The organism is Streptomyces sp. NPDC012888 (assembly GCF_042900645.1).
Classification (GTDB): Bacteria; Actinomycetota; Actinomycetes; order Streptomycetales; family Streptomycetaceae; genus Streptomyces.
Genome location: NZ_JBIBBM010000007.1, coordinates 299,000 through 340,542 on the forward strand (window position 1 = coordinate 299,000; position 41,543 = coordinate 340,542).

Annotated in this window: 50 protein-coding genes and 2 pseudogenes; 21 read left to right on the forward strand and 31 right to left on the reverse strand. The window is 74.5% G+C overall.

From position 1 onward, the window contains the following. Positions 1-266: 266 nt before the first annotated feature. The 4 genes from ACFY61_RS15635 to ACFY61_RS15650 form a co-directional block, all read right to left on the reverse strand. Positions 267-440: a hypothetical protein gene (locus tag ACFY61_RS15635; RefSeq protein ID WP_389471954.1), complete on the reverse strand. Its 174-nt coding sequence runs from the start codon at positions 438-440 to the stop codon at positions 267-269. Positions 441-492: 52 nt separating this feature from the next. Beyond that, entirely contained in the window at positions 493-1,137 is a 645-nt protein-coding gene (locus tag ACFY61_RS15640) for a dihydrofolate reductase family protein (RefSeq protein ID WP_389471956.1), read from the reverse strand. A 78-nt stretch (positions 1,138-1,215) separates the two neighbouring features. Beyond that, positions 1,216-1,692 (reverse strand): SRPBCC family protein, encoded by a 477-nt coding sequence (locus tag ACFY61_RS15645; RefSeq protein ID WP_389471959.1) that lies wholly within the window; start codon positions 1,690-1,692, stop codon positions 1,216-1,218. A gap of 119 nt (positions 1,693-1,811) precedes the next feature. Beyond that, a complete protein-coding gene (locus tag ACFY61_RS15650; RefSeq protein ID WP_389471960.1) occupies positions 1,812-2,183 on the reverse strand; it encodes a hypothetical protein in 372 nt (123 codons plus the stop codon). 429 nt (positions 2,184-2,612) lie between these two features. Here ACFY61_RS15650 and ACFY61_RS15655 point away from each other — a divergent pair, with 429 nt between their 5' ends. The 3 genes from ACFY61_RS15655 (at position 2,613) to ACFY61_RS15665 (ending at position 5,195) form a co-directional block, all read left to right on the forward strand. Further along, entirely contained in the window at positions 2,613-3,479 is an 867-nt protein-coding gene (locus ACFY61_RS15655; protein WP_389471962.1) for a universal stress protein, read from the forward strand. Positions 3,480-3,620: 141 nt separating this feature from the next. Then, a complete protein-coding gene (locus ACFY61_RS15660; RefSeq protein WP_389472087.1) occupies positions 3,621-4,940 on the forward strand; it encodes a geranylgeranyl reductase family protein in 1,320 nt (439 codons plus the stop codon). Positions 4,941-5,024: 84 nt separating this feature from the next. Next, on the forward strand, positions 5,025-5,195 hold the full coding sequence (locus ACFY61_RS15665; RefSeq protein ID WP_389471965.1) for a hypothetical protein: 171 nt from the start codon (positions 5,025-5,027) through the stop codon (positions 5,193-5,195). 105 nt (positions 5,196-5,300) lie between these two features. Here ACFY61_RS15665 and ACFY61_RS15670 read toward each other — a convergent pair whose 3' ends face one another. The 8 genes from ACFY61_RS15670 to gvpO form a co-directional block, all read right to left on the reverse strand. Next, positions 5,301-5,720 carry a gas vesicle protein K gene (locus ACFY61_RS15670; RefSeq protein ID WP_389471967.1) on the reverse strand — a complete coding sequence of 140 codons (420 nt, stop codon included), beginning with the start codon at positions 5,718-5,720 and terminating at the stop codon, positions 5,301-5,303. Continuing rightward, a complete protein-coding gene (locus ACFY61_RS15675; protein WP_389471970.1) occupies positions 5,717-5,947 on the reverse strand; it encodes a gas vesicle protein in 231 nt (76 codons plus the stop codon). Before ACFY61_RS15675 ends, ACFY61_RS15670 begins: the two co-directional genes overlap by 4 nt. After that, on the reverse strand, positions 5,944-6,888 hold the full coding sequence (locus ACFY61_RS15680; RefSeq protein WP_389471973.1) for a GvpL/GvpF family gas vesicle protein: 945 nt from the start codon (positions 6,886-6,888) through the stop codon (positions 5,944-5,946). Before ACFY61_RS15680 ends, ACFY61_RS15675 begins: the two co-directional genes overlap by 4 nt. Then, positions 6,885-7,376 carry a gas vesicle protein gene (locus ACFY61_RS15685; protein ID WP_389471975.1) on the reverse strand — a complete coding sequence of 164 codons (492 nt, stop codon included), beginning with the start codon at positions 7,374-7,376 and terminating at the stop codon, positions 6,885-6,887. The genes ACFY61_RS15680 and ACFY61_RS15685 overlap by 4 nt, the downstream gene beginning before the upstream one ends. Further along, entirely contained in the window at positions 7,373-7,711 is a 339-nt protein-coding gene (locus ACFY61_RS15690) for a gas vesicle protein GvpG (RefSeq protein WP_389471977.1), read from the reverse strand. Before ACFY61_RS15690 ends, ACFY61_RS15685 begins: the two co-directional genes overlap by 4 nt. 71 nt (positions 7,712-7,782) lie before the next feature. Next, positions 7,783-8,499, reverse strand: a complete 717-nt coding sequence (locus ACFY61_RS15695) for a GvpL/GvpF family gas vesicle protein (RefSeq protein WP_389471978.1) — start codon at positions 8,497-8,499, stop codon at positions 7,783-7,785. Positions 8,500-8,503: 4 nt separating this feature from the next. Next, positions 8,504-8,977, reverse strand: coding sequence for a gas vesicle structural protein GvpA (locus ACFY61_RS15700; RefSeq protein ID WP_389471980.1), 474 nt, complete (start codon positions 8,975-8,977; stop codon positions 8,504-8,506). A 36-nt stretch (positions 8,978-9,013) separates the two neighbouring features. Continuing rightward, a complete protein-coding gene (gene gvpO / locus ACFY61_RS15705) occupies positions 9,014-9,385 on the reverse strand; it encodes a gas vesicle protein GvpO (RefSeq protein ID WP_389471982.1) in 372 nt (123 codons plus the stop codon). A 161-nt stretch (positions 9,386-9,546) separates the two neighbouring features. Here gvpO and ACFY61_RS15710 point away from each other — a divergent pair, with 161 nt between their 5' ends. Together ACFY61_RS15710 and ACFY61_RS15715 are read left to right on the forward strand one after the other, a co-directional pair. Then, positions 9,547-10,644, forward strand: coding sequence for a histone protein (locus tag ACFY61_RS15710; RefSeq protein ID WP_389471983.1), 1,098 nt, complete (start codon positions 9,547-9,549; stop codon positions 10,642-10,644). 4 nt (positions 10,645-10,648) lie between these two features. Then, positions 10,649-11,719, forward strand: coding sequence for an SRPBCC family protein (locus ACFY61_RS15715; protein WP_389471984.1), 1,071 nt, complete (start codon positions 10,649-10,651; stop codon positions 11,717-11,719). Positions 11,720-11,806: 87 nt separating this feature from the next. On the opposite strand, the gene ACFY61_RS15720 is transcribed toward ACFY61_RS15715, so the two are convergent. The 3 genes from ACFY61_RS15720 to ACFY61_RS15730 form a co-directional block, all read right to left on the reverse strand. Beyond that, entirely contained in the window at positions 11,807-11,980 is a 174-nt protein-coding gene (locus tag ACFY61_RS15720) for a CsbD family protein (RefSeq protein WP_389471986.1), read from the reverse strand. A 317-nt stretch (positions 11,981-12,297) separates the two neighbouring features. Beyond that, positions 12,298-12,561, reverse strand: a complete 264-nt coding sequence (locus ACFY61_RS15725; RefSeq protein ID WP_389471989.1) for a GlsB/YeaQ/YmgE family stress response membrane protein — start codon at positions 12,559-12,561, stop codon at positions 12,298-12,300. A gap of 136 nt (positions 12,562-12,697) precedes the next feature. Beyond that, positions 12,698-13,300, reverse strand: coding sequence for a Dps family protein (locus ACFY61_RS15730; protein WP_389471990.1), 603 nt, complete (start codon positions 13,298-13,300; stop codon positions 12,698-12,700). 129 nt (positions 13,301-13,429) lie between these two features. On the opposite strand from ACFY61_RS15730, the gene ACFY61_RS15735 reads away from it, so the two are divergent. The 3 genes from ACFY61_RS15735 to ACFY61_RS15745 all read left to right on the forward strand — a co-directional run bounded on the left by ACFY61_RS15735 (position 13,430) and on the right by ACFY61_RS15745 (position 15,534). After that, on the forward strand, positions 13,430-13,633 hold the full coding sequence (locus ACFY61_RS15735) for a DUF6479 family protein (RefSeq protein WP_389471992.1): 204 nt from the start codon (positions 13,430-13,432) through the stop codon (positions 13,631-13,633). Positions 13,634-13,764: 131 nt separating this feature from the next. Then, entirely contained in the window at positions 13,765-14,640 is an 876-nt protein-coding gene (locus ACFY61_RS15740; RefSeq protein WP_389471993.1) for a DUF4232 domain-containing protein, read from the forward strand. A 75-nt stretch (positions 14,641-14,715) separates the two neighbouring features. Further along, on the forward strand, positions 14,716-15,534 hold the full coding sequence (locus tag ACFY61_RS15745; protein ID WP_389471996.1) for an alpha/beta fold hydrolase: 819 nt from the start codon (positions 14,716-14,718) through the stop codon (positions 15,532-15,534). Positions 15,535-15,576: 42 nt separating this feature from the next. On the opposite strand, the gene ACFY61_RS15750 is transcribed toward ACFY61_RS15745, so the two are convergent. After that, positions 15,577-16,761, reverse strand: a complete 1,185-nt coding sequence (locus ACFY61_RS15750) for a metallophosphoesterase (protein ID WP_389471998.1) — start codon at positions 16,759-16,761, stop codon at positions 15,577-15,579. Positions 16,762-16,963: 202 nt separating this feature from the next. Here ACFY61_RS15750 and ACFY61_RS15755 point away from each other — a divergent pair, with 202 nt between their 5' ends. Further along, entirely contained in the window at positions 16,964-18,679 is a 1,716-nt protein-coding gene (locus tag ACFY61_RS15755; RefSeq protein ID WP_389472000.1) for an FG-GAP repeat domain-containing protein, read from the forward strand. Positions 18,680-18,881: 202 nt separating this feature from the next. Then, positions 18,882-19,052 carry a hypothetical protein gene (locus ACFY61_RS15760; protein WP_389472003.1) on the forward strand — a complete coding sequence of 57 codons (171 nt, stop codon included), beginning with the start codon at positions 18,882-18,884 and terminating at the stop codon, positions 19,050-19,052. A 64-nt stretch (positions 19,053-19,116) separates the two neighbouring features. On the opposite strand, the pseudogene ACFY61_RS15765 reads toward ACFY61_RS15760, so the two are convergent. Next, positions 19,117-19,332: pseudogene (locus ACFY61_RS15765) on the reverse strand (oxidoreductase); the annotation flags it as partial. On the opposite strand from ACFY61_RS15765, the pseudogene ACFY61_RS15770 reads away from it, so the two are divergent. The 4 genes and pseudogenes from ACFY61_RS15770 to ACFY61_RS15785 all read left to right on the forward strand — a co-directional run. Next, positions 19,271-19,402: pseudogene (locus ACFY61_RS15770) on the forward strand (hypothetical protein); the annotation flags it as partial. The pseudogenes ACFY61_RS15765 and ACFY61_RS15770 sit on opposite strands and share 62 nt — an antisense overlap. Positions 19,403-19,478: 76 nt before the next feature. Continuing rightward, positions 19,479-19,799: a hypothetical protein gene (locus ACFY61_RS15775; protein ID WP_389472006.1), complete on the forward strand. Its 321-nt coding sequence runs from the start codon at positions 19,479-19,481 to the stop codon at positions 19,797-19,799. Beyond that, a complete protein-coding gene (locus ACFY61_RS15780; RefSeq protein ID WP_389472090.1) occupies positions 19,796-20,092 on the forward strand; it encodes a DUF6247 family protein in 297 nt (98 codons plus the stop codon). The genes ACFY61_RS15775 and ACFY61_RS15780 overlap by 4 nt, the downstream gene beginning before the upstream one ends. After that, complete coding sequence (locus tag ACFY61_RS15785; RefSeq protein ID WP_389472008.1) at positions 20,089-20,364, forward strand: hypothetical protein; 276 nt, start codon at positions 20,089-20,091, stop codon at positions 20,362-20,364. The genes ACFY61_RS15780 and ACFY61_RS15785 overlap by 4 nt, the downstream gene beginning before the upstream one ends. A 110-nt stretch (positions 20,365-20,474) precedes the next feature. Here the strand turns inward: ACFY61_RS15785 and ACFY61_RS15790 are convergent, their stop codons facing one another. Continuing rightward, a complete protein-coding gene (locus ACFY61_RS15790) occupies positions 20,475-20,696 on the reverse strand; it encodes a hypothetical protein (RefSeq protein WP_389472011.1) in 222 nt (73 codons plus the stop codon). Between the two features lie 172 nt (positions 20,697-20,868). Between ACFY61_RS15790 and ACFY61_RS15795 the strand changes: the two genes are divergently transcribed. Both ACFY61_RS15795 and ACFY61_RS15800 read left to right on the forward strand, forming a co-directional pair. Then, on the forward strand, positions 20,869-22,089 hold the full coding sequence (locus ACFY61_RS15795) for a hypothetical protein (protein WP_389472013.1): 1,221 nt from the start codon (positions 20,869-20,871) through the stop codon (positions 22,087-22,089). Then, complete coding sequence (locus ACFY61_RS15800; protein ID WP_389472015.1) at positions 22,079-23,962, forward strand: dynamin family protein; 1,884 nt, start codon at positions 22,079-22,081, stop codon at positions 23,960-23,962. The genes ACFY61_RS15795 and ACFY61_RS15800 overlap by 11 nt, the downstream gene beginning before the upstream one ends. Positions 23,963-24,041: 79 nt before the next feature. On the opposite strand, the gene ACFY61_RS15805 is transcribed toward ACFY61_RS15800, so the two are convergent. From ACFY61_RS15805 to ACFY61_RS15815, 3 genes are all read right to left on the reverse strand, one after another. Beyond that, on the reverse strand, positions 24,042-24,449 hold the full coding sequence (locus ACFY61_RS15805; protein WP_389472018.1) for a hypothetical protein: 408 nt from the start codon (positions 24,447-24,449) through the stop codon (positions 24,042-24,044). A gap of 95 nt (positions 24,450-24,544) precedes the next feature. Beyond that, positions 24,545-24,949: an ATP-binding protein gene (locus tag ACFY61_RS15810; RefSeq protein ID WP_389472020.1), complete on the reverse strand. Its 405-nt coding sequence runs from the start codon at positions 24,947-24,949 to the stop codon at positions 24,545-24,547. A 90-nt stretch (positions 24,950-25,039) separates the two neighbouring features. After that, positions 25,040-25,417: an STAS domain-containing protein gene (locus ACFY61_RS15815; protein WP_389472023.1), complete on the reverse strand. Its 378-nt coding sequence runs from the start codon at positions 25,415-25,417 to the stop codon at positions 25,040-25,042. A 301-nt stretch (positions 25,418-25,718) separates the two neighbouring features. Here ACFY61_RS15815 and ACFY61_RS15820 point away from each other — a divergent pair, with 301 nt between their 5' ends. From ACFY61_RS15820 to ACFY61_RS15830, 3 genes are all read left to right on the forward strand, one after another. Further along, positions 25,719-26,240, forward strand: coding sequence for an isochorismatase family protein (locus ACFY61_RS15820; RefSeq protein WP_389472026.1), 522 nt, complete (start codon positions 25,719-25,721; stop codon positions 26,238-26,240). A gap of 78 nt (positions 26,241-26,318) precedes the next feature. Continuing rightward, the gene (locus ACFY61_RS15825; protein ID WP_389472028.1) at positions 26,319-28,646 is read left to right on the forward strand and encodes a bifunctional serine/threonine-protein kinase/ABC transporter substrate-binding protein; all 2,328 of its coding nucleotides are present in this window, start codon (positions 26,319-26,321) and stop codon (positions 28,644-28,646) included. Positions 28,647-28,733: 87 nt separating this feature from the next. Continuing rightward, on the forward strand, positions 28,734-28,931 hold the full coding sequence (locus tag ACFY61_RS15830; protein ID WP_389472031.1) for a hypothetical protein: 198 nt from the start codon (positions 28,734-28,736) through the stop codon (positions 28,929-28,931). 5 nt (positions 28,932-28,936) lie between these two features. Here the strand turns inward: ACFY61_RS15830 and ACFY61_RS15835 are convergent, their stop codons facing one another. The 7 genes from ACFY61_RS15835 to ACFY61_RS15865 form a co-directional block, all read right to left on the reverse strand. Beyond that, positions 28,937-30,139, reverse strand: a complete 1,203-nt coding sequence (locus ACFY61_RS15835) for a serine hydrolase domain-containing protein (RefSeq protein ID WP_389472034.1) — start codon at positions 30,137-30,139, stop codon at positions 28,937-28,939. Between the two features lie 163 nt (positions 30,140-30,302). Beyond that, positions 30,303-30,467 carry a hypothetical protein gene (locus ACFY61_RS15840; RefSeq protein WP_389472036.1) on the reverse strand — a complete coding sequence of 55 codons (165 nt, stop codon included), beginning with the start codon at positions 30,465-30,467 and terminating at the stop codon, positions 30,303-30,305. Further along, entirely contained in the window at positions 30,464-31,561 is a 1,098-nt protein-coding gene (locus ACFY61_RS15845) for a serine hydrolase domain-containing protein (RefSeq protein ID WP_389472038.1), read from the reverse strand. The genes ACFY61_RS15840 and ACFY61_RS15845 overlap by 4 nt, the downstream gene beginning before the upstream one ends. A gap of 18 nt (positions 31,562-31,579) precedes the next feature. Next, positions 31,580-33,157 (reverse strand): alpha/beta fold hydrolase, encoded by a 1,578-nt coding sequence (locus ACFY61_RS15850; protein ID WP_389472041.1) that lies wholly within the window; start codon positions 33,155-33,157, stop codon positions 31,580-31,582. 12 nt (positions 33,158-33,169) lie between these two features. After that, positions 33,170-34,738 (reverse strand): alpha/beta fold hydrolase, encoded by a 1,569-nt coding sequence (locus ACFY61_RS15855; protein ID WP_389472044.1) that lies wholly within the window; start codon positions 34,736-34,738, stop codon positions 33,170-33,172. A 125-nt stretch (positions 34,739-34,863) separates the two neighbouring features. Beyond that, positions 34,864-35,499: a class I SAM-dependent methyltransferase gene (locus ACFY61_RS15860; protein ID WP_389472046.1), complete on the reverse strand. Its 636-nt coding sequence runs from the start codon at positions 35,497-35,499 to the stop codon at positions 34,864-34,866. Between the two features lie 65 nt (positions 35,500-35,564). Next, entirely contained in the window at positions 35,565-36,602 is a 1,038-nt protein-coding gene (locus ACFY61_RS15865; protein WP_389472047.1) for a PP2C family protein-serine/threonine phosphatase, read from the reverse strand. A 226-nt stretch (positions 36,603-36,828) separates the two neighbouring features. On the opposite strand from ACFY61_RS15865, the gene ACFY61_RS15870 reads away from it, so the two are divergent. Further along, entirely contained in the window at positions 36,829-37,074 is a 246-nt protein-coding gene (locus ACFY61_RS15870; RefSeq protein WP_389472049.1) for a hypothetical protein, read from the forward strand. Between the two features lies 1 nt (position 37,075). Next, positions 37,076-38,269 (forward strand): winged helix DNA-binding domain-containing protein, encoded by a 1,194-nt coding sequence (locus ACFY61_RS15875; RefSeq protein WP_389472052.1) that lies wholly within the window; start codon positions 37,076-37,078, stop codon positions 38,267-38,269. Between the two features lie 30 nt (positions 38,270-38,299). On the opposite strand, the gene ACFY61_RS15880 is transcribed toward ACFY61_RS15875, so the two are convergent. The 3 genes from ACFY61_RS15880 to ACFY61_RS15890 are packed head-to-tail and all read right to left on the reverse strand — an operon-like array spanning position 38,300 to position 41,088. Continuing rightward, a complete protein-coding gene (locus tag ACFY61_RS15880; protein ID WP_389472053.1) occupies positions 38,300-39,457 on the reverse strand; it encodes an agmatine deiminase family protein in 1,158 nt (385 codons plus the stop codon). A gap of 54 nt (positions 39,458-39,511) precedes the next feature. Next, a complete protein-coding gene (locus tag ACFY61_RS15885) occupies positions 39,512-40,672 on the reverse strand; it encodes an RNA polymerase sigma factor (protein WP_389472092.1) in 1,161 nt (386 codons plus the stop codon). Positions 40,673-40,680: 8 nt separating this feature from the next. Then, positions 40,681-41,088 (reverse strand): YciI family protein, encoded by a 408-nt coding sequence (locus ACFY61_RS15890; RefSeq protein WP_389472056.1) that lies wholly within the window; start codon positions 41,086-41,088, stop codon positions 40,681-40,683. Positions 41,089-41,543: the final 455 nt, after the last annotated feature.

Consider the following 41,543-nt stretch of genomic DNA (forward strand, 5'->3'; position numbering starts at 1 on the left):
GGCGCCCACCGGTTTGTGCCCCCCGCGCGCGCCCCCCCGGGGGGGCGGCCCCCGCCCCCCCCCCCCCCCCGCGGGGGGGGGGGCCCCCCCCGGCCCCCCCCCCCCCCGGCCCGACCTGCCCGCCGGGCCCACCCCCGTTCCGGCCCGGCGGACCAGCTCTACCAACGAACTGATCATTTCCGGCCACACTAGCCCCGCCGCGCCGCCGGAAACCACGCCCTTCCAGCCCATTACTGACCACTGTGCGACGCAACCATCAGGCCCCCTCAGGAGTCACGCCACGCGCCGACCACGTGGTCGAGGACGACGGCGACGCGGACCCCGTCGCGGGCGAGGCGGACTCGCCGCCCGGACGCCACGGCTGCCGGCAGCTTCCAGAGCCGCTCCGCCCCGGAGCGGCCGGTCAGGCCGAACCGGCCGGCGATCTCCGGATCGGGCACCCGTCCGGCAGGACGGCCCCACCCGGAGACGCCGGCCGCAGGCCGGCCGCGCTCACTTCCGCCAGAACAGGTGGTGCGAGACGCCGCTCGGGCTCGGCACCACCTCCAGGTGGAACCGGTCGAGCAGTTCGTCGGGCGAATCCCACAGCCGCAGCCCGGTCCCGAGCTCCACCGGCGAGACCGCCACGTGCATGGTGTCGACGAGGCCGGCGTCCAGGAACTCCCGGATGGTGGTGACCCCGCCCCCGAGCCGGACGTCCTTGCCGCCCGCCGCCTCCCGGGCCTGCTCCAGCACCGTGGCGGGGTCTCCGCCGACGAAGTGGAAGGTGGTGTCGCCCAGCGTGAACGACGGCCGGTGATGGTGGGTCATGACGAACACCGGTGTGTGGAACGGCGGTTCGTCGCCCCACCAGCCGCGCCACTCGTGGTCCCGCCACGGCCCGCGCTGCGGACCGAACTTGTTGCGGCCCATGATCTCCGCACCGATGCCGTGGGCGAAGTCCCGGGTGAAGTAGTCGTCCAGACCCCGGCTGCCCCCGGGATCGGTCCGCATGGGCCAGCTCGCCGTGGCGCCGGCCCACGCGAACAGCCTCCCCGGATCGACATGGCCGAAGGGCCGCTCGAAGGTCTGGTCCTCGCCCGCGCCGATCCCGTCACGCGAGACGTTGAAGTTCTGCACCCGCAACAACTGGGCCATGCGTTCCTCCACTGCTGTCGGACATCGGTGGTGAGACTCCCCGGGCCACGAGAACTCATCGCCCACCCGCCGGGCGGGTCAGGGCGCCGGGTGGTGATCGGGCACGGCGTCCAGCGCGATGCCGTGCTCCAGCAGCGCCTTGAGCGCGCACAGGACGGTGGTGAACCCGCCGACGGTGTCGTTGACCCAGCGGACCGTGTCGTCGCCCGAGCCGTCGAAGCCGGTCTCGGTGACCTCGACGAACGTGGAACCCGGCTCGTGCGGCGTGAAGCGCAGCTCCACGGTCGTGGGCTGCTCGTGGTTGCCCCAGTCGAAGCGGATGAGCGCGTTCTCCTGGACCTCCCGCACCCGGACGTCGGCGGAAGCCCCGTACGTCTCCCACTCCCACCGCAGCTCGGCGCCCTCGGTCATCGGCCCGCTGCTCCTGCTGTACCAGAACCGTGAGGTGACGGCCGGGTCGGCGAAGGCCCGGAAGGGCTCCTCGGGCGGCCTGCGGACGACCATGCACGCGTAGGCGGCGGGCGGTTCCGTGATCTCGCGGTGCGCGTTCTCCATGCCCCGATCATCCGCCGCCCCACCCCCGCCCCCCGGTCACGACGCACCCGCGAGCACACGCCGCCGCCCCCGCTCATCAAGGCGGGCAGCCGGCCGCAGCGCCCGGGCTGCTGACCGGATCACCCTGTGGTGGGCTCCTCGTCCCGCTCGCCCTCCGCCGCGAGGACCGTCCGCGCCAGCCGCCGGGCCAGGTCCCACCCCGGGTCGGTGGTCAGTGCGTCCTTGCTCCACCGGTCCGCTCCGGAGTCGTCGCCCATCTGGCCGAACACCTCCGTGATCCTCTCCAGGTAGGGCAGCGCGGCGTGACCGAGCTGCTCCTCCTCCGCCAGGTACGCGGCGAGACGGAAGGCGTCGTCGAAGTTCAGGGCGATCTCGTCCGTCGGCAGGTCGTACTTCTCCAGCCATGCCACCTGGTCCGCACCATCCGCCGCGACCAGCGTGAGGGCTCGGATCAGGGTGCGGCGGCGCGCCGGAGCAGGAGGCATGTCCATCCGTGCATGGTGCCAGGGCTCCCCGGAGCACCGAGCGCCGCATCCCCCGGCCCGACCTCGACCGTACGGGCGCCGGCACCCGGCCGGGGGGTGGGCGGGCACGCCTCCGCGCGCCGTCTTCGACGACGTGCCCGGCACGGCCGGACGGGTCGCCGGGATCACCGCCCCCGACGGGCTGGGCGGGCCCGAAGACGTCGCCGACGTGGTCGCCCTCCTCGCTTCCGAAGCCGCCCGCTGGATCACCGGCCAGGGCATCGACACCAGCGGCGGCCTCCTTTCGGCCCCCGTGGCTGATCGGCGGGGGTCGCGGCGCCGGGGCGTGCATCCGGCGCGCGTTCGCGGGCAGGGGCCGGGTGGCCGGTGCGGTGCAGAGGCCGCCGGCGGCGGCCCGCCCGCGCCGGCACGCGCCCGGCCGGGAGGAGGGACGACATGGCGCCCCAGGTCGTCGTGGGTGTCGACGGCACTCCCGAGAGTGCCGCGGCAGTGGCGTGGGCCGCCGATGAGGCGGCACTGCGCCGCGTGCCGCTCTGCGTGATGCACGTCGAGGAGTGGACGGCCACCCGCAAGGTCCCCCGCGAGTGCGCCCGGTCCCTCGCGGGCCGCTCCACGGCACTCCTCCATGACGCCGTGCGGCTCGCCCGCCAGGACCACCCGGACCTGCCCGTCACCACCCGCTGCGCGGTCGGCCGGCCCGGCCCGGCGCTGCGCGGTGCCGCGGACGAGGCGGAGCTCGCGGTCCTGGGATCGCGCGGCCTGGGCCCCGTCGCCGCGCTCCTGCTCGGCTCGGTGTCCCGGGACGTGGCCGGACGGGCCGGGCAGCCGGTGGCGCTGGTGCGGGCCCGCGGCGTACGCGTACGGCCCTCCGGCGGCACCGGCGTCGTCCTGGGACTCGACCCGGCCGCACCCGCCGACCGGCTCCTCCGCTTCGGGTTCGCCGAAGCCGCCCGCAGGGGCGGTGCGCTGCGCGTCCTGTACGTGATCGGCGCCCCCGCGGCGTACGGCACGCCGTACGGCGGGACCTCCCGCCCCGGCGACGGACGGCGGCACCGGGCCGCGGCGGAGCACCTGGCCGAACGGCTGGCCCCCTGGCGGCGGACGTACCCCGGCGTCGACGTCATCGGCGAGGTCCTCTCCGGCGCCCCCGCCGCCCGCCTGGTCCGCGCCGCGGCAGGCGCCGAGCTGCTCGCCGTCGGCCGCCGGAGCCGGAGACTGCCGCTCGGCCCGCACCTCGGCGAGGTCGCCCGCGCGGTCGTCCGCCACAGCACCGTGCCGGTCACCGTCGTACCCCTGGGCTGACCGCCGCGACCGCCGCGACCGCCGCCCGGATCTGCTCGCGGATCTCCGGCCCCGCCTCACGCTCCGGCACGTGGGGTACGCGGCATAGTCGGAAGAGTGAGCATCGAGCCTGATGACGTGAGCGACGACCCGGGCGGCGACGTGAGCGGCGGCCGCGCCCCCGGCAGGACACCCCCGCCGCCCACGGAGCCCGGTGGTGACGAGGAGGCGGACGTCATCGTGGTGGGCGCGGGCCCGGCCGGATCCGCCGCCGCCGTCCACCTGGCGCGCGCGGGACTCGACGTGCTGCTGCTGGAGAAGAGCGGATTCCCCCGCGAGAAGGTGTGCGGTGACGGGCTGACGCCGCGCGCCGTCGCCCAGCTCGTACGCCTCGGCGTGGACATCGACGCGCCCGGCTGGACGCGCAACCGGGGCATGCGCTGGATCTGCGAGGGCCGGCAGGTCGAGCTCGACTGGCCGCGCCTGGGCAGCCTCCCGGACTTCGGCCTCACCCGCAGCCGGCACGACTTCGACGACCTGCTGGCCCTGCACGCACGGGCGGCCGGCGCGCGCCTGCACACCCGGGTGAAGGTGACGGCCCCGCTCACCGACCGGGCCGGGCGCGTCACCGGAGTGACGGCCGCGCACGGGCCCGACGGCCGGCCGGTCCGCTACCGGGCACCGCTGGTCGTCGCCGCCGACGGCGCCTCCGCCCGTACCGCGGTGGCCCTGGGACTGGACCGCGACGCGCGCCGGCCCGTCGCCGCGGCCGCCCGCCGCTACTACCGCAGCGAGGCCCGCACCCACGACGAGTACCTGGAGCTGTGGGCCGACCTGCGCTGCCCGCCCGGCGGCGAGGACCTGCCCGGCTACGGCTGGGTGTTCCCCCTCGGCGACGGCCGGGTCAACGTCGGCCTCGGCGCGCTGCCGCAGCGCCGCAGCAAGCCGGTCGACCTGCGCGCGGCCTTCGACCACTGGCTGACCCGGCTGCCCGAGGAGTGGGGGATCCGCGAGGAGAACGCCGAGGCGCCCCTGCGCAGCGCGCCCCTGCCCATGGCGCTGAACCGCCGGCCCCAGTACCGCCGGGGACTGCTGCTGGTCGGCGACAGCGCGGGCATGGTGAGCCCGTGGAGCGGCGAGGGCATCGCCCAGGCCATGGAAGCCGCCGAGGTGGCCGCCGAGACCATCGCCCTGGCCCGCGCCCGCCCCGCCGGGCCCAGGCGGGAGCACGCGCTGCACCAGTACCCGGCCGAGATCCACCGCCGCTGGGGACGCTACTACCGGCTCGGCAGCCTCGCCGGGGAGCTGGTCCTGGCCCGGTACGGCTACCGCCCGGTGCTCCACCCGCGCGTGATGGCCTCCCCGCCGCTGCTGCGCGCCCTGGCCCGGCTGCTCACCCACGTCACCGACGAACCGGCACACGACCGCATCGACGCGCTGCTCCACGCAGTGCTGCGCCTCGTACCCCCGTCACGGCGCTGATCCCCGGGCCCCGGCGCCCGGCGCCGTTTGGCGGGCGGCCACGGGGACATACGCCAAGCGGTTCCAGCTTGGAAGGGGACGGACATGATCACCCGCGAGAGGGCGAAGGCAGAGGTCGAACGGGTGGCCGGCAAGGCCGTGCGCAAGGCCGCCCACGCCGTGGGCCGGGAGGACCTGGCGGTCAAGGGGGCCGCCCTGGAGGCCCGCGGGCGTGCGCGCCGGGTCAAGGAGAAGACCAAGGACCGGTTCCGCTGACCTGTGGCGCCGGCCGCTGACCGCCGGCCGCTGACCGCCGGCCGCTGACCGCCGGCCGTTGACCGCCGGCCGCCGCTGGCCGCCGTGCCGGGTCGTGGCGGGCCCTCACCGTTCGGGAGGCGGCAGCAGGGGGCCGAGCGGCCCGAGGTCCAGGTTGAGGTCTTCGAGGGTGAGGCCGTGCTGCGTGCACAGCTCCGTCATCCGGTCGTGCAGCGCGAGGAGGGTGGCGCCGAGTTCCTCCTCCTGCGCCTCGGTGAGGTCCCCGGCGTCCACGCGGCGCAGGGCCTGCCGCTCGATGAGCTGCCGGAGGAGCTCCACCACGGTCAGGACGAGCTTCACCAGGTCCTCGCCGACGGTGTCCGGCCCGGTACGGACCCGCCGTCCGCCGCCGGAGCCGGGCTCCGCCCTGTCGGCCGGGGAGGCGGGCAGCAGCCGGACGGCGTCCGCCATGGCCCCGCCGACCTGCCGCAGGTCCGGGCGGGCCGGCTCGGGTGGCTCCGGTACGGCGGGCGTCTCACTGCTCATGACGGGGCCCACCCCCGGGGTTCGGCCCCCGGCGGCCCGGGACCGTCGGCGGTGGTGACCGAGCTGACGAGGGCGCGCAGCGAGATCCGGACGAGGTCGATGTCCGCGATCGACAGGACGATGTCGCCGGTGATGACGACGCCCCCGGCCAGCAGCCGGTCGAGGAGGTCGACCAGCGCGACCTGCCGGCCCGGCATGACGGCACCGTGCCGCTCGTCGGGATTCATGGCACCGGCGGGACGGCGGGCGGCGGACCGGGGGCGGGGTCCCCAGCCCGTTCCCCGACCGGGTCGGTGACCGGGTCGGTGGCCGGGTCGGGCTCGGGGGCCGGCGCCGCCGCGAAGGAGTACGGCGCCCACGGGCCGGTCACCTCGACGTGGATCCCCGGCAGGTCCTCCACCGCGCCGAGCACGCCCGCCCGGAACGCGTCGGCCTGGGAGTCGGACACGAGGAAGGCGTCGTTGAGGACGTTCTCGCCCCCCTCCGCCCCGGCCGCCGACTGCGCGGCCAGCGGCCCGCTCTGCGGGGGATGGTGCACCTGCCGGGCCGCGCAGCGGCGGCCGAGCTCGGCGATGCGGTCCGCGGCCAGCCGCGCCTGCCGGTAGTGGTCCTCGCGGGCGTCCTGCTGGGCGCGGCGGGCCCGCAGGTAGGACCGGCCCGGGCCGGCCGGGGCGGGCGCGGCGCCGGCGGAGTCGGTGCCGCCGGCGGGAGCCGCGCCGCCGGGGCGCACGTACACCTTCACGCCGTACTCGGTGTGGGCGCTGAGTTCGGCCAGCTGCGTGGCGAACTCCTGGCCCTGACGCTGGAGGGCCCGGAGGGCCCGGACGCGGTCCTGGTAGAGGGTGGCCATCCGCAGGGGCAGGACGGTGGTGTGCGCGGCGAGGGTCTCGATGACGTGGTGGTGCGCACGGGCGGTGTCCTCCAGCCACCGCAGGTCCTCGAACCGGCGTTTGAGCACGTCCTCCGCCCAGTCCGCCCCGGGGACGTCGCTGACCACGAAGGCGACCGGCGCTCCCACCGCCCCGTCCGGCGGGGTGAGCAGGGTGACGGGACTGCCGGCCACGCCGGCGAGGCCGGGCAGCAGCCCGTCCAGTACGGGTGCCGGGGGAGTGACGGCGTACACGTAGGTGAGCGTCGCCGCGGTGGGGCCGGTGGCGGGGGCGTTCACGGCCCGCTCCTCCGCTTCGGGCCGCCGCCGGCGCGTCGCTGCTCCCGCCGCCCGTCCGCGTCCGCGTCCGCATCGGCATCCGCATCCGCGTCCGCCCGCGCCTGCGCGCGCGTGTGCGCCTCCGCGTCCAGGACGTCGGGCGGCACTTCGTACGTCGTGAGCCGTTCCCGGCGCAGCTGCGCGAGCTCCTCGCGCAGCCGCTCGTTCTCGGCGGCCAGCGACCGGCCCGCGTGCCGGGAGGACAGCGACGGGTCGTGCTCCCACCAGTCGATGCCCATCTCCTTGGCCTTGTCGACCGACGCGATCAGGATCCGCAGCTTGATGGTCAGTAGCTCGATGTCGAGCAGGTTGATCCGGATGTCACCGGCGATGACGATGCCCTTGTCCAGCACCCGCTCCAGGATGTCGGCCAGGCTGGCCGAGGAGCTCGGCGGGTAGCCCGCCATCGGCGGACCGGAGCCGAACCTGCGGTCCAGGGGGTTCGTCACCTCTGTTCGCCTCCGTCCGGCGGGTCGTCAGAGGGCAGGCCAGGGTCAGCGGCCGGCTCGGGGGCGAGGTCCGGGGCGGGGCCGGGGGCGAGTTCGCCGCGGCGGTACCTCTCGATCTCCTCCAGCCGTTCGAGCAGCCGGTCCTCCTCGCGGTCGAAGGTCTCCTCGTCGATCTCCCCCTCGGCCAGCCGCCGCTCCAGGCCGGCGAGCTCGGCGAAGACGGGCGCCGGGTCGTAGTACTCGGCCTCGGCCCGCTCCGCGACCCGCTGCGCCACCCACACGACACCGCGGACCGGCATCAGCGGCGCGGTGATCAACTTGCCCAGCAGTCCCATCGCCGGTTGCTCCTCTCTCCGCGACGGCTCCCGCGCCGCGCACGTCCGCACGTCCGCACTTCTGCACGTCCCTAGGCCGCGAAGCTGTACGGCGGCAGCGGGCCGGTCAGCCGGACCGCGACGCCACCGTCGGCCGCCCGGTCGAGTCCGGCGCCCGCCTCGCGCAGCCGCGCTTCGTCCTCCCTGGGCACCAGCAGGGACAGGTTGAGGAAGTCCTCACCGGTGGGGGAGTGGACGGTGTACTCCCGGCCCAGCGGCGCCAGTGCGTCCACCAGCTCGGCGGCCGCCGCCGACTGCCGGAGCTCCACCTCGTCGGCGATCATCCGCCCCAGCTCGAGGGGCAGCCGCGGGTCCTCGGACCCGGCCAGGATCTCCTCGTTGAGCCCGCGTGCCGGGGGTGAGGAGGCGAGGATCTCGCGGAGCAGGGCGTCCTGGTCCCGTGAGGCCTTCACGTTGTACTCGGCGCATCCCCGTACGCGTTCCAGCACCGCACGGTAGGTGGCCGCCTCTTCTCCGAGCACCTGGCGGACGGCCTCGTCGCCGGGCGCGGTGTACCCGAACTGCAGCGGCAGCGGTGTCCCGGATTCCATGAGCCGGTCCTGGACCGCCTGGTGCGCGACCAGGTCCCGCCGCTTGGGCCGGACCTCCTCGTCGACGTCACTGACCACCGCGCGCAGCTCGGGCGTCGACACCACCCGCACCGGCGCGGTACCACCGCCGACGCCGGTCAGCCCGTCGACGCGACAGGGGTGGTCGGGCAGGGTGACGGCGTACACGTAGACGGCCACGGTGTCACTCCCTCTCCCGCCGCACCGGCCGCCGGGCGGGCCGCCGGCGCCGCACGGGCTCCCTCTCCTCTTCCTCTTCCTCCTCGTCGCGCTGGTCCTCCTCGTCCTCGCCCCGGCCGGTCAGAGACTGCGTGACGGCTTCCATCGCGCCGCCGAGCGCGCCCTTGGCCTTGCCGCGGCTGCCGCTCTCGACGGCCTTGTCGAGGAGCTCCGGCAGCTGGGCGGGCGCCCTGCGGCCCGCCTCCAGGTCGAGCCGGTTGCAGGCCTCGGCGAACCGGAGGTAGGTGTCGACACTGGCGACCACGATCCGGGCGTCGATCTTGAGCAGTTCGATCCCGACCAGTGACACGCGGACGAAGACGTCGATGACGAGCCCGCGGTCGAGTATGAGTTCCAGGACGTCGTAGAGGCTGCTGGTTCCTCCGCCGCCGCCGCGCTGGCTGGGGCTTCCGCTCGCCCCCTGCGGCATCATCGTCATCGCGTTTCCCTTCCCACCGTGGCACTCCCGACCGCCTCACGGCCGGTCGACCATGCCCCGGCTGTACCTCCGCGTCCGTTGGTAGGCGATCAGCTCGCCCTCCTCGTCCAGCTCGACCCGGTAGCTGCCCATGACGCTGGTGGTCTCCGGGATCCGCTCCAGCTCGACCACTTCCACCACCGCCTCCCAGCCGTCCTCCGTGGGCCTCAGGGAGGACACCGACTCGGGACGCCGGCCCAGCAGCTGCGACAGCTGCTCGGCAGCCGCCCGCATCGCCGCCGCGGCGCCCGGCACACCGCGCCGGCGGGACGCGGCCGTCTTGCGTCGGGGCTGGTCGGCGGCGGCCTGGTCCTCATCGGCGCCCTCTGGTGGGCGGCGACGGCGGCGGGCCGGTTCCGGCGAAGCCATTTGCTCCCCTAACGAGCAGGAACTCCATCGACTAGGACGCCTCCCCCGCCGCGCCCACCCCATACATCACATTTAGAACTTTCTTCGCATAGCCGGAATATCCGGCGCCAGGACGAGCAGCCGCCCAGCAACGACCGACCAGCGTGGAAGGGGACGAGCTGATGGAGGACACGAGCAAGGTCGCCCTGGCAGCCGCCGTGATCGGAGGCTATGTACTGGGGCGGGCCAAGAAAGGCCGCATGGCCCTGTCACTGGCGACCTACATCGCGGGCCGCAGGTTCGGCCTGGAGCCGGGCCAGCTCATGACACAGGGAGTGCGCAGACTCGGCGAGATGCCGCAGGTGGCCGAACTCGGCGAACAGCTCCGCGGCGAAGCGCTCCAGGCGGGCCGCGCGGCCCTCACCGCCGCCGCCAACCGCCAGCTCGCCGGACTGGCTGACTCCCTCCACCAGCGCACGCTCGATCTGACCCGCGAGCGCCAGGAGCCCGACGAGTACGAGGAAGAGGACGAAGCGCAGGACCAGGACCAGGACCAGGGCTACGAGGACGAGGCCTACGGCGAGGAGCCCTACGAGGACGAGGAGCAGGCCCCGGACGAGGAGCCCTACGAGGACGAGGAGGAGGAACCGCCCGACGAGGAGGAGGGCGAAGAGGAGGAGGCCGAACCGTACGAGGAGCCGGCCGAAGAGGAAGAGGCGGAGGAAGAGGAGGAACCGGAGCCCGAGGAGGAACCGGAGCCCGAGGAGGAACCGGAGCCCGAGGAGGAACCGGAGCCCGAGGAGGAACCGGAGGAGGAACCGGAGGAGGAGCGCCCGCGCCGGCGGGCCCGCGCAGCCCCGGCAGCCAAGCGGACCCCGGCCCCGCGGTCGAGGCGGGCACCGGCGAAGAAGACCTCCCCGCCGGCCGCGAAGCGGACGGCCAAGAAGACCGCCGCCCCCGCGAAGAAGACGGCGGCACCGGCCAAGAAGGCTTCCGCGGCCCCCGCGGCCAAGAAGGCGTCCCCGGCCAGGAAGGCCACGGCCCAGCCGCGGAAGACCGCCTCCGCCGGACGCGGCGCCCCGGCCAAGAAGGCCACCGGCTCCGGCCGCGCCGCGCCGAAGAAGACCTCCGCCAGGCCCGCGGCGAAGAAGGCCGCCGCGAAGCGGACGCCGGCGAAGAAGACCACGGCGCGCCAGCCCGCACGGAGCGGCGGCACCGGGAAGAAGACCGCCGCGCCGGCGAAGAAGACGACGGCGCGCAAGTCGACGGCACGGAGGTAGCGCCATGGCCACCACACAACGTCCCGACTCCGGGAAGCGCTCCCCGTCCCCGATGGACAAGCTCTTCGAAGAACTCGGCGGCTACCTCTCGGCCCAGGCCGGCCAACTGGCCGACAAGACGGCCGGAAAGGTCGACGGCCTCACCGACAAGCTCTACGACGTCGCCGACAACGGGGGCTCCCTCGCCGGCATCGGTGGCCGGATCCTCCAGGGGGATTCACCCCTCAAGGCCGCCGTCGGCAACACCTTCGACTCGCTCGTGGGCAAGGTCAAGGACATCGGCAGCGGCCTGACCGGCGGCGGCAAGGGACGGAAGGGCGGGTCGAAGCCCACCCACATCTTCGAGACCTGCGACGTCGGAGTGCCCCTGCGTACCGCGTACGACCACTGGACGCAGTACGAGAACTTCAGCACCTTCGCCAAGGGCGTTCGCAGCGTCTCCCAGGGCGACGAGACGAGCACCGACTGGAAGGTCAAGGTCGGTCCCTCGACCCGCAGCTGGAAGGCGACCATCCAGGAGCAGGTTCCCGACGAACGGATCGTCTGGACGTCCGAGGGCGCGAAGGGCACCACGCGCGGATGCGTCAGCTTCCACGAGCTGGCCCCCTCGCTCACCCGCGTGCTCGCCGTCGTCGAGTACTACCCCTCCGGACTGTTCGAGAAGACGGGCAACCTCTGGCGCGCCCAGGGCCGGCGCCTCCGGCTGGACCTCAAGCACTTCGCGCGCCACGTGACCCTCTCCGACGAGGAACCCGAGGGCTGGCGCGGCGAGATCCGCGACGGCGAGGTCGTGCGGAGCCACGAGGAGGCCGTCGAGGAAGAGGAAGCCGACCAGGAGGAGCCGGAGGACTACGAGGACGAAGCTGAAGGCGAGGAGGACGCGGACGAGGACGCGGACGAGGACGCGGACGAGGACGAAGCGGGCGACGACGGCGAGTACGCCGACGAGGAGGACGACGAGGAGTACGAGGAGGAGGACGCGGACGAGGAAGGCGACGAGGAAGGCGACGAGGAAGGCGACGAGGCGGCGGACCGGCCGCCGGCCCGCACCCGGCGCCGCAGTAGGGCCCGCTGACCGCCGGCGCACACCGGCACACGCGGAGGAGGCCGCCGCCCTCGAAGGGCGGCGGCCTCCTCGTGACCTGAGGTGGGGCGCCGGGCGTCAGTGCTTGAGCGTGTCCTTGGCCTTCTGCCCGGCCTGCTTGGCGTCGGCCGCCGTCTGTTCGGCCCTGCCCTTCATCTCCAGGCTCTCGTTGCCGACCGCCTTTCCGGTGGTTTCCTTGACCTTGCCCTTGACGTTCTTGCCGGCGTTCTTGACCTTCTTGCTCGTGGCCATTCCTGGTCACCTCCGAATTTCTCCATGGCCGCTACCCCTCCGGGGGCGGACCATTCCTCGTCCACGGATTTCTCTCAGGTTCGAGCTCGAGCCGCTCCGTCACACTGAGTGCGCGGCCGGTACGAGTCGTGGGGACAGTTCGGCCAGGAATGCCGACCGGAGCAGTCTCCGCAGGGCCGTCCGCATGCCCCACATCGTCATGCGCACGCTCCAGACCGTCAGCCTCACCCCGACCCTGCGGAGTACGGCACGCGGCACGCTGCGGGCGGTGAGCCGCCTTCTGCCCCACCGGTGCCTGCGCCGCCCCCGGCGGAATCTCACGTCTTCCTGCCGGCCACGACTCGGTACAGGCCGAGGAGGATCAGTGCGCCGACTATCGCGGCGATCCAGGTCGAGAGCTCGAAGAAGCCGTCTATCGAGTCGACTCCGAATATGACCTTTCCGAGCCATCCGCCCAGCAGACCGCCGGCGATGCCGATGAGAGCCGTCACGATGATGCCACCCGGGTCACGGCCCGGCATCAGGAACTTCGCGATGATTCCGGCGAGCAGGCCCAGAAGAATCCAACCGATGATGCTCATGGAGCGCCTCTTTCACAACCGAAACTCTGTGTAATTCCGTATGCACCGCTTATCGGATTTCAAACCTGGTTGGGCCACTCCCCGGTGCGGCGCGGGGGACGCACGAAGCGCCGCGCCGGGGGAGAGGTGCCATGCCTCACCCGTTCGAACCGCCAGAACCATCCGAGCCGCCGGCAGCGCGCTCGGCGCGCTCGGCCGCCTCCTCCAGGGTCCGCGCGCCGCTGGTGCTCAGGCGCCCGCCGCCGCTCTCCAGGTGGGCGCGGACGAACCACTGGAACTGCTCGAGTCGGGCCAGCTGGCCGATCAGCATGTCCTGGGTGACGAGGTCGAGGTCGTCGGTCGCCTTCATGGCGGCCCGGTGGTCCTCGATCACCCCCGCGTAGACCAGGTCGAGCGCGCCCAGGTGGGCGACCGCGTCGGCGCGGCCCACACCGTAGTCGTCCCAGGTCCGCCCCGCGACGATCGCCCCCGGCGTGCCGACCGGGACGCCGCCCAGGGTCGCGATGCGCTCGGCGGTGGTGTCGGTCATCTCCCGCACCGCGTCCACCTGCGGGTCCAGCATCTCGTGGACGGCGATGAAGTGCGGCCCGACCACGTTCCAGTGGACGTGCTTCAGGGTCAGGGCGAGGTCGTTCAGGGAGTGCAGCCGCTCCTGGAGGATCTCCGCCACCCGCGCGGCGTCCTGCCGGTGCATGCCGGGGACGGTGTGCGGGGCGGCTGCCTGCTCGGTCGCGGTCATGGATCGACTCCTGTTCGTCGACGTGGATGCGTACGACGACCCGTCTGCCCCGGCGAACGGAACCGACACCCCCTCTCTCCGGCGCCCCCCGGCACGCATGGCGGCCCGGCAGTCGGGCAGGCGCGCCGCATGATCCTCGCAAGCACGCTCTCAGCCCAGGCCATGCCCTCGCTCCTGCTGATCCTGGTGGGGGTCGCGGTCGCCGCGATGCTGCTCGGCGCCTTCTGGTGGGGCAGCCGCCGGGTCGCCCGCCGCCGTTCGTCGTCCGCCACGCCGCCCGGAGCGGGCGGCAGCCGGCGCGGGTCCTGGCGGACCCCGGACGACACTCCCTGACTGGCCGTTCGGCCGATGCCGGCACTCCGGACGGCCCCTAGCGTGGAAGAGGACGGAGCGGCCACCGCACCAACCGCGGACCGGCCGGCGTCCCTCCCCGACCACCCCGGCACAGAAGGAGCGTCATGTCCATGCGTGAGACCCGACTCCAGGCCCGAACCGGCCCCCGACTGCCGCGCCGCCGCACCCTCTGCGGGGCCGCCGTCGCCCTCACCGCGCTCGTCGCGGCGGCCTCCCCGGCGGCGACGGCCGGGCCCGCGGCCGCCGCACCGCCTCCCGCGTGCCCGGGGCAGAACCTCCGGACGACGTGGGACGGTTCCGGGACCGCGCGCCAGGGCCGGCCGTCCGGCGAGCAGGAGACAGCGGTGGTCCGGGTCACGAACGACGGGGACCGGCCGTGCGTCCTGGACGGGCACCCGGACGTCACCCTGAGGGCCGGTGGCCAGGACACCGAGAGCCTCCGCCCCGACGGGCGGACCGGACGTCCCGTCACCCTCGCGCCCGGCGGCGCCGCGTACTTCGAGGTGGTCTTCCTCAGCGAGACCGCCGACCCGGCGCAGGCGATCACCCCGGCGGACATGCGCGTCCGACTGCCCGGCAGGGGCACCGGCCCGGAAACCACCCTTCCCTGGCCCTGGGGACCCGTCACCCGCCAGGAAGCCGCGACGCACCCGGGCAACTACACGGGCCCCGTCACGGCCGAAGGACCCGGCCCCAGGCCCGCCGCTGCGGACCGCGGAGCCCCGCCCCGCCCCGTCGACTGCGGGCAGGGACCGTACGGCCTCGAAACCCTGGCGGTCACCCGGCACGGCACGCACGCCTGCCCCACGGCCACCGAGGTGGCCCGCGCCCTGGGCAAGGCCCTCGACGCGGACCGCGAACCGCCCCTCACGCTGCGCGCGGCCGACCGGGAATGGCGGTGTACGGAACGCCAGGGCACGCCCGACCCCCACCTGGAGTGCGTGAACACGCGCGACCGGGCCGAGAAGGTCCTGCTGGTTTCCTGACCCGCGAGACCGGCGGGCAGCACTACGGACCCAGGCACGGGCACAGGAACAGGAACACGAGCACGGGCGGGGCGCATGGCCATGGAACACCTCCACCCCGTAGTGGTGGGCCGTTTCCGTCACCGCGGAGCGGAACTCGCGTACGAGGTCGTCGGCCACGGCCCGCCCGTCGTGTACGCCCACGGCGGCCTGGTCAGCCGGGCCCACGAGGACCGGATGTCCCTGTTCCGCTGGTCGCCCCTCCTGGCAGCGGGACGGAGTCTGGTCCGCTACGACGCCCGGGCGCACGGCCGCTCCACCGGCCGGCCCGTGGAGGCCGACTACACCTACCCCGCGCTCGCCCACGACCTCATCGCCCTGCTCGACCACCTGGGGGTCGCAGGCCCCGTCGACGGCATCGGCGCGTCGATGGGCTGCGGCACCGTACTGCACGCCGCCGTAAGCGCTCCGGGGCGCTTCTCCCGGCTCGTCCTCCTCCTCCCACCCACGGCCCGGGAGACCCGCCCTGCGTACGCGCTCGCCAACCGCGACGCGGCCGCCACCATCGAGCGCGAGGGCGTGGACGCCTGGCTCGCCGGCCGGGGGAACCGTCCCCGGCCCCCGGCCGCCGCGGACGTCGCCGAACTCCCGCCCACACCCCCGGCCGCCCTCCTCCCGTCCGTGCTGCGCGGCCTCGCCCGGTCCGACCTGCCGGCCACGGCCGGGCTCGCCGCACTCCACCACCCGGCCCTGATCCTCGCCTGGGCGGACGACCCGGGCCACCCCGTCACCACCGCGGAGATGCTGGCCGAGCGCCTCCCGCACGCCGAACTCCATGTCGCCCGGACCCGACCCGAGGTGGACACCTGGGGCGAGTGCATCGCCCGCTTCCTGACCCGCCACCCGCCCCCGTGACCACACGGGACACGCCGTCGGGCCGCGCGAACGCGCGAGTCGTCAGCGCGCCGTCGCGGCGGCCCGTGGCCAGGTGGCGGTGTGCGCGAGGTGGGCGGTGCGGGTGCGGGTGTCGACCGTGTACACGTCGACGGAGCACGCCGCGGCCGACACCCCGAGGACCATGAAGCCGCGCGCCGCGAAGTCCTGCCACCGCGCGGGGTGGCTGCCGTACCGCCGCCCGTCGCCGCTCTTCCCGGCCGCGCCGCACACGATCTGCCGGGTGCCACGGCTGCGCGGGGTCGGTTCCAGGACCTGCATCGTGTGGTCGTGGCCCGAGAGGATCAGGTCTGCCCGGCCGCAGACGACCTCCTCGTAGAGTTCCCGCAGGTGCACGCCGCTGGTGTAGTGGCCCACCGTGAAGCCGTCGTACGAACCGGCGCTGCCGTGCTTGCCGTTGTTGACGTACGGGTGGTGACCGAGGACGACCTTCCACGTCGCCCGCGACGCGCCCAGCGCCCGGTCGAGCCAGTCGCGCTGGCCGCGCATGTAGGGGCCGTTCCAGTGGTAGTGGGGGTCGGTCTGCGCGACGGTCGAGGCGACCGGGTTGGTGTCCAGGGCGAAGAACTCCACCAGCGGCGCCCCGTCCGCCCGGGCGGACGGCAGCGCGACCGAGTAGTGGCGTGCGGGCATGTACCAGCGGGGCGAGCGCGCCGAGTAGGCCACCTCGTGGTCGCCGCGGGCCGGGCGGCCCCCGCTGCCGGGGATGAGTCCCGAGCAGTCGTGGTTGCCGAGGACCATCAGCCAGGGGACGTCGATGCCGGCGTTCGGCCCCTCGAACTTCTCCGTGAACTCCGGGTCTCCGGCGTCCTCGGGCCCGTTCTCGTAGAGGTTGTCGCCGAGCCCCACGGCCAGACCCACGCCCTCGGCCGCGCAGACGTCCCGGGCCGCCGCGGCCACCGCGTACTGCTCCGCGGTGCCGGTGCCCGCGTCGCCGGTGACCAGCACCCGGTACTGGCCGGTGCGGTCGGGACCGGCCGGAAGGGGGAAGGCGGCGGTACCGGGCCGGGCGGTCGCCGCCCGCGCCGGGTGGGTCCCGGGGAGCGCCGCGAGCGCCATCCCGGCCGCGGCCCCGGTGAGCAGCGCGCGCCGGCTGAGCGGTACGGGGCGCGCGACGGCGGGGTCGAGGGCGCTCCACTGATCCTCGGTCAGGTCGGGCGCGGGCGGCTCGAGTTCGTCATCGCACATGCTCCGCTTTGTAGGGCGTCCGGGCGCCGGAGTGGTGGCGGTGCCGTGAACACCGCGTGCCCATGACAACGCAATCGGAGGCCCCGCCCCGAAGTGACCGGCGAGTAACCGAATGGGTAGATTGCTCCTCGCGCCACAGGGGACACAGGTGGCGTTGTACGCGGCAGCACCTTGCCGCGGGAGCACCCGGGGGAATCGACCCATGCGCACGCGCGCCCTCATCGCAATCGGCGGTACGGCGGCCCTGTTGGCCACCGCGACCCTCACCGGAACCGTCTCGGCGGCCTCCGGCACCACCTTCTCGCAGCCCGCCCCCGCCCGCATCAAGCCCGGGGACTGGCACCGCATCAACCCCAGCGGCACGGTCGGCACCGGCGCGGACGGCGTCTTCGTCTACGCCCTCAGCGCCCGGCCGCTCACCGACCCCACCTGGAGGTCCGGCGGGACACCGGCCGGGCTGACCACCCACCTCACCGACACCTGCCAGGCGATGCCCGGCGTCGCCGGCGTGATCCTCTGCCCCGCCAAGGGGATGAGCTACATACCCGCCCCGTACGTCGTCTCCGAGCCGGGCAACCGCAACGGAACCCGCGTCCACTACGGAGTGGTGTACGCCCCGAGCCCGGCCCCCGCAGACGTCGAACATGCCGTCCGGGAAGCGCAGGTGGCGGCCACCCGGCCCGCGGACGGCCTGCACGGCTGGGGCAGCGTGACGGTCCGCACGCCCGACGACGTGGCCCGCAACAAGCTCACCGTCGCCGCCCCGCCGCTCAGGGCCGGCGCGTCCGTCACCCAGTCGGTCACGGTGGACGCCGTGGACACCGCCCAGCTCTCCGTCCGCATCAAGCCCACCCCGACGGCGGCCCAGCGCGACTGGAACCTCGACGAGGAGACGGCCTTCCGCGTCACCTCCATCACCTCCGGACCGTCCGCCACCTGCCGCGAGTACGGCGCCGGCATCGAATGCGACGTCAGGAAGCCCGGCGAGGTGAAGATCGCGTTCACGGTGGCGGCCGACCCCCGCGCCCTGGCCTGGAAGCTCGACACCACCGCCGAATACGGCGTCTACAGCTACGCCCAGGAGGACAACCCGCGGGCCTGCGCCTCCTTCCGGGTCGTCAGCCCGCGACCGGTACGCGACCGGCACGTCCTGTTCGCGCGCGCCCAGGACGGCCGGCTGTGGCGGCACACCGGCGACGGCAAGCCCGAGAACCTCTTCGACCCCTGGGACAGCTACCAGGTCGGCCCGGGCTGGCACACCTACGACCAGCTCACCAAGCTCGCCCCGTTCACCGGCCGCGCCTCGGGCGGCGGCATCGTCGGCCGTGACCGCACCGGCATCCTGTGGCACTACGCCCCCCACCCCTCCTTCGCCCTCGCCACCCGCACCAAGGTCGGCCCCGGCTGGCAGGTCTTCGACGAGCTGGCCGGCGTCTCCGACGTGACCGGCGACCGCAAGCCGGACCTGGTGGCCCGGGACCGCGCGGGCGTCCTGTGGCTGTACCGCGGCACCGGCGACCCGGCCGCACCCTTCACCGCCCGCACCAGGATCGGCGGCGGCTGGCAGGTCTACGGCGACCTCGTCGGCACCGGCGACCTCACCCGCGACGGCAAGGCCGACCTGATCGCCCGCGACCGCTCCGGCGGGCTGTGGCTGTACCAGGGCACCGGAAACGCCGCGGCCCCGTTCGGCCCGCGCGCCAGGGTGGCCACCGGATTCGGCGCGGACGTCCGCTCCCTCGCCGTCCCCGGCGACCTCACCGACGACGGCATCCCCGACCTCGTCGTCCAGACGACCGACGGCCGCGTCCGCCTCCACGCCGGCACCGGCCGGGCCGCCGACCCCTTCGACCACGCCCAGCTCGGTCTCAGCCCCTACGGCGAAGAGCGGATCGCCACCTACGACACCCTCCTCTGACCCGCCCACCCGCCCCGTCACCGCCCGGTGAGCCACGACCCGGCCCACCGGGCGGCGCCCGCCCGCAGGGGCCCGCAGGGCGATTGCACGCCGGGTCCCTTGGACCGAACGTGTGAGTAACGAGGCGTGGAGCGTCCAGGTTTGATAGGTGTGGACCGGTTGTTTCTTCAGCGGATCCGCAAGATTTGGAAAGGGGGCTGTGATGGGGCTGCTCCCCACGACGGTGCACCGGTGCCGGGAGTGCCGGGCGGACGAGGACAGCGGCGAGGCGCGTACGGTGACGGTGGCGGAAGGCAGGCTGTCGGTCACCTGGCACCTGGCGAGCTGCCCCCACTACCGCGCCGACCGCGTCCTCGCCGGCCGCGACACCTGAAGCGCGACACGACCGGAAACCAGCGCCGGACCGCCGGCCTCCGCGGCGACGGTACGGCGGCCGGTCAGCGGGCACTCGCCGCGGGACGGACCACGACCTCGTTCACGTCGACCGGCGCCGGCCGGGAAACGGCGTACGCGATCGCCTCGGCGACGGCCGGGGCCGGCAGCGCCACGCCGCGGTAGGCCTTCATGGCCTCCCTGGCCACGGGGTCGCCGATGCCGTCCGCGAGTTCGGACTCCGTCACGCCCGGAGCGACGAGCGTGACCCGGACGCTGCCGTCCGGGGGCCACACCGCCGAAGCCGTCGCCGGCCACCTCCGCCAGGTGGCCGGACTCGAACCCGACAACCCGCGCCTGCGCGACCTCGCCCGCGAACTCACCGGTCACAGAGCTGACTTCACCCGCCTGTGGAAACGCCCACACCGTGCGCGGCAAGACGCAGGACGCCGAGCACTTCCACCATCCGGACGTCGGCCCCCTGACCCTTGCCCACCAGGCCTTCGGCGTACGCGCGGCACCCGGCCCGCAACTGGTCGTCCACCAGGCCGGACCCGCCACCCCCAGCGCCCGGGCCCTCACCCTCCTCGGCACCCTGCACGCCACCGCACGACGCTCCGCCCCCGCCACCGCCACGACCCACGGGCCGCCGTCCGCCCGCCCCCGAACCGGCGGGCCGGGCCGAACCGCCCTCCCGGCGCCCCGGCGGCGGCTAACGTGTCGGTACGACCCCTGGAGGAGCCCGTGAGCGCGCAGCCCGAGGAAGCCCCCGCCCCGCCGGCCCCCGCCGCCGCCGCCCGGCTGCTCGCCCGGCTGCGCGAAGACCGCCGCGCCGACACCTGGGTACCGGCCTTCGAGCGGGACTGGGCCAAGGCCCTCGAGGACTCCCGCCACAGCTACACACTCACCCCCCTCCACGACGTGGTCCGCACCTGGCAACTGCGCGTCGCCACCGCCCCCGCCGTCGACGCCTACATGGACTCCGGCCGCGACGAGACCGGCTTCGTCGACCTGGACGACGTCCTCGGCAGGCCCCGGTGAGCGGACGGCCGTGGGCGGTCCGCCTGTCCCCGCGGGCCGCCGCCACGCTCACCGACCTCGACGGACCCGCCACCGAGACGGTCCGAGACGTCCTTGACATCGCCGTCCGCTCCCCCTGGGGCTGGCCCCAGTGGAACACCGGCGACCCGGAAGGCGAGGACGTACGCTCCGCCGGCGTGGGCCGGCTCTCCGTCGTGTACGTGATCAACCGCCTCACCCGGCGCCTGTCCGTCCTGGACATCGTCTGGATCGGCCAGGACCCGTCCGGGTGACGGCCGCCCCGGCCTGACGGCACCGCACCGAGAACTCCCGGGCTCGACTCCCCGGCTCGGCACGCCGGTTCGTACCCCGCTCCCGCGCGGCCGGAGGGGGCCGGCCCGGGTCAGGGCGGCGACTCGGCCCAGGTCTCGGGCCCGCCCCCGTGCCACTCCACGAGATCGCCGGTCAGCAGGTCGGACTCGCCGGCGTCACCCAGACCGGCCTGCCGCAGGAACTCCACGACGTCGGACGGCCGGGCGGCGACCCCGAGGAGCCGGCCGTCCCCGCCCACACGGCGCCGGCCGTCCTCGTCGGGCGGGTAGACGACGAAACGCGCAACAGCCATGCCCCCACCTTCGGCGGCCGCGGCGTCGGCGACATCCCGCCCGACCCGAACGGGTGAGGCCCGCCCGACCCGACGCCGCCCGTCCCCCCCCCACCCCCCCGCGGCGGTTTGGCCGGCGGCCAGGGGGAGAGAACTGGACACGCACCACTCGACACGCGAACCCAGGGGGAGCATGTCAGACGGCATCATCACCTTCGGCATAGGTGCCGCGGCCCAGGCGGCCGCCTCGCTCGTCAACACCCAGCAGCACCTGGCGGCCGGCGAACGGGCCCGCGCCGCACAGCACGAGTTCGAACGGAAACAGGCCACCACCCGGTTCGACCGCGAACTCCAGCTCGAAACCGTCCGCCACCAACGCCAGTTCGAGCTCCGCCGCCTCGAATCCGACCTGCGCAGACAGGAATCCCTCACCGCCCTCGGCACCCAGACCCTCTACTCCACCTATCCCCTCCCGGAAGGCCCCGGCCACCTCCGCGCCGGCCTCCGGATCCTGGCCGACGACCTGTCGGACCTCCCGCCCCTGCTCCTGCTCCCGCCACTCGGCGGGGCAGTCGAAGCCCAGTGGGCAGGCCTGCGCACCGCCGTCCTGACCGGCCTGCGCCGCACCCTCGGCAGCGGCGGGCTGGTCGAGACGTACGACCACCTCAACCACTTCCCGTGGCCCCACGCGGGCCTCTACTGGAACGACCTGTACGGCATCCCCACCTTCGTCACGCAGATCACCCTGTTCCGCGACACCCTCGAACTCTGCATCGGCGGCTGTCACCTCGGCCCCACCGCGACCCGGGCCGAGCCGCTGCGCAGCGTCCTGCTGCACCGCAGGCAGCCGGCCGACGCCTGGACCGAGGCGGCCGTGGCCCAGCTCAACGACCGGGCCCCGGCCGGCCGGACTCTCGCGGTCCCGAACGGCCCGGGCGGCCTCGACCGCCTCGAAGTGGAGGTCGCCGCCCGCGCCGTCACGGCTGTGATCACCGCCGCCGTCGACGCGTACTGGCTGGCCGTGACGGTGCGCTACCGGCAGCGCTTCGACGACGCGGCCGCCCTCCTCGGCCCCGGAGCACTCACCGACTGGCCCGCCGACCTCGGCGTCCCCCTCGCCCGGGTCGCCGACCCGGCCTACCACCTGCTGACCGTCGCCCGCCGGGAAGCCGCCCGCGGCCGCGCCGCCGCCGCGCTGGCCGCCCTCGAACGCTCCCTCGCCGTCCTCGCCCACCCCGATTACACGGTCGCCGGGCCGCCCTTCCCGCCCCCGGCGGAGACCGCCGAACACGTCCGCGCCGCCGACCAGGGGTACACCGAGGCCCTCCGCACCACCCTCGACGCCGTCACCGGCGTCCTCGGACCGCTGCCCGCCGCGCCGGCCGCCGCCCAGGAGGTCCTCGATGAACAGTGAACGACGCGCCGCCCCCGCCGCCGGGCCCGACCTCGACGGACTGACCTGCGCCCTGGAACGCCACCACGCCCTGCTGCCGTCACCGGAGCCGGCCCTCACCGACGCCCTGACCGCCCTCCGCCGCTCCGCCGACCAGGCCCACCTCGCCGTCCTCGGCCCCGAAGCCGTCGGCAAGTCCACCCTGGTCAACCGGCTCGTCGGGACGGACGTCACCCCGGAATCCCCGGCCCTGCCCGGCACCGTGGCCCCCGTGTACGTCCGCCACGCCGACGTGGACGCCCCCCGCTACCGGATCCGGCTCGCCCGGGGCGACGGGACCGACCAGCCGGTGACCGAGGACGTCGAGGACCGCGACGCCTTCGACCACTGGATGCTCCAGCAGCACAACCGGGACAACAACCGCGGCGTGCTCAGCGGTCACGTCGAGCTGTCCGCGCCGATGCTCTCCGGCGGACTCAGCCTGGTCGACCTCCCCGGCCTGTCCGGGGTGTCCGCGGCCGTGTCCGAGCAGACCGAGCGGGACCTGGCGGGCCGCGCCTACTCGGTGGTGCTGGTCTCCATGGGGCGGGGCAGCCTCAGGTCCCTCCTCGACACCGTCCGCGAACTGGTGGAGGGACCGCGCCCCACCCGGGTGGCCGCCCTCGTCTTCAACGAGGCGGACCCGCGCCTCCTCACCCCGGACCGCCTCCCCGCCACCCTGGCCATGCGCCGGCAGAGCGTCACCGAGATCCTGGCCCCGCTGGACCGCGACGGCCGCCTCGGTGTGTCCTCCGCAGGCCTGTACTGCCTCAACCTGCTCCAGCCCGACGCGCACCTCCTCGAAGGCCTGCGGGAACGGCTGACCGCCTCGGTACGCGCCGAGGTACGGCGGGCCGCGGCCGAGACCACCCGCTACGCCCTGCCGGTACTCGACGCGGCCCTCAACCGGAGGTCCGACAGGGTCGCGGCCGTCCTGTCCGGGTCACTGCACCGCCTGGAGATCGACCGCAGCGCCGACGAGGCACTCGCAGGCCTGGGATCCCGGCACGCCCCGGCCGCGCCGTCGAGCGGCACACGCCCCGGCGGCGGAGGTGGTGACGAACTCCGCGCCCTCGAGGAGGCCGACAGGGACCGGGAGTGGACGGAGGTCGCGCCCGTCTACCTGGAGGAGGCGGCGCGGATCGCCCGCACCCTGGACGAGGTCGACGTGCCGCTGCGGAACGGACTGACCATCACCAAGGGCCACGCCAAGGAGGTCAGCGACGAGGTCGAGAGCGCCCTGGCCGCCTCCCGCAAGCGGATCGCCGAGGCGACCACCCCGGGGTTCCGCCGCCTCGCCGAAGCCCTCGACGCCGTCGCCCGGGAGCGCGAGGCGTACTTCGACGCGCGGGTCCCCACCGGACTGCACCGCACCACGGCCCAGGACGGGAAGGACGCCGAGGTCGACATCGGTAACTACCGCTACCGCAGCGCCGGGGAGATGTTCCAGGGCGTGCTGGCGCTGGAGAACAGCCGCTCCTTCCAGGCCGCGGCCGCCCTGATCCTGCCCTCCGTCCACTACCTGGGCGGCGGCCACCGCGGTCACCTCCGCCGGGACCTGCGGCAGCTCAGGGCGCACACCTCGTCCCAGCTGCTGGGGCCGGGCGGCGCGCCGGCCCCGTCCTGGCTGAACAGCCGCAGGGAGCTGGTCGAACGGGTCCGTACGGAGGTGACCAAACGGATCGAACACCTGGCCGGGACGGCCTCGAAGCGCACCCCGCTGATGCTCGGCGCGCTCGCCCTGCACCAGACGCGGATCAAGGAGGCCCGCGCCGACATCGCCGCGTGGGACCGCCGGCTCAGCACCCTCCGCGGCGACCCGGCGGGCCCGGCCCGCCCGGCCGGCACCGGATGACCACCACCCGCCGGGGTCCCGCACGGCCGCGCACGCCGGGCCAGGCCGCGCGGGCCCCGGTAAGCCGCTGCCGCCGTCGTCAGTCGTCGAACCTGAGCCCGCCCCCGTACTCGGTGGTGTCGGTGATCGTGCCGTCCTCGACGGTGCGGGACTGCTCCACGAACGCCTGGGCGCCGGCCTCGACCCCACCGTCCCCGCCCCAGTCCTCCGGATATCCGACCTCGACGGACGCGTCGTAGACCGTCCGGTCCGCGACCGTGCCGTCCCGCACGGTCCGCGCCGTCGTGTGCGAGAACCCGCCGCCGAGGGAGAAGTCCCCCGCGACCTCGAACGACCCGTCTCCGCCGGCTTCCGTCCCGTACGCCGGCTCGGTCCCGGTCAGGGACTCCGTGCCGGTCACGGACTCGATCCCCACCGGCGCTCCGGCGCCGTTGCCGCCGTACGCCTCCTGCCCGGCGCCGCCGTACTCGTCCTCCGTAGCCGACATGGCACTCCCTTCCCCGACGGCCGGCACCCCCGCCGGGTGCCGCCCCCGGGACGGACCTTCCCCCGTTCCCCGCCGCCGCACACCGGCCGGGCCGGCTAGGCGCGGGGCAAGGGCATGTGCACGTGCACGGTCTTCCCGCCCTCTGCGGCGGGACGGACCGACACCTCGCCGGCGAGGGTGTTCACGATGTTCCAGCCGAAGCCACCGCCCTCCCCGCTGGTGTCGGCCGGGCGCGGGCGCGGTGGGACCGGGCTGCTGTCGGTGACGTCGATGTCGACGCCGGTGTCGGTGAGGGCGAGGTCAAGGCTGCACGGCCCGTGCGTGTGCCGGACTGCGTTGGAGACCAGCTCGCTGATCAGCAGGAGGGCGGCATCGGCGGTCGTGTCGGCGAGGGGCCGGCCGGCGTGGAGCGCGGTGTCGAAGAAGTCGCGGGCCCGCCGGCGCGCGCAAGCGGTCGCCGACGTGTCCGGCAGGTCGGTGTGCTGGGTCAGTGGCGGCATCCTTCGCACCCTGTCGTTGCTCGTGCAATGGCCGGGGGACCCCATACGTCTACCCGCCCCGCGCCGACCATGCACGGTACGCGCGCCGACCTAATCGGCGCGGGCCGCCGCCAGGCTGTCGCGGATGGTGAACAGGGGGGCCGTGCCGGTGTGCGCGAGGAGCGCCGACAGCTGGAGGGGCAGGGGTCCCGCGAGGACCAGGTGGTGGGCCTGCCGGGCACCGAGCAGCACGTGCAGGAGGGCCGAGTCGGCGAAGGCGACGCCCGTGCAGTCGACGATCGTCCGGCGCAGGGCGGATCCCTCCGCGGCCGCCAGGATCTGCCGCACCTCACCGGCGCTGTCCATGTCGAACTCGCCGACAGGGGTGATCACGCACAACCCCCCGTGCTCGGTCGTGGAGTCCACGGTGGCCCGCCCGAGGGCGCGGTAGCCGTCCGAGGGCGGGGGGTGCTTGGGTACTTGCTTCATGGCGGGTCCAGGACGCGGTCGTGAGCTCAGCCGGGCCGGAGGGGCCGGGCCGGGATCGGTGGGCCGACGGTGGGGCCTTCACCAGACGCGTTTCCTGGACGCGCGAAGCGCCGACGATGTCCTTCCAGCATGGCACCGACGGCACACCGGGCGCCAGCACGACCGAAGCACAGCCCCACGTGACGGCGCACACGCGGCGCGTGACCGGCGCGCACCGGTGGTGCGGCGCCGAGCGGGGCCCGTCGCGGCGGACATCGCGGAAACCACCGCTGTGGTGATCACATCCGGGTACCTTCGTGCCATGCCTCCATTCGACGCCAGCCGCATGGCCCTCGTCCTCGTCGACCTGATGGAACGTATCGCCGCCCTGCCGCTCGGCCCGCGGACCGGGTCCGAGGTCGTGGCGACGGCCGCGCGTCTGGCGGGTGCGTTCCGCGCGGCGGGCGCACCGGTGGTCCTGGTGCGGGCCGAGCGCCCAGGAGTCGACGTGCAGCCGCCCGGCAGCGGGCTCGTGGCCGGCCTGGTGGCCGCGGACGACCACGTCCTCGTCAAACGCTCCATCGGCGCCTTCCAGGACACCGGGTTGCACGAACTGCTCGCCGGACGGGGGATCGACACCCTGGTGTTCGGTGGCATCGCGACCAACCTCGGGGTCGAATCCACCGCACGGGCGGCCGGGGACCTGGGCTACGGACTCGTCTTCGCGGAGGACGCCATGGCCGCCCTGACCGCCGCGGAGCACCGCGCCTCCGTGGAGCTGGACTTCCCCCGCCTCGGAACGGTCCTGGCCGCGGACGCCGTGGCCTTCGCGCCGCGGCCCTGACGGCCCCTCGTACCAAGGGGTGGGATTCGAGCCACCGCCGCGTCACCCGGTCGGCCCACCAGGTCCTAGAGTGTGCGCGTGACCCAGCAGCAACCCGAACTCATCGCCGGCCGTTACCAGCTGGTCGAACGCATCGGCCAGGGCGGCATGGGCCGGGTCTGGCGGGGCGTCGACCAGCAGCTCTTCGGGCGCGAGGTCGCCATCAAGGAGATCCTCTTCCCGCCGGGGATGGAGGACGGCGACCGTGCCTCCCTGCTCGGGCGCTTCACCGGCGAGGCCCGCGCGGCGGTCACTCTCAGCCACCCCGGGATCATCACCATCCACGACGTCGTGGAGCACCGCGGCGCCCCGGTCATCGTCATGGAGTTCATCCGGGGCGAGTCCCTCGCCGCGGCCATCCGCCGGCAGGGCCGGCTGCCCGTCCGGCGGGTGGCGGAGATCGGCTCCGCCGTCCTCGACGCGCTCAGCGAGGCCCACCGGGCGCGGATCGTCCACCGCGACGTCAAACCGGACAACGTGCTCCTGACCAAGGACCGTGTCGTCCTCACCGACTTCGGCATCGCCCACCTCGCCGACGCCACCACCAAGCTCAGCAACAGCGGGATGGTCATCGGCACCCCGCAGTACATGCCGCCGGAGCAGCTGGAGGGCAAGCGCCCGACCCCGGCCAACGACCTGTGGGCGCTGGGCGCCACCCTGTACCACGCCGTCGAGGGGCGCCCCCCGTTCGACGCCGACGGGCTGCACGCCCTGGCCGTGGCCGTCTTCACCCGCCCCCACCGCCCGCCCGTCCACGCCGGCCCGCTGGCACCGCTGCTGGAGGCGCTCCTCACCAAGGACCCGGAACGCCGGGCCGGCGCCGAGGAAGCCGCGGAACTCCTCGCGTCGGCGCTGCGGTCCGCCGGCGCACGCGACGGCGGCACCGCCCGGCACGAACCGGAACCGGAACCGCAGCCGGATCCCCGACCGGACCCACAGCCGCAGCCGGGGGCGGAGGCCCCCGCCGGGCCGGAGATGCCGACGGAGCAGGCCCCCACCCCGACCGAGCGGGTGACGGAACCCCCGCACCGGCAGGTACCGCCGACCGAACAGCTCCTCTCCCTCGAACGGACCGGTGACGAAGGACGCGGCGACGCCGGCACCGCCCCGCGGCGCGCCCTCACCCGGAGGTCCGCCGTGCTCGCCACGGCCCTGGCCACGCTCACCGCCGGCTCCCTGCTGGCCTGGACCCTCAACGGTGACGACCGGCCCGGCGCCGACGCGTCCGGCGGCGGCTCGGCGGCCTCCGCCGTCACCGTGGTCATCGGGGTGGAAGCTCCGCTGAGCGGCGACCTGGCCTCCATGGGCACCGGCATCAGGAACTCCGCCGACCTGGCGGTCAGGACCGCCAACCGGACCCGGCACGTGCCGGGGGTCAAGTTCGAGATCAAGGCCCTCGACGACGGGGCCGACCCCGCCAAGGGCGGCCCCAACGCCGCCGTCTTCGCGGCCGACAGCCGGGTCCTGGCCGTCGTCGGCCCGCTGAACTCAGGCGTCGCCCGGACCATGGCGGAACCGCTCGCCCGGGCCGACCTGGTCAACGTCTCACCCGCCAACACCGACCCCGCCCTCACGCTGGGCCCCGACTGGGCCGCCGGCAGCAAGTCCCGTCCCCACCGGACGTACTTCCGCACCGTCGCCCACGACGTCGACCAGGGGCCGTCCGCCGCCCGGCACCTCCACGGCGAGGCCCGCAGGACGAAGGTCCACGTCGTCGACGACAGGAGCAGCTACGGCACCGGCCTCACCTCGGGGTTCCGGGCCGAGTTCACCCGGCTCGGCGGGACCGTCGTCGGCACCGACCAGGTCGACCCGGCGCAGGACGACTTCTCCGGCCTCGCCGCCAAGGTCCGGGCCTCCGGCGCCGACGCCGTCTACTTCGGCGGCTACCACACCACCGCCGGGCCGCTCTCCCGGCAGCTCAAGCAGGCCGGCGTGAACGTCCCCCTGATGGGCGGCGACGGCATCTTCGACCAGCAGTACCTCACGCCCGACCCGAAGCCCGAGGGCGACCTCGCCACCCAGATCGGCGTCCCCGCCCAGGACACGCCCCGCGGAGCGGCGTTCCTCGCGCAGTACCGGGAGGCGGGGTACCCGGAGGAGGCCGGCTGGTACGGCCCCTACGCGTACGACGCGGCCTGGGCGGTCATCGAGGCGGTCGGGACGGTGGCGAAGGCCCACGGCGGCACCCTGCCCGCGGACGCCCGGGCGAAGATGCCGAAGGCCGTCGCGGGGGTCGCGTTCGACGGAGTCACCGGCCGGGTGGCCTTCGACGCGTACGGCGACACGGTCAACCGGCGACTGACGGTGTACGCGGTCAGGGCCGGCGCCTGGACGCCCGCCCTCAGCGGCCCCGGTCTCCGCTGACGCATGGTGACCCTCTGTGTTTATCTTCCCCCGTCCCGGTAACAAGACGTGGTGACAGGTAGTCAGTAGCCGAGGGAAGGCAGGAACATGAACCTCGTTACCGTGCTCATCCTCGTCGCGGTCTTCGCCCTCGTGGGCCTCCTGGTCGCGGCCCCCAGCGCGCCCGTGCGCCGCAACCCCTTCCCGGGCCGCCGCCGGCGCCGGCGGACCCGCGCCCGCCGTCCGGCCGCCGACCGGCCCGCCGGCCTCCCCCAGCAGCGGGGGATCCAGCACCACGCCCGGTGACCGGACTACCGGTCACGGTCCTTGAGCAGGGCGCACGCGAAGTCCTCCTGGACGGTGCGGAGCCGGGCGAGCAGGGCGGGCTTGTTGCCCTTGCTGGTCTGCGTGTTGACGGAGAACGTGAGGGACCGGGTGCCGTCCGGGGTCGTGGCGGCGAGCTGCGTGTACCCGGGGAAGTTGCCGGTGTGGCCGTGCAGCACGCCGCAGCGCGTGGTGTACCGGAAGACGGCGAGCCCGGCCGCGTTGGTGCCGGGCCCCGCCGGCTCCGAGGAGTCGCCGGGCCGGAAGGTCAGCTGCTCCTGGCGGGTCCGGGGTGACAGCAGTCCCGGTCCGCCGTACGCCCGGATGAACGCGCCCAGTTCCCCGGGGGTGGAGACGACGCCCCCGGAAGCCCACACCCCCGAGGCGCCGATCGCCTCGCTGACGTCCACCGGCTCGGCCGGCGGGGCGACCTCGTAACCGTGCAGGAACGGGCGCGGGAGGCGGTGGCCCAGGGGCAGGCTGGTCCGCCGCAGCCCCAGCGGGCGGTACACCAGCTCCTTGAGGAGGTCCTCGTAGCGGCGGCCGGTGACCGCCTCGGCCATGAGGGCGACCGCGATGTTGTCGGAGTTGGAGTACTCGTACAGGCTGCCCGGGCGGAACAGCAGCGGCTCCTCCGCGACGAACCCGAGCAGCGAGCGCGGGTCGAAGACGTGCCGCGGATCGGCCTGGAGGATGCTCACGAACTCCGGAGCCGTCGAGAAGTCCGGCAGACCACTGGTGTGCTGGAGGAGTTGACGCAGGGTCACCGCGTGCCAGGCGGCCGGCTGCGCGGGCAGGAGTTCACCGATGGTGTCGTCGAGGGAGAGCAGCCCCTCGTCGACGAGCCGGAGCGCGACGGCTCCGCTGAACGCCTTCGCGATGCTGGCGATGCGCATGTGGTCGTCGATGTGCGGCCGGCGGCCGGTGGCGGTGTCCCCGACTCCCGCGGTGTACACCCGCGTACGGTCGCCGCGGGTCAGCACGGCGATCACCCCGGGCGGTCCGTCCTGCTGGGCGACGAGCCGGTCGAGCTGCCGCTGGAGGCGCTCGTCCTGCCGCGCCGGTCCGCCGACGGGGTCCGTGCCGGCTGCCCGCGCACCCGGCGTGAGCAGTGCGCCGAGCGCGGCGACGGCGAGGACGGCGACGGGCAGTCCGGAGCGGAAACGGCGTACGGAGGCGCGGCTGGGCACGGATGTCTCCCGGTGTGCGGCGGACCGGCCGGTCAGGCCTGCCGGTACCGCCTGCCTAGCAGCCCGGCGGGCGCACCCGTTCCGCGGCGCGCCCGCCCGGGGCCCGGTCGGCGGACACGGCGTTACCCCGCACCGGGCGTGTCGCGGAGCCGGTGCCGGGAGGTCAGCGCGGGTCGCGGGAGTCGGAGACGGCCGTCAGGACCATGACCAGACCGAGGGGCAGCAGGGTGAGGAGCGCGAGAATCATGAGCCGCTCCTGCCCCCCACCCGGCCGGCTGACGCACCCCCGAGCCGCGCAGATGCCGGACCGGCGCGGTGGCCGCGTCATTTGCTCCAGATGTCCAGCAGGCGGTTCGCCGCGCGGAAGTTGTCGGGCGAGTCCGCGTTGCACACGACGGCGACGGCGGTGCCGCGGTCCGGACTGACCTTGAAGGTGCTGTGGAACCCCTCCCAGTCCCCGCGGTGCACCAGGCCCCCGTCGGGCAGGACCAGGACCCCGGCCCCGTACCGGCCCTCCGCGATGCCGCGCCCGCGCAGGACGTCGCCCACGCTCACCGCCCCCGCCGTCACCCCGGCGAGCAGTTCCGGCCCGCCGACCCGGCCCGTGCGGTAGTTGTCGGCCCAGCGCACGAGTTCGCCGGCGGTCGTCTGCACGGCTCCGTCCCCGTACTGCTTCCAGGGGGAGGAGTTCGGGACGAACGAACCGTCCCGTGCGTCGTACGACTTGGCCTTGCCGGGTACGTCCGTCGCCGGGGACAAGGCCATGCGCAGGCCCAGGGGGGTGAAGAACTCCCGCCGGACGAAGGCGGCGAACGGCTGGCCGGTGACCCGTTCGACGACATGGGCCAGCAGGACGTAGTTGGAGTTGGAGTAGGAGAACTTCCGGCCGGGCGGATCCTCCGGCCGTGCGGCGAGGACGGCCGTGATCGCGTCCTGCTGCCCGGCCGGGTCGGTCACCTCGACGCCCTTCTCCTCCAGCAGGTCCTGGTAGTCGGTGATGCCGCTGGTGTGGTGCATCAGGTCGGCCAGCGTGACGTTCCGGGCCCAGTCGGGCGGGTCGTCGAGGAAGCGGGACAGCGGGTCGTCGAGCGAGAGGGCGTTCCGTCCGGCCAGCAGGAGGACGGCGTCCGCCGTGAACTGCTTGGAGTTGGAGGCGATGTCGAAGACCGTCGCCGGTGTGATGGCCCGCCCGGTCGCCAGGTCGGCCTTCCCCCTCCCCGCCTCCCACACCACGTCACCGCGCCTGCCGACGGCCGCGGCGCACCCCGGGCCACCGGCGGAGGGCACCAGTTCACGCATGACCTCCGCACTGCGCTCCTCACGGTCACCGCCGGCCGCGTGCGCCCCCGGGCCCGCCACCCCGGCCAGTACCGCCGCGGCGGCGACACCCGCCGCGGCACACCAGGTCGCCGTCCGGCGCATGGCCACCGCCTCCTTCCGCTACGGAACGATCTCGAACTCCGGGGGCTTCAGGTCCTTCAGACAACCGGTGTCCGGGTCCGTGGGGGTGTCGAAGAACGACAGCGTGATCGCCTGGGCGCACTTCGACGTGGCGAACACCACGTGGGGCTCGTAGGGAACCGTGACGACGGTCGACCGCGGCAGGGTGCGGGCCACGTACGGGCCGTTGGCCGCCGCGGTCTGGGCGTCGAACCCGCCCGAGAGGACGAGCGTGGGGATGTCGCTGCGCGTGACGTCCCGGATCGAGCGCGGCGCCGCGGGGACGTCCCACACGTCGCAGTCCGGACGGAGGAAGGTCAGCCCGGGTGCCTGCTCCTGTACGGAGCGGGGGAACGAGGGGTAGGCCTGCTGACCGGCGCGCAGCGCTTCGGCCTCGGTCTCGTACGGCGTCCACTCGCCGCAGAAGACGCCGTAGACCAGCCCGTGGGACAGCCGGCCGATGGCCTGCGGGCTGTACTTGCCGCTCGCCCACTGCTGGGCGATCCGCCGGGGTTCACCGCGGGCCAGCTCGTCTAGGGCGGCCGGTACCTGGGGCGCCACGTGCGTGGCGGCCGTCAGCCAGTTCACCAGGGCTCCGCCGTCCAGGACGACCTTCACCTGCTTGTCGCTGCCGGGGAGGGTGACGGTGGTGGTGACCGGCTTGGCTTCGAGGTCACGGACGAGGCGTTCGAACGTGGCCGCCAGGTTCGGGTAGCGGCGGTTGCAGGCGGGCTGCTCCGCGCAGGCCTTGAACACGCCGTCGAAGCCCTGCTTGGCGGCCCGCCAGGTCACCGCCGAGCCTCCGGTGGACGGCGGCAGGACGCCGTCGATGCCCACGGACCGGATGCCCTCCGGGTGCAGGCGCATGTAGACGAGGGCCAGCTGCGTGCCGTAGGAGATGCCGAACACGTTCCACTGGTCGAGGCCCAGCGTGGTGCGCAGGGCCGCGAGGTCGGCGGCGCTCTCGATGTCGTCGTACGCGGCGAGGTCGGCCCCGGTCGCCGCCAGCTTGTCGCGGCAGGCCTTCGTGGCCGCCACGTGCTGGCGCTCGGTGGCCGGCGCGCCGTAGACGAGCCCGGTCGCCCGTGCGTTGAACTCGTCGATGTTGCGGCAGGTGAGGGCCGGGTCGGCCGAGTAGGTGCCGCGCTGCGACATGAAGATGACGTCGCGGTCGCGGTTCAGGCCGCCGGTGACGGCCATCTTCGCCTCGCCGACGGCGTCGTCACCGGGCCCGCCGGCGAGCCACACGATCGGGTCGGGTTTCGGATCGCCGTTCGCCGCCGGCACGATCGCGACAGCCAGGGTGATGTTCCGGCTGCCCGGCTTCGTGCGGTTCTCCGGAACGGTCAGGGTGCCGCAGCGGGCGCCCTCGAGCTCGGGGACGGGATCCGCCGTCTTCGGGCAGGGGCCCGGTTCGAACCGGGCGTCGCCCACCGTGCGGGCGACCGTGCCGGGCGCACCTCCGGGCGTCTCCTCACGGGCGGCCGCGGGCGCCGCCAGCAGGCCGGTGAGGAGCAACCCGGCCGTCGCCACGGCCGGGCCGGTGGTGCGCGACCGTCGTACGTGTGACCGTGCCATCTGTCCTCCCGGTCACTTCGGGATGATCGTGAACGGTTCCCACCGCAGCCCGGCGACGCAGCCGGTGTCGGGTGCGGTCGGGCGGGTCAGGAAGGACGCCAGCACCTTCTGGGCGCACGGCGACTGCGGGACCACCCAGTGCCCGATGCCGGGGATGCGCACGGTGGTCGAGCGGGACAGCGTACGGGCGGTCTGCTGCGCCCAGCTCGTCCCGGTCTTCATGTCGAACGTCCCGTTGAGGAAGAGCACCGGCACCGAGCTGACGGCGGGCACCCGCTGGACGGCGGTGCGGTCGGGGACGTTCCAGACGCGGCACACCTGGTTCTGGAAGGCCAGTTGGGGCGCCTGGGCCTGGACGGGCTCGGGCCACCGGGGGAACGCCTCGCGGCCGGCCGCCAGCACGTCCGCCGGCGAGTGGTCCGGGACCCATTCGCTGCACACCACCGAGTTGGTCAGGCCGTGGGCGGTCTGGCCGGTGACCTGGACCGAGCCGGCGGCGCGGGCGCGGGCGAGACGTTCGGGACGCCCGCGGGCGAGTTCGTCGAGGGCCGCGGGGACGTCGGCGAACGGGATCGCCTTCGCCACCAGCAGGTTCACCAGTGCGCCGCCGTCGAGGACGACCTTCACCGGCTTCCCGCCCTGCGGCGGCTCGACGTCGAGTGTCAGCGGCTTCGCCTCCAGCCGGCGCACCTGCTCGTCGAGGGTGCGGGGGAGGTCGGGGTAGCGGTTCCTGCAGGCGGGTTCGGCCGCGCAGGCCTCGAAGAGGTGGTCGAGCCCCTCGCGTGCGCTGGCCCAGGCGAACGGCAGGGACACCGAGGGCGCGGGGGCGATCGAGTCGAGCGCCACGGAGCGTATGCCCTCGGGGTGCAGGCGCAGGTAGGTCAGGGCCAGGTTGCTGCCGTAGGAGTGGCCGTAGACGTTCCACTGCCCGATGCCGAGTGCCGTGCGCAGGTCGGCGAAGTCGGCGGCGTTCTCGGTGCTGTTGTAGGCGCTCAGGTCGGTCGTCCCGGCGGCGGTCAGGCGGTCCCGGCACTGCTTCGCCGCGTCGAGCATCCGCCGCCGCGTGTCCGGCGCGTACGAGGGGAGCCCGACGGACGTGGCGTGGAAGCGGTCCAGCTCGGGGCAGGCGAGGTTGGGCTGGTCGTAGAGGTTGCCGCGCTGGGCCATGACGATCAGGTCGCGGTCCCGGTTCAGGCCGGAGTCGACCAGGAACGGGATGTCGTCGAGAGTCTCGCCGCCGGGTCCGCCCGACATGAACACCACGGGGTCCCGGGCCGGTTCCGCCGAGGCCGCCGGGATGACCGCCACCGCCAGCCGGATGGTCCGGCTCCCGGGACGGGCACGGTTCTCGGGCACCTCCAGGACACCGCACCGTGCGGTGGCCAGCGCCTCGATGGGTTCGGGCGGCGCGGGGCAGGGGCCCGGTACGAAACGCGAGGCGGCGGCCGTGCCCGGCCCGGTGGCCGTTGCCGTGGCCGTGTGGGGTGGTGCGGCGCCCGCCGGGGCCGGGCCGAGTGCTGTCAGGACGGCCAGGGCGGCCCCGGCAGCCGCCGCCCCGTTCCGGAGGCCGTGTTCTGCCATGGGATCCCGTTCCTCTGCCGGATCGACGGCTCCCGCCGGGCCCTGCCGCGGCGTGCTGATCGGAACGTACGCCTGTATCCGACGCTACCGGCTGGTCCGGGCGGGCGCATGCGGGCGGCCCGGCCTCAGGGGTGGGGGAGGCGGGCCAGCAAGTGGGCGTCGAGGAAGCCCCGCTCGGACGCCGGGTCGTGGATCAGCCGGGCGAACGTGTCGAGACCGGCCCCGGCCAGCAACTCGGCGAAGTCGTCCACCGGCCAGCTGTGGGCGGGCGCCACCTTGTGGTCGAAGCGGACCGGTCCGGGCCCCTCGGTCGCGAAGAACGAGACCAGCAGCAGACCGCCGGGGGCGAGAACGCGTACCAGCTCGGCGAGGAGCGAGGGCAGTTCCCCGGGCGGGGTGTGGATCGTCGAGTAGTGGGCCAGTACGCCGCCGAGCGCGCGGTCCCCGACCGGCAGGGCCTCCATCCGCGCCTCCTCGAAGCGCAACGCGGGGTGGGCCCGCCGGGCGTGCCTGACCATGCCGGGGGAGAGGTCGACCCCGAAGGCGTCCAGTCCCAGCTCGTGCAGCATGGCCGTCAGGTGCCCGGGCCCGCACCCCACGTCGGCCGCCCGCGGGTTGCCCGTACCGCGCACCAGCTCGGCGAAGGTGCCGACCATGGCCCGGGCGAACGGCTGCGTCTCCAGCCGGCCGGCGAACATCGACGCGTACAGCTCGACGACCGCGTCGTAGGCCGCTGCGGTCTCCTCCTGGTGGTCCGTCACGGGGAGCAAGCTAACACCCGCCGGTGGTCGTGCCGGTGGTGCGGGCCCGGGCCGGGGCCGGATGCTCAGGGCCCGCGCAGGCGTACGGCCAGGGCGGCGATGTCGTCGTCGAGGCGCCCCCGGCTGTAGCGGAGCAGGTCGCGGTGGAGGGCCGTGAGCAGTTCGCGCGGGGGTGTCGGGGGCTGCCGCCGCATCCAGGACGCCAGCGGGAAGAACTCGCCGTCGCGGGCCCGGGCCTCGGCGATCCCGTCGGTGTAGAGGAGCAGCACGTCACCGGGGGCGAAGTCGAAGGTGTCGACGTTGTAGTGGTCGCCGATCAGCTCCGCGAGGCTGAGCAGGGGCGAGGGCGTGGCGGTCTCGAGGGAGCGGAGCTGTCCGCGGTTCAGCACCAGCGGCGGCGGATGACCGCAGTTGAGGATGCCGATGCGCCGGCCCCCGTGCGGGATCTCGACGAGGAGGGCGGTGGCGAAACGTTCCGTCGGCCCGTCGGGAGGGAAGGCCGCGTTGTAGCGGGTGCTGCTCGCGTCCAGCCTGCGGGCCACGTCGACGAGGTCCGCCTCGTCGTAGGCCGCCTCCCGGAAGGCGTTGACGATCGCCGCTGCCGCGCCCACCGCCGGCAGGCCCTTCCCGCGCACGTCGCCGATGAGCAGCCTGACCCCGTACGGCGTGTCGACCACCTCGTAGAAGTCCCCGCCGATCCGGGCCTCCGCCGCGGCCGCCAGGTACAGCGACTCGATCTCGACGTCCCCGTAGCGGCGCGGCATGGGGCTCAGCACCACCTGCTGCGCGGCGTCGGCGACGAGCCGTACCTGGAAGAGGGTGCGTTCCCGCTGGAGCCGGACGTGGCTCCCGTACGCGGCGGCCACGGTGACCGCGATGATCCCCGCGGCCGTCCACCACGTCCCCAGGTCGGGGAAGACGAGGCTGAGGCCGATCATCAGGAGCAGGCAGACCGTGCCGAGCAGGACCGTGGGGAGGACCGGCCACATGGCGGCGGCGAGGGCCGGCGCCGCGGGCAGGAGACGGCTGAACGCCATCTCCGGCGGAGTGGTGTATGCCAGGCTGGCGATGACGACGGTCAGGATGACCGGCGACAGCCGCACTAGTCTTCCCGGGCCGGGGCGCCGACGGAACCGCGGTCGTCCAGACTCGATCACAATTCACAGAATATCCGTGTAACGAGGGCACAGCGCTCTGGCGAACCCGAGCGGGCCGCCCACCCGCCCTCACCCGGCCCGGCGAGCACCCCCACGGTTCAGAGGACACGTCCTGTCCTGAAACGGTCCTAGCGTGGAACCACCCGAACCCGCTGGAAAGGGAGGAACCACCATGAAGATCGCGATCCCCGGCACGGGCGGCGGCGCCCGCCCCCACACGGCCGAGCTCACCGAGCCCGGCCACGAGGTGTTCGCCGGCACCCGCGACCCCAGGGCCGCCCCGGCCCGCACCGAACCGGACACGATGGGCAACGCCCCCTACGGCCGGTGGCCCACCGGCTTCGGCTTCGGCTTCGGCTTCGGCTTCCGCCCGGGCCGGCGGTCCGGCGGCCACGTCGGCATCAAGGTCGTGCGCTGACGTGACCGCACTGCCCCGCATCACCGCCGAGCAGCGCCGCGCCCGCCTCGTACGGCGGCACCTGCTCGACCCCGCCGCCCGCGCGCACACCGCGCACGACGTCGCCCGGGCCCTCGTCGGCCTGCACGCCACCGACCCCGCGACCGTCTACCTCGCCGCGGCCGCCCGCATGCACGCACCCACCGTCGACGCCGTCGAGCACGCCCTCTACCACCGCCCCACCGGCGCGCCCGCCCTGGAACGCATCCGGTGCATGCGCCGCACCATGTTCGCCGTCCCCGCCGACCTCGCCCCGGCCGTACGCTCCGCGACCGCCCAGGACGGCGACCGTCTCCGCGCGGAGGCCCTGGACAGGCTGTCGAAGGCCCTCGGCTGGGACCAGCGGCACTACGCCGCCGTGGAACGGGACACGCTCGACGCGCTCACGGCCCGCGGCGAGGCGACCGCGGCCCGGCTGGCCGCCGACGTCCCGGCCCTGCGCGAGCAGCTCACCACCTTCCCCGGCAAGCCGTACGAGTCCCGCCAGCGCGCCGGCTCGACCGTCCTCGCGGTCCTCGCCGCCGAAGGCCGCATCCGCCGCTGCCGCCCGGCCGGGTCGTGGACCTCGGCCCAGTTCCGCTGGGCGCACGCCGAGCCGCTGCCCGCCGTCCCCGCCGCCGAAGCGCGCGCCGAACTCGCCCGGCACTACCTCGCCGCGTTCGGCCCCGCCACGGCCGACGACGTCAAGTGGTGGACCGGCTGGAACCTCACCCACACCCGGCAGGCCATCGCGGCCACCGGCGCCCGGGCCGTCGCCCTCGACGAGGGCACCGGCTACGTCCTGCCCGGGGACCTCCCGCCCGACGGGCCCTGCGAACCGGGCGCGGCGCTGCTCCCGGGCCTGGACCCCACCTCCATGGGATGGCGTCACCGCACCTGGTACACCGACCCCGCCCACACCGCGGCGCTGTTCGACCGGAACGGCAACATCGGCCCCACCGTCTGGTGGGACGGCCGTGTCATTGGCGCCTGGGCCCAGCGCGCCGACGGACACGTCGTCCACCACCTGCTCACCGACCCGGGCAGCGCCGGCCGTGCCGCCGTCCACCGCGAGATCGAACGCCTGACCGCCTTCCTGGCCGGCGGGCGTGTGACCCCCGCCTACCGCACGCCCCTCGAACGCCGGCTCGCGGCGGGCGGGCCGTACGCGCCGTGAGGCGCCCTCGCGGCGACGCCCGCCGGGCGGTCAGGCCGCGGGCTCGCCGGGCTGGTCGTGGGTGGCGCAGTGGATCCCGCCGCCGCCCGCGGCGATGGTGTCGATCGGGACGGGTACGACGTCCCGCCCGGGGAAGTGCTCCCGCAGGATCCCGCGCGCCCGGTCGTCGGCCTTGCGGTCGCCGAACCTCGGCATGAAGACCGCGTCGTTGGCGATGTAGAAGTTCGCGTACGTCGAGACGAAGTCGTCGCCCCCGCCGGTGATCCGGTTCGGGTCGGGCTGCGGGAGATCGACGATCTCGAAGCGCCGGCCGCGGGCGTCGGTGGCCCGGGACAGCACCGAGTACGCCTGGTCGGCGGAGCGGGACCACGAGTCCGGCGGGGTGCCGGGGTGGGCGCGGTCGAGCAGGACGACGCCGGGTCCGGTGAAGCGTACGAGGCTGTCCACGTGGGCGTCGGTGATGTCCTCACCGCGTACCCCGGCCAGCCAGACCACCTTCCGGACGCCCAGGGTCCGCTCGAGCTCGGCCTCGATCGTGGCCCGGCTCTTGTCCGGGTTGCGGTTCTCGTTGACCAAAGAGCTCTCGGTGACGAGGAGGGTGCCTTCCCCGTCCGTCTCGAAGGAGCCGCCCTCGCCGACGAGCGGTGCCCGGACGCAGGGGACCTCGTACCGGGGGAGCAGCCTGCGGCCCACCGTGCCGTCGTTGCGGTGCTCCTGCTTGCCGCCCCAGCCGTTGAAGCCGAAGTCGACACCGATGACCTCGCCGCCCTCCTCGACGAAGACGGGGACGGTGTCACGGGCCCAGAGGTCGTCGACGGCCAGTCCGATCACCTCGACCTGGTTGCCGCAGGCGCGCCGGGCGGCGTCCGCCTGCTCCGGCCGGGCCATCATGACGACCGCCTCGTACTCCGCGACGTTCCGGGCGACCCGCGCGATGTCCTCGCGGACGTCGCGCAGGTCCTCCTGCCAGACCGACGCCAGGGCGGGCCAGGACATGAACGTGCGGGCGTGGGCGTCCCACTCGGCGCCGAAGCGGCGCCGACCGCCCGCGGTCGCGGTGGGGGCCGAGCTGCCGGCGTTCCGGACTCCGCTGACGGTCGGGGCGCAGGCGGAGGCGCCGGCGACGGCGGCGCCGATCCCGGCGATGGTGCGCAGGACGGTCCGGCGGTGGGCGGACGGGAAGAACACGGGTGTCTCCGTTCGGAGGGCGTCCCGCCACTCTGGCACTGACTGAAAATTCAGTCAACTTTCGCTCGTCCCCCGTGCGCGGAGCGCGTTGAGCCGGGCGGCCCGGCGCGTGAGGTGGTCGCGTTCGGCGAGGTTGGGCGCCTTGCCGGCCGCCTCGGCGTACAGGCGGGCCGCCGTCGCCGGATCACCGTCACGCTCGTGCAGGTACGCCGCCACGGCGGTGTGGCGGGGCAGGGAGGCGTCCAGCTCGGCGAGCGCCGCCAGGCCCGCGCGGGCCCCGTCGGCCTCCCCGACGGCCACCGCCCGGTTGAGCCGGACCACCGGGCTGCCGGTCAGGCGCACGAGCTCGTCGTACCACTCCACGATCTGCACCCAGTCGGTCTCCTGCGCGGTGGGCGCGTCGGCGTGCAGGGCGGCGATGGCGGCCTGTGCCTGGAACTCGCCCAGACGGTCGCGCGCCAGGGCCGCCTGGAGGATCCCCACGCCTTCGGCGATCAGCGCGGTGTCCCACCGTGCCCGGTCCTGCTCGGCGAGCGGCACCAGACCGCCGTCGGGCCCGGTGCGGGCGGCACGCCGGGCGTGGTGCAGCAGCATGAGGGCGAGCAGCCCCGCCACCTCGGGGTGGTCGACCACGGCCGCGAGCTGCCGGGTGAGCCGGATGGCCTCGGCGGCGAGGTCGACGTCCCCCGAGTACCCCTCGTTGAAGACCAGGTACAGGACCCGCAGCACGGTGGAGACGTCCCCGGGCCGGTCGAGCTGCACGCCCGACACGGAGCGCTTGGCCCGGCTGATGCGCTGCGCCATCGTCGCCTCGGGCACGAGGTAGGCCCGGGCGATCTGGCGGGTGGTGAGCCCGCCGACGGCACGCAGGGTGAGCGCGACCGCGGACGACGGCGTCAGCGACGGGTGCGCGCACAGGAAGTAGAGCCACAGCGTGTCGTCCGCCGCGGGAGCGGGCCCCGCGGCCGGCTCCTCGCGTACGCGCAGCTCACGCCTGCGGCGGGCGGCGTCGGCGCGCGTGGCGTCGAGGAACTTGCGCCAGGCGACGGTCACCAGCCACCCCCGCGGGTCCCGCGGGGCCTCGGCCTCCCACACCCGGAGCGCCTCCACCAGGGCGTCCTGGACGGCGTCCTCGGCCGCCGCGAAGTCGGCTCCGCGGCGGACGAGGACGGCGAGCACGCCCGGTGTGAGGCTCCGGAGGAGGCCCTCGTCCATCGGTGGCGTCACTCGGTGATCGTGGGCGGCGCGGTCAGGAACGGCCGCAGCTCCAGCCACTCGTGGATCGGCTTGCCGCCGGCGCCCGGTGCGGCCGACAGCTCGCCGGCGAGCTCGACGGCCCGCTCGTAGCTGTCGACGTCGATGATCATCCAGCCGGCGATGAGGTCCTTGGTCTCGGCGAACGGCCCGTCGGTGACCGGCGGGCGCCCCTCGCCGTCGTAGCGCACCCATGCCCCCTGCGGGGCGAGCGCCTGGCCGTCGACGAACTCGCCGGTCGTCTCGAGGCGGGCCGCGAAGTCGTTCATGTACCGCACGTGGGCCGAGATCTCCTCGGGCGTCCACTGGTCCATCGGGACGTCGTTCACGGCGGGCGGGGCGCCGCGGTAGTGCTTCAGCAGCAGGTACTTGGCCATGGTGGTTCTCCTCGCCGGTGCGACCCAGTGCGGTCGCTCTCATTGTGGGGACGGAGCCGGTCACGGGTTCTCGACATCACCGGACGAAAATCTCCGCGCCGGCCGGCGTCTGGGAAAGTCGCGTGCGGCAGGGTCTCGGCCTTCGATTCGGGGGTGGGAGTGGCCCGCGACACACCCCACAAAGGGGTACAACCAGACACGTAAGGTGACATTCGGGCCGGTATCCGGTGAGGCGGCCCACAGGACCCACGTCACATACGACCCGGGACAGTAGCCCTTCCACCCGCCCTGCGCCGCGGCTACCGCCGGTCGGTGCGGTCCGGTCTGCGGTCGTGGCTAGTAGGTGGGGGCGTTGCCAGGGGGGCGGGGGGCTGGCTAACTGGTGTTGTCGCAGAGCGGACGGGGTCCTCCGATCCCCCGCTGACGAACCCCTCTCCCTGGCGTGAGTGGCTCAC

Coding starts and splice junctions, on each gene's coding strand:
- ACFY61_RS15670 (WP_389471967.1), bottom strand. CDS start 5,720: ATGAGCAGTGAGACGCCCGCCGTACCGGAGCCACCCGAGCCGGCCCGC.
- ACFY61_RS15840 (WP_389472036.1), bottom strand. CDS start 30,467: ATGACGCGGCCACCGCGCCGGTCCGGCATCTGCGCGGCTCGGGGGTGC.
- ACFY61_RS15760 (WP_389472003.1), top strand. CDS start 18,882: ATGGGGCTGCTCCCCACGACGGTGCACCGGTGCCGGGAGTGCCGGGCG.
- ACFY61_RS15810 (WP_389472020.1), bottom strand. CDS start 24,949: ATGCCGCCACTGACCCAGCACACCGACCTGCCGGACACGTCGGCGACC.
- ACFY61_RS15655 (WP_389471962.1), top strand. CDS start 2,613: ATGGCGCCCCAGGTCGTCGTGGGTGTCGACGGCACTCCCGAGAGTGCC.
- ACFY61_RS15870 (WP_389472049.1), top strand. CDS start 36,829: ATGAAGATCGCGATCCCCGGCACGGGCGGCGGCGCCCGCCCCCACACG.
- ACFY61_RS15795 (WP_389472013.1), top strand. CDS start 20,869: ATGTCAGACGGCATCATCACCTTCGGCATAGGTGCCGCGGCCCAGGCG.
- ACFY61_RS15675 (WP_389471970.1), bottom strand. CDS start 5,947: ATGAATCCCGACGAGCGGCACGGTGCCGTCATGCCGGGCCGGCAGGTC.
- ACFY61_RS15790 (WP_389472011.1), bottom strand. CDS start 20,696: ATGGCTGTTGCGCGTTTCGTCGTCTACCCGCCCGACGAGGACGGCCGG.
- ACFY61_RS15750 (WP_389471998.1), bottom strand. CDS start 16,761: ATGTGCGATGACGAACTCGAGCCGCCCGCGCCCGACCTGACCGAGGAT.
- ACFY61_RS15830 (WP_389472031.1), top strand. CDS start 28,734: ATGAACCTCGTTACCGTGCTCATCCTCGTCGCGGTCTTCGCCCTCGTG.
- gvpO (WP_389471982.1), bottom strand. CDS start 9,385: ATGGCTTCGCCGGAACCGGCCCGCCGCCGTCGCCGCCCACCAGAGGGC.
- ACFY61_RS15690 (WP_389471977.1), bottom strand. CDS start 7,711: ATGGGACTGCTGGGCAAGTTGATCACCGCGCCGCTGATGCCGGTCCGC.
- ACFY61_RS15885 (WP_389472092.1), bottom strand. CDS start 40,672: ATGGACGAGGGCCTCCTCCGGAGCCTCACACCGGGCGTGCTCGCCGTC.
- ACFY61_RS15890 (WP_389472056.1), bottom strand. CDS start 41,088: ATGGCCAAGTACCTGCTGCTGAAGCACTACCGCGGCGCCCCGCCCGCC.
- ACFY61_RS15700 (WP_389471980.1), bottom strand. CDS start 8,977: ATGACGATGATGCCGCAGGGGGCGAGCGGAAGCCCCAGCCAGCGCGGC.
- ACFY61_RS15815 (WP_389472023.1), bottom strand. CDS start 25,417: ATGAAGCAAGTACCCAAGCACCCCCCGCCCTCGGACGGCTACCGCGCC.
- ACFY61_RS15725 (WP_389471989.1), bottom strand. CDS start 12,561: ATGAGCATCATCGGTTGGATTCTTCTGGGCCTGCTCGCCGGAATCATC.
- ACFY61_RS15710 (WP_389471983.1), top strand. CDS start 9,547: ATGGAGGACACGAGCAAGGTCGCCCTGGCAGCCGCCGTGATCGGAGGC.
- ACFY61_RS15650 (WP_389471960.1), bottom strand. CDS start 2,183: ATGGACATGCCTCCTGCTCCGGCGCGCCGCCGCACCCTGATCCGAGCC.
- ACFY61_RS15845 (WP_389472038.1), bottom strand. CDS start 31,561: ATGCGCCGGACGGCGACCTGGTGTGCCGCGGCGGGTGTCGCCGCCGCG.
- ACFY61_RS15740 (WP_389471993.1), top strand. CDS start 13,765: ATGCGTGAGACCCGACTCCAGGCCCGAACCGGCCCCCGACTGCCGCGC.
- ACFY61_RS15805 (WP_389472018.1), bottom strand. CDS start 24,449: ATGTCGGCTACGGAGGACGAGTACGGCGGCGCCGGGCAGGAGGCGTAC.
- ACFY61_RS15820 (WP_389472026.1), top strand. CDS start 25,719: ATGCCTCCATTCGACGCCAGCCGCATGGCCCTCGTCCTCGTCGACCTG.
- ACFY61_RS15640 (WP_389471956.1), bottom strand. CDS start 1,137: ATGGCCCAGTTGTTGCGGGTGCAGAACTTCAACGTCTCGCGTGACGGG.
- ACFY61_RS15665 (WP_389471965.1), top strand. CDS start 5,025: ATGATCACCCGCGAGAGGGCGAAGGCAGAGGTCGAACGGGTGGCCGGC.
- ACFY61_RS15755 (WP_389472000.1), top strand. CDS start 16,964: ATGCGCACGCGCGCCCTCATCGCAATCGGCGGTACGGCGGCCCTGTTG.
- ACFY61_RS15800 (WP_389472015.1), top strand. CDS start 22,079: ATGAACAGTGAACGACGCGCCGCCCCCGCCGCCGGGCCCGACCTCGAC.
- ACFY61_RS15735 (WP_389471992.1), top strand. CDS start 13,430: ATGATCCTCGCAAGCACGCTCTCAGCCCAGGCCATGCCCTCGCTCCTG.
- ACFY61_RS15850 (WP_389472041.1), bottom strand. CDS start 33,157: ATGGCACGGTCACACGTACGACGGTCGCGCACCACCGGCCCGGCCGTG.
- ACFY61_RS15855 (WP_389472044.1), bottom strand. CDS start 34,738: ATGGCAGAACACGGCCTCCGGAACGGGGCGGCGGCTGCCGGGGCCGCC.
- ACFY61_RS15645 (WP_389471959.1), bottom strand. CDS start 1,692: ATGGAGAACGCGCACCGCGAGATCACGGAACCGCCCGCCGCCTACGCG.
- ACFY61_RS15715 (WP_389471984.1), top strand. CDS start 10,649: ATGGCCACCACACAACGTCCCGACTCCGGGAAGCGCTCCCCGTCCCCG.
- ACFY61_RS15730 (WP_389471990.1), bottom strand. CDS start 13,300: ATGACCGCGACCGAGCAGGCAGCCGCCCCGCACACCGTCCCCGGCATG.
- ACFY61_RS15720 (WP_389471986.1), bottom strand. CDS start 11,980: ATGGCCACGAGCAAGAAGGTCAAGAACGCCGGCAAGAACGTCAAGGGC.
- ACFY61_RS15745 (WP_389471996.1), top strand. CDS start 14,716: ATGGCCATGGAACACCTCCACCCCGTAGTGGTGGGCCGTTTCCGTCAC.